Raw genomic sequence first — 56,061 nt, 5'->3', positions numbered from 1 at the left:
GCGAACATGGCATTGTGGAAACCACCGACAAAATTCATCTGGAACACATTTTGCGCAAACTTTGGGTCAGTTCACGGGTTCACGCCGCCGTGATTGCCTCAGAGCAAGGACTGCTTTAGTTTTCAAAAAAGGGGATACCGGGGATCATTGGCATTCGCTGCATGTTTGACATGTCGGTGCTGCTGGCCATCGGTGCCACAAGGTCAGCCAGCGTGATGCCGTCCAACACCTCCATGTAGTTTTGCGTGGCTTGATTTAACACGCTCTTTAGCCGGCAATGTGCGCTCATACGACACTGGTTTTGCGCCGCATCAAAACATTCCACCATCGTCAAATCGGTCTCGGTGGCACGCACAATTTCACCCAACGTGAGCGCACTCGCATCAACCAATAAACGCATGCCACCGCCACGCCCGCGCGTGGTTTCCAGCCAGCCTCGAGCTGCGAGTTCTTGCACAATTTTGGTCAGGTGGCTGCGCGAAATGCCGTGGCTGTCAGCAATCTCGGTGATGGTGACCGGCGCCACCCGCTCTAGGCAAGCGGCGCAGTACATCAACACTCTCAAGCTGTAGTCAGTCCATTGGGTCAGGCGCATAGATCAAAGGTAAAAATAAAAGATGAATAACGAATGACTATTATGAAGTTAAAATAACATTCATAATATATTCCTCTTTACCAAACTTTCATTTCTTGCGTTGATGCGTCAGCCACCGCCCACCTGTCATGGCCAAAAAGTTCCCTCTTCACCCTGCCAACCCTGAACGCATCTGCTGGGGTTGCAACCAATTTTGTGCCACCGATGCGATGGCCTGCGCCAATGAGCGCTCGCCACACCCGGCAGAGCTGTTTGGCGACGACTGGATGGCCTGGGGCGACCAGCAGCTCGCACCGAATGACACCCCAACAGCGCCCACTGCACTTGCCGTCACCCACCCAGGAAAATAAGCATGTCGTTACCTATCTTCGGTCAAACACCAGCCACACCAGCGCCCTACGGATTACCGTGGCTCAGGCTGGCCTTTCGCCCTTTTTATCTGGGTGCCGGCTTGCTGGCGGCGCTGATTGTGCCGCTTTGGGTGGCCATTTTTTTGGGTGCCGTGACATGGGCACCCACACCACCGACTGTGCTGTGGCATGCCCATGAAATGCTGTTTGGTTTTGCTACGGCCGTCATCGTGGGCTTCTTGATGACTGCAGGTAAAACCTGGACAGGCCTGGCCACCCCACGCGGGTCACTTTTGGGCGCGTTGTTCTTGCTTTGGCTGGCGGCACGGGTGGCCTCGTTGGTGGCACCCTATGCTGTTTTTGCAGTCCTGGATTTGGCACTGTTGCCTGTCATTGGGCTTATTTTTTTACGCCTGCTGATGCGCTCAAAGAATTGGCGCAACGTGCCCCTGGCGCTTATTTTGTTGTTGCTCTCAGTGGTTAACTTGACGTTCCATTTGTCGGCCAATGGTTTGATTGACCTGGCACCCATGAGCAGCTTGTATGCCGCACTGGGGTTCATCGTGATGATTGAATGCGTGATGGCCGGACGCGTGGTGCCATTTTTCACAGCCACCGCGCTGAACATCAAAATCGAACCTGTGGTCTGGCTGGAACGCAGTGCCTTGGCCGCCACGGCCACAGGGTTGACGTTGTGGGTCACAGACTGGCACAGTGGGTTGGCTGCGGCGGCATTGGCACTGGCCAGTGTGCTTAACTTAAGCCGGCAACTGCGCTGGCAACCGCTCGCCACACTGAGCCGCCCAATTGTCTGGATTCTGCACTTCTCCTATTTTTGGCTCTCAGGTGGCTTGGCTTTGCTGGCCGTGACGCAATTGGGTTGGGGCGCTGCCTCTTACGGCGTGCACGCGCTGGCGGTGGGCGCCACCGGTGGCTTGATCATTGGCATGATGACGCGCACATCACGCGGTCACACCGGGCGTGCGCTGCAAGTTGATGCGGTAGAAACCACCGCTTACGCGCTGGTCATGCTGGCCGCCGTGCTGCGGGTTCTGTTGCCGCTGCTGATGCCCGCGTGGCACAGCTACGCGCTGGTAGCTTCGGCATCTGCCTGGACTGCTGCATTTTTAATCTTCATGTGGCGCTACACCCCTTGGCTGGTGACAGCACGCCGTGACGGCAAAGACGGTTGAACCTAGCCCGCGGCGCGGGTCAGCGCGTACCCAGCCAGTACGCTAACAAAATCATGCTGATGACAAAGCCCAGCCAGCCCACCAGCAAATTGCGCCACAGCTTGGGGGCATGGCGAAGTTCAATGAAGTCGTTGATGACCACCAAACCCTTGAAAAACGACACGCCAAAGATGGCAAAAACCGGGGCCATGCGAGCGTGCCCCAGTTGACCCGACTCACCCAGCCAAAACGTCAGCTCGGTGGCGGCCAGCAACAGCAGCCATTGTGTGTTAGTTGAATATTTCATCGTGTTCAAAGGTTTCAAGGCATGGGGGCTTGGGGGTATGGGTGCTTGTCAAGCCTTTAGCGCATGACGTAAATCAGGGGAAACAGCACAATCCACAGCAGATCAACCATGTGCCAAAACGCTGCGCCAGTCTCCAGGGCATGCACATCGTGGCTGCCGTAGCGTCCGGCAAGCGTCTTGATCAACAAAATCGTCAAAAACACCATGGCCGCCAACACGTGAAAAAAGTGAAAAGCCGTCAACAAGAAATAGAACATGTAAAACGTGGTTGTTGACAGGTCAATGCCCGCAGCGGTCTTGGTCGAAAACTCCATCAGCTTGATGACCGCAAAGCCACTGCCGCAGGCCAAGGCAGCCATGAGCCAGCGAGCTCCGACAACTGACGCATCGCGTTTGACCGCCTGCACAGCACGTACCACGCACCAACTGCCAGTGATCAGCAGAACCGTGTTGACGGTGCCAGAGTTCAGGTCAAGCGTGCTTTGTGAGGCATTGAACAACGCCACATTCAAAGCGCGTGCAAACGCATACGACAAAAAGAAAATGCCAAAGGTCAGCAACTCAGCCAAGATGATGAGCCAAACTGCCAGGTCGCCCACCAGCCGAGGCGGATCAGGTGCGGTAGCCGCTGCCTGAGAGCCTAGGTTTGCGTCCTTCAAAATGACGTAGATTCAAGCAGAAACGCAAATGAAATCAATCACGATGGCGCCCGGCTCACGCTGCACATACGAAATAGTCACCGCATCCCCATAGCGTGCGTTCAATTGATGCAACAAGGGCAGCGGATCATGGTCATTGCAAAAACGCATGGTCTCGCCCGGTTCAAGCGCATCGAGCGCACCAAAAATGGCAGCATGACGAAAACGTTTGGCCACACCGCGTGCGTCAAACAGGTATGTAGCTTCAGGGGTGACATGACCGGCAGCGCAAGTGCTCATGATGAACTTTCTGACATAAAGATAAAGATTCATTGTAAATGAACATTTGCAACGCAAAGTACGCTTTATCGACTACAAGCTCAGCACAGTCTTAAAGATGCCATTCAAAAACATTCACTTTCAGTTGTATCTGAACCCCGTAGTTCAATAGAACTAGAAGTCAACATGACTTCATAGTTCCAATGCAGAGCGCCAATCGTTCCACAGAGGAATACCTTTTAAAGGCCGTCAAACCTACAGTCTTGTCAAACAAAAGGAGTTTTTGACATGACCAAGAAAGGGCAAGCCCTCTCGGTGCTGATCGTCAGCACATTCGCCTTCACCGTGTGTTTCATGGTTTGGATGATGTTTGCAGTGATCGGCATTCCGATCAAAAAAGCGTTAGACCTGAACTCAACCCAATCAGGTTTGTTGATGGCCATGCCGGTGCTGACGGGCTCACTCATCCGCGTGCCGCTGGGCATCTGGACGGACAAGTTTGGTGGACGCATTGTGTTTGCCGTGCTGATGGCTTGCACTGTGCCGGCCATTTGGATGATGACCTACGCCACTGCTTACTGGCACTACCTGGTGATCGGCCTGTTTGTCGGGTTGGCCGGCGGCTCGTTCTCGGTGGGCACACCCTATGTGGCGCGCTGGTTCCCCAAGAAACAGCAAGGTTTTGCCATGGGGGTCTTTGGCATGGGCAATGCGGGCGCCGCACTCAACAAATTTGTCGCTCCGGCCTTGGTGGTCGGTTTTGGCTGGACCATGGTGCCCAAGGTGTACGCGCTGATCATGCTGGGCACCGTCATCATGTTCTGGTTTTTCTCGCACAGCGACCCAGCCCACCATGCGGCCAAACAAGTGCCGTTTATGAAACAACTCGCGGCCCTCAAAGACCCAACCGTTTTCAAATACTGCCAGTACTACAGCATTGTGTTTGGCGGCTATGTGGCACTGAGTTTGTGGATGGTGCAGTACTACGTGGGTGAATTTGGCCTGGACATTCGCACCGCCGCCCTGCTCGCCGCCTGCTTCTCTTTGCCGGGCGGCGTGCTGCGCGCCTTTGGTGGCTGGTTGTCTGACAAATATGGCGCGCATTCCATGACCTGGTGGGTGCTGTGGGTGAGCTGGATTTGCCTGTTTTTGTTGAGCTACCCGCAAACCGATTTCACCGTAGCTACCGTGAATGGTCCACAAACCTTTCATATTGGCCTGAATGTTTACACCTTCACTATTTTGATGTTCACGCTGGGCGTGGCTTGGGGTTTTGGCAAGGCCAGCGTGTTTAAGTACATCAGTGATGACTACACCCACAACATCGGCGCGGTCAGCGGCATCGTTGGTCTGGCCGGTGGCATGGGCGGTTTTTTGTTGCCCATCATGTTTGGTGCGCTGATGGACATCACGGGCATCCGCTCCAGCGCCTTCATGCTGATGTACGGCGTGGTCTGGGTCTCTCTCATCTGGATGTACTGGACTGAAGTACGCACCAAAGAATACATGCAACAACCCGTCCCTGACACTGCCCAAGCCTGAACCCAACCTGGAGAACCCCCATGGCCACCCCCACTTATTCCAAAGCCGACATCGTCGACTGGCAACCTGAAGACAACGCGTTCTGGGACAGCAAAGGCAAAGCCATTGCCAACCGCAACCTGTGGATTTCCATCCCCAACCTGCTGGTGGCGTTTGCCGTCTGGCTGATGTGGGGCATCATCACGGTGCAAATGCTCAACTTGGGTTTTCCGTTCAAACCCACCGACATGTTCACCCTGACGGCCATCTCGGGCCTGATGGGGGCCACGTTTCGCATACCAGCTTCATTCTTCATTCGCCTCTCAGGCGGGCGCAACACCATCTTTTTGACCTCGCTGCTGTTAATGATTCCGGCCATCTGGACCGGCATGGCGCTGCAGGACAAAACCACACCACTGTGGGTGTTTCAAGCCTGCGCATTTTTGAGCGGCATTGGCGGCGGTAACTTTGCCTGCTCCATGAGCAACATCAGCGGCTTTTTCCCCAAGCGCCTGCAAGGCACAGCGCTGGGCTTGAACGCTGGCTTGGGCAACTTTGGTGTCACCACCATGCAGGTGCTGATTCCGCTGGTGATGACGGTTGGCGTGTTTGGCGCAGCAGCCGGTGGCTCGATGGTGTTGGCCAAAGACAGTGGCTGGATCATGGGCAAAATTCTGGCAGGCACTCCCACATTCATTCAAAACGCCGGCTTTGTCTGGGCCGCGTTGTTGCTGCCCATGGTGATTGCAGCCTGGTTTGGCATGAACAACCTACTGCCGCTCTCCCCCAACTACGGTGGCACAGCAGCCGCTTTGGGCAAAATTTTGTACCTGTGGGGCATCACCTGCGTGATTGGTGTGGTCGGCTTGTACCTGTACCTGCCTGCCCCCAGTGGCCTGGGGCTGCTCAACATGTGGGTAGCGCTGCCGCTGATCATTGGGGCGATGGTGCTGGCCATGAAGCTGGCCGCTTTTGGTGAAATGAAAGGCAACATTGCCAAGCAGTTCGAGATTTTCAAGAACAAACACACCTGGTCATTGACCGCGCTGTACCTGGTGACCTTCGGCTCGTTCATCGGTTTCTCCATGGCGCTGCCGCTCTCCATCTCGGTCATCTTTGGCATCAGCCACGTGCCCGATGCCGCTGGTGTGATGCAACACACGCTGAAAAACCCCAACGCGCCGTCCGCCCTGACCTACGCCTGGATCGGTCCGTTTGTGGGCGCACTGATTCGCCCGGTGGGCGGCTGGATTGCCGATAAGGTGGGTGGCAGCATCGTCACGCAAATCATCTCGGCCATCATGGTGGTGGCCTCCGCTGGCACTGGCTACGTCATGATGCAAGCCTATGGCTCGGCCACGCCAGAGCAGTATTTCTCAACCTTCATGTGGCTGTTTGTGCTGCTGTTTGCCGCCAGCGGCATTGGCAACGGCTCCACCTTCCGCACTGTGGGCGTGATTTTTGACCGCCAGCAAGCCGGCCCGGTGCTGGGCTGGACATCTGCAGTAGCTGCTTACGGTGCGTTCATTGCACCCGTGGTGATTGGCCAGCAAATCAAGGCCGGCACACCGCAAACCGCCATGTACGGCTTTGCCATCTTCTACGCCCTATGCCTGGTGCTGAACTGGTGGTTTTACCTGCGCGCCGGGTCTGAAATCAAGAACCCGTGAGCAAAAAATGTCGGGTTACGCGCTTCGAACTCACCCGCTTTATTGGATGCAAAATAATTCAAATTCGATAGCTATTTACGCTTACTGAATAAGGGCTTGAAGCCAATTTTTATAAGCTCTCAAAAAATCATGGCAAAACGAATGGCACCATGGCCATGGAAACCAGCGGAGTGCAGATCAGCGGCGGCTTGCCGCTGACAATGGGTTGGCCTTGGAGTGGAATGGGGGTATGGGTTTGCATAAGAGGTACCGGGGTGAAAGGTCTGCCCGCATGGCTGGCCAGCGCGGGGGCAGATTATCTATTGGGCGGGCATTTGGCCGAGTGCGGTGGCACTGGTGCGGTCTGCGAGACAATGACCTCATGAAATTACCCATTGATGCCGTGACCACCTCGTTTAATAGCCCGCTGGGTGCCATGCGGCTGGCAGCCCATGCGAACGGGTTGTGTGGCGTGTGGTTTGAAGACCAGACCGACTGCCCACCGGCACAGCCAAACCCTGCCAAAACACCCCACCCCGTGCTGCAAAGCGCCTGCCAGCAGCTCACCGAGTACTTTGCGGGTCAGCGCCAGCGCTTTGACTTGCCGCTGAGTTTGACCAGCGACACAGCGTTTGGGCAAGCGGTGTGGCACGCCTTACTCGGGCTGGGCTGGGGGCAAACGTGCAGCTACGGCGCCCTTAGCGCCACATTGGGCCAGCCCCGCGCAGTGCGTGCAGTGGGCGGCGCCATTGGGCGCAACCCCATCAGCATCATCGTGCCGTGCCACCGGGTGCTGGGTGCCCATGGCGCGCTCACTGGCTATTCGGGCGGGCTGGCGCGCAAAACGGCGCTGCTGCAACTCGAAGGTGTGCTTTGAGCAGCGCCCTGCCCGCCAGCGCCTGGCTGCTTGAATTTGTGCTGCTGGCGGCCATTTGGGGCTCGTCGTTTTTGTTTACCCGGCTCGGGGTGACTGAATTTGGTGCGCTGCCCACGGCGGGGTTGCGCGTGGGCATTGCGGCGCTGGTGTTGCTGCCGCTGCTGATGGCACGCGGGCAATGGCCGGTGCTGCAACGGCATTGGCAAAAAATCTTCTTTTTGGGGCTGCTGAACTCTGGCATACCGTTTGCACTTTATGCGTTTGCCCTGCTGTCGATCAGCACCGGCTTGTCAAGCCTGCTCAACGCCACCGTGCCGTTGTTTGGCGCAATGGTGGCCTGGCTGTGGCTGAAAGACCGACCGCATGGCGGTAAGATTTTGGGCTTGCTGATTGGTTTTGTGGGGGTGGCCATGCTGGCCTCTGGCAAGGCCAGTTTCAAACCCAACGCCTCTGGGTTGGTGACCGGCTGGGCCGTGCTGGCGTGTTTGGGCGCTTGCCTGTGCTATGGGCTGGCGGCCAGCTACACCAAGCGCTACCTCAGCGGCCAGCCCTCGCTGGTGATTGCCACAGGCAGCCAAATGGGCGCAACGCTGGGCTTGGCGCTGCCAGCCTATTGGTTTTGGCCAGCGGTGGCGCCCAGCACCACGGCCTGGCTGGCGGTGGGGGTGGTGGGCGTGCTGTGCACCGGGGTGGCGTTTGTGCTGTTTTTCCGGCTGATCGACAAAGTGGGTGCCGCTGGCTCACTGACGGTGACGTTTTTGATACCGGTGTTTGCGGTGTTTTATGGCGTGGTGTTTCTGGGCGAGGTGGTCACGGGCTGGATGCTGCTGTGCGGCGCAATCATTTTGCTGGGCACCGCGCTGTCGATGGACTTGATCAAGTGGCCCAAGCGCTGAACAAAGCTTGAGCCACAAACAACCTACTTTGTCCCCATATCCGGGGGCAAGGTTGTGGACAAGTGGCCTAACAACTCTGCCAAGCCTTGATGGCATTGGGTTTGCGGGTCGTGCTTAAAAAACAGGCAATTTCTGCTGGCTTGGCATCAAGCCAACATGTCAAACCCTTGCGCTTCCACACTCATGAAAGCACGGGTCAGTTCGGCCACAGCGGCATAAAAACTGGCTTTAGGGTGCTGCGCCACGGCATCGCACAGCAGACCTGTCCATGGCTGCATGTGGGTGGCAAAAAACGACTGCTGGCGAGTCAGGTTGGCCACCGCCACGTCGTCACCGGCAATCAGGTAACGCATCACCTCGCACAGGTAAGCGATGTGGTCTTCGGTCTCAGACATGGCCTCGTCACGCGCCAGCCCCAGTGCGTTGAGCTCGGTGCGCAGACGTGCCAAGGGTTTTTCGTTCAAAAAACCACTGAGGTAGTGCGAGGCATACAGGTACACCTCGGGCTTGCCTACGCCACCAAACAGGGTCTCAAACTCAGCGGCAATTTGAGCGTCGGTCAGCGCACGCGCCGCACCCACCAGGGCGCGCCAGGGCTCTTCCAAAAAGGCCCCAGCAGCAGGCGCTTCGGTGCCAGACAGCCGCAGATTTGCTAGAAATTCAGGAGCTGGTGGCGCATAGTACACCTGGGCTAGAAGCCCATAAAGCTCTGAACGTGCGGTTTCTTCATCAAGCGCGCTGCTCAGGGCTGGTTCGGGTAATGGCATCATATTTTTGGTTCCTTGGCGGGTCGAAGGTGCATGTTGAAAGAGAACGAGCCCTTACTTGATGTCAAAAATTTTGACTTCTTGGTCGGATGAATAGATGTCAATCACCCGGCAGTCGCCGCACATTTTCAAGCGCTCCAGTGCGGCACCTTGAAACATGCTGTGGCCGGCCAGTTTGCCCAGCATGGCCTCAATGCCTTTGAGCGTGCCAAAGGGTTTGCCGCAGCGCACGCAGGCGTAGGGCTGCATTTGATTGAGCACCACAGCTTCTTTGCGCTGGGGCAGCAAGCTGAGTTGCGGCACCAGGCTGAGGGCTTTTTCGGGGCAGGTTTTGACACACAAACCGCATTGCACACAATTTTTTTCAATGAAGCGCAGTTGTGGCGCCGCCGCGTTGTCAGACAGCGCACTGGCTGGGCAGGCGTTGATGCAGCTTAGGCACAGCGTGCACGCCTCTTTGTTGATGGCCAGCGAGCCCAAAGGTGAACCTGTGGCAGGCAGGGCAATGACCGCCGACGTGGCAAGGGGTGAAACGGCGCGAACGGCTTCAGACATGTTTGTCACAGGCGCTTGAGCCACCAGATGATCCAGCGCCAGCTCTAAAGTGACCCGTTTGTCGGCCTGCACCGCAAAGCTGGCGTGGCGCGTGGGGGCTTGCGCTGGGTCGGCTTGCAGGCTGCGGTCTAGCGCGGCCAGGTCACGCGCGTCGCGCACCTGCAGCAGTTTGAAATGTTCGCCGGTGTAGCCCAGCCCGGTCAAGATGGCTTGTGCCACGGCCATTTGTTCGGTCAAGGCAGCGGCGTATTGCGGCGCTTCTTCGGCGGTGAGCAGTACCCACACGTTGCTCGCGCCATAGGCCACCGCCGTCAGCCAAACTTCCAGCCCGATGGATGAGGTGTGCCACAGCGGCACCGGCAGCACCCGAGCCGGCACACCATGGGTGCCGTCTTTGTGACCCTTTTCAAGCTGCGCGGCACGCCCCAGGTCGCCCAACCACGAGGCGCCCTGGCCTTGGCTGTGCAGCAGCAGCGCCGCGTTTTTGCCACCGCTGCGCTGGTAGGTGCTGAGCAGGGTTTTGAGCTTGACGCCCTGGTCTGCCGCGCGAGGGTAGGCAAAAGCCATGGCACCGGTGGGGCAGACTGTGCTGCAGGTGCCACAACCCACGCACAGATTGGGGTTGACCACGATGCGCTGGTGGTGCTTGTCAGAGCTGATGGCGCTGGCCGAACACACGTCAATGCAGGCGCTACAACCCACTTTTTCATTGCGGCTGTGAGCACACAGTTTTTGTTTGTAGGTGAAAAATTTGGGTTTCTCGAACTCACCCACCAGTTCGCGCCAGGCCAACAGGCTGGGCAGGTCACGGCCATCCCAGTGCAAATAACCTTGCGGCTTGGCATGCTGACTGAAGGCCGGTGTGGCGCGCAAGTCCAGCACCAGGTCATAGGTTTCGGTTTGGCGGGTGGGCACGCGGTTGAAGTCAATGGCCGCTGCCACCTGACAGACCTTGACACAGGCGCGGTGGTCTTGGCAGGCAGACAGGTCAATCTGGTAGTCCAGGCCAATGGCGCCTTCAGGGCATGCGGCCAGGCAGGCGTTGCAGCGGGTGCACAAGTCCAGGTCTATCGGGTTGGTGTGTTGCCACGTCAGCACAAACGCGCCCAGGTAGCCGGTCAAACTTTCAATATGCCCGCCCAGCACCAAGTGGCGGCGCGCTTGGGCGCCGCCGTTTAAGCCAGCCCCTTGGGTGAACAGGGTCAAGTCCAGCGCGTCACCCAGCAGGCTGGCCGCACGCTCGGCTGCATCCAGCGGGCCAATGATGAGTGCACGACCGTCGCTTTGGTAGCTAACGGTGGCCACCGGGTCGGGTGCGGGCAGATGCGCCACGGCCAGCAACGCCGCAATTTTGGGGCTGGCGTTGGCGGCGTCGCGGCTCCAACCACCGGTTTCGCGGATGTTGACAAACTGGATCGGCGCGGTCATGTGCGCCTGCTCAGCCAGCTCGCCAAACAGCCTTGTCTCTTGGGTGCAGGCCACCACCAGCTCGTCGCCACTGGCTGCAGCTTTGAGGAATTCAGTGGCTTGGCGGCGGCACAGGCTGCTGTGCAGTGTCAGGGCTTCGTTCAGGCTCGCGCTCAAGCTCTGCGCGTCCAGCGGCATGGTCTGGTTGCAGTTGCAAATCAATGTGGTCATGTGCAATTTCTTCGGGCTGTGCGCTCACATCCAACAGCGGTGTGGCGGGGGTTGCAGGGGGCGGGTCTTCGTCAAACAGGTTCAAAAACTTGGCACTGGCCATGTGGCGCAGGGTGGCAGCGGGCAACGGACTGGCGATGGAGTAGTCGTCAATGTAGATGTCCAAACCATCCATCAGGTTGTAGTGCGGGTCAGCAAAGAGCTTTTTCATGGCTGCGTTGCGCACGTCTGGCGACACATCACGCGTCACAAAACGGGCAAAACTGTCGCTAGGCTGCAGCGCTTGCACATCGTCTAGCGTGGGCGGGGACGGTAGAGGGTTAGGTTGAGGGCCGCCCTCACCCCTGCCCTCTCCCAGAGGGAGAGGGGGTGAAACGCGTAGCACATCAGCTTGAGTCGTAACCGGCGCAGGGGCTTGCGGTGCGGGCAAAACCGCCGCTTGGGATGCGGGCGGATTGGGCTCTGCCAGCGGCTGCCCCAAGCGCACCGCTTGCTTGCGCTGCGACCAGCGGCCTAAAAAGCCATCAGCCATGCGGACCACCCTGGCTACCCTGCCCGCCTTTGCCGCCTGCGCCGCCGCCAAACTGCTTCTCGGTGCTGATCGACACCGGGTTGCCAAAGCGGTCTTTGAGCGACTTGAAACTGTCCGGGCGTTTGCGCTTTTTGGGCTCCACCACGTAATGCTCGTCCACAAACTCGCACAGCCATTGCAGCACCGGCGCGGGGGCGGGCACTTGTTCCACGGTTTCCTGAGCATCAAGCCAGCGGCCTGCATCGTAGTAGCTCAAGGTGGCAATCAGGGGGATGGCAATGGGCTCATCAGCCACCGAGGCCTCGTCTTCCATGCGCCACAGCACAAACCAGCTGGGCACGTCGGTGGTGGCATTGAGGTAGTAGCCTTCGGCGTCGTCTTTGAACAATTCAACCTTCAAGCCCCCGTGCAACCAACGCTGAGTGCTCTCATTTTCATAAAGCAGGCGGGGCGTAGTGCCAAAGCTGGGTTCATGCATAACCACATCTGCCAGCTCCCAGCGCCAGGGCTGCCAGCGTGCGCCTGGGCCGGTGTTGGCCAGGCGCTGCATGATCACAGCCACCTCAAGGGTGGGGCGGGTGGCGGCAAGGGGCGGCTGGGTCATGATCTCGGTGAAGTTGTTGGCTGCATCAAGCGGCTTTGCGTCGGCTCTTCCAGGCGCCAAACAGCACCACCAGCCCGGGGATCAGGATCATCGCCCAAATGATTTTGTCCAGATGCAGTTTGACCCATGGGATGTTGCCAAAGAAATAGCCCACGGTGACGATACCGCCCACCCACAGCGTGCCGCCCAGCACGTCGAACAGCGTGAAGCGGCTGCGCGTCATCTGCGCCACACCGGCTACGAACGGCGCAAAGGTGCGCAAAAACGGCATGAAGCGCGCCGCCACAATGGTGATGCCACCATATTTTTCGTAAAACGCGTGGGCTTGGTCAAAGGCTTTTTTGTTGAACCAGCGCGAGTCTTCCCACTGGAACACCTTGGGGCCAAAGTAGTGGCCAATGGTGTAGTTGGACTGGTTGCCCAAAATGGCCGCCGCCAGCAATAGCCCTACTGACAAAGGGTAGCTCATCAGCCCCACGCCGCACATGGCACCCACCACAAACAGCAGCGAATCGCCTGGCAAAAACGGCATCACCACCACGCCGGTTTCGACAAAAATAATCAAAAACAGCAGCGCGTAAACCCACATGCCGTAGTTTTGTACAAAGGTCTCCAGGTGTTTGTCCACGTGGAGAATGAAGTCGAGAAGTGTCATGAGAATGTCCATGGGGCGCGATTATCCACTGCGCATTCAGCCGCAAACCCATGGCACGGTGGCTCGCGGGGGAGTGAAATTTGTGCAAGTCATGCCAAACCTACCAAGCCCTTCAAAGCTGCGCTAAACTGGTCAGACAACTAGTCATTTAGGAGGTGTCATGAGCACTTGGCCCGTTCAGGATGCCAAAGCACGGTTCAGTGAATTTTTGCAAGCCTGCCTCACCAGCGGGCCGCAATTGGTGACGAAACGGGGGCAAGACGCTGCCGTGCTGGTGCCCATTAACCAATGGCGCCAGTTGCAGGCTCACAAACCCCCGTCACTCAAAGAAGTGTTGCTTGACCCCTCGGCGCGTGGCAACTTCTTGACTGTGCCACGAGGTCAGGCTCAAAGCCGCCCGCCCGAGGTGTTTTGATGTTTTTGCTCGACACCAACGTGGTCTCAGAGTTGCGCAAAGCCAAGCCGCACGGCGGCGTGTTGGCCTGGCTTACCGCCACGCCGGAATCCGATTTATTTATCTCGGCCGTCACGCTGGGGGAGATTCAGCGTGGTGTTGAACTCACCAAAGACCAGAACCCAGCCAAAGCACAAGAAATTTCACAGTGGGCTGACCGCTTGGCAGACACCCACAACATCTTGCCGATGGACGCAACAACCTTCCGCGTGTGGGCGCAATTGATGCACCATCGATCTGATGCCTTGTTTGAAGATGCCATGATTGCAGCCACCGCGCTGGTACACCAACTCACCGTGGTGACGCGCAACACGCGCGACTTTGCTGCGTTTAAGGTGCCCTTGCTTGACCCATTTGCAACGTGAACCACCCCTTAAATTTACAACAAATATGCCTCTATAGCTTATAAAATAAGCACAAGTAGCTATTGAATTCATAACAACTCAAACTCACAAAGCCCCTACCTCATGACTGACCTGATTTTCACCCTGCTGTCTTTTGGCATGGCTCTGGTGGTGGTACTGCAAATCATCGCGTTGCTGCGCAAGCCGCGCCTTGAGCTGCCGCCTGAGCTGGCGCTCAAGCTAGAGGCCTTGGAGCAATCTGCCCGCAGCACCTTGCAAGCCGTAGCCAAAAATGATGGCGCGCTCGATGGCATGGGGCAGCACTTGCAAGGCTTTTCGCAAACCTCTGCCGCCAGCCTGGAAGCGGTTCGCAAAACCATTGACGACAAGCTGGCCCAAACTGTGGCCGAGTCGCGCAGCGGCCGGGCTGAATTGCTCACGGCGTTTCAGGGCTTTGAGGGCAAGCTGGAGCAGCGTCTGGGTGGGTTCGAAGCGGCACTTACCCAACGGCTGGCGGCCTTGCAACTGACCGTGGCCAACGGCTTGGACGACACCAGCAAAACCCTGTTGGCGCACTTGACCCAAGCCCAAACCGATGCCGCCACCGGGCGCAAAGAGCTGACCGATGCGCTGGGTGGTTTCCGCGCTGAGCTGGGCACGGCCTTGGCCGGCCTGGCCAGCGAGAGCGTCAAGTCCCGCCAAGCCATGACGGAGAGCGCCGCGCTGTTTGAGACCCGCATTCAAGAGCGCTTTGAGGCCTTGACCGGCAGCACGCGCCAAACGCTTGATTCGCTCAAAACCGACATCAACACGCAGCTCGGCGTCATGTCTGGCGCGCTCAAAGACCAGCTCGAAGGCAACAGTTTTCAAATCAAACACCAGTTTTCCGCCTTGCAAGAATCGGTGTCGCAACAGCTCACCGGGCTGGTGCAGGGCAGCCAGCAAAGCGCCGAGCAGTTGCGAGTGGCACTCAATGAGCGGCTGGCCGCCATCCAACTTGACAACACCAGCAAGCTCGAAGAAATGCGCCGCACGGTGGATGAAAAACTGCACGCCACGCTGGAGCAGCGCCTGGGTGAATCCTTCAAACTGGTCAGCGAGCGGCTGGAGCAAGTGCAACACGGCCTGGGTGAAATGAAAACCCTGGCCGCCAGCGTGGGCGACTTGAAGCGCGTCATGACCAACGTCAAATCGCGCGGCACCTGGGGCGAAATGCAGCTGGGCGCCATCATTGAAAACGTGCTGACGATCGACCAATACGGCAAAAATGTCAAAACCGTGCCTGGCAGCAACGAGCTGGTGGAATTTGCCATTCGCCTGCCCGGCAAGCAAGACGAGCACCCGATCTGGCTACCGATTGACTCCAAATACCCAGTGGAGCACTACCAACGCCTGATGGATGCCTATGACGCGGTAGACAAGGCGGCCATTGCTCAGGCCGGCAACGCGTTTGAGACGTCAATGAAACTGGAGGCCAAAAAAATCGTCGCCAAATACGTGTCACCGCCACACACCACCGACTTTGCCATTCTGTACCTGCCTTCTGAGGGCCTGTTTGCCGAGGTGATTCGCCGCCCCGGCCTGGTCGAAGCCATCCAGAACGACTGCCGCGTCATGATCACCGGCCCGGCCAACCTGGCCGCCATGCTCAACAGCTTGCAAATGGGCTTCAAAACACTGGCCATTGAAAAGCGCAGCTCTGAAGTGTGGAGCCTGCTGGGCTCGGTGAAAAACGAGTTCAACAAGTTTGGCGAAATTGTGGAAGCCACCAAAAAGTCCATCGACACGGCTGCCGCCAAGTTCAACGAGGTGGGCGTGCGCACCCGCGCCATTCAGCGCAAACTGCGCGACGTGGAAGAGCTGCCCGCCCCACTTGACCCCGCCTTGGCCGCACCCCTGCTTGAGACTTTAGACAATGACTGAAACCGCATCGGCAACCCAGCCGCCACGCCCCTCGATCCGTGAACTGCCCGACGAGTTGATCAGCCAAATCGCCGCTGGCGAGGTGGTAGAGCGCCCGGCGTCTGTGGTGCGTGAGCTGGTCGACAACGCCATCGACGCCGGTGCCAGCCAGATCACACTGCGGCTGCTGGCCGGTGGTGTGCGGCTGATCAGTGTGGAAGACGACGGCTGCGGCATCTGGCCCGATGAGCTGCCGCTGGCTTTCAAGCGCCACGCCACCAGCAAGATCAGCAACCTGGCGGACCTGGAGTCGGTGGGCACCATGGGCTTTCGGGGTGAAGCGCTGGCCGCAATTAATTCAATAGCTGACTGCGCAATATCTACAAGGGCTAGCGGCCAAAATAATGCTTATATTTTGGCTGGCCAAACGGGTGAGCTGCAGCCCGTGGCACGCAGCGTGGGCACCACGGTCGAGGTCAAAGAACTGTTTTTCTCGACCCCGGCGCGGCGCAAATTCCTCAAAACCGATGCCACCGAACAAGCCCACTGCGTTGAAGCCGTGCGCCGCCATGCGCTGGCGCGCCCCGACGTGGGTTTTGCCATCTGGTCTGACGGCAAGTTGGTCGAGCAATGGCGCCGCTGTGGTGAGCGCCACAGCTTGCCTGCGCTGGAGCAGCGCTTGGCCGACGTGCTGGGCAGCGAGTTTGTCGAGCGCTCGGTGTGGGTCGATTTCGCCACCGGCGCCACATCGGGTCGGCCTGACTACGCCCCGGTCATCAAAGTTTGGGGTCGTGCCGGCCTGCCGGATGCAGCACGCGCCCGCGCTGACCAACAGTTTTGCTACGTGAATGGCCGCTTTGTGCGCGACAAGGTCATCACCCACGCCGCTCGCAGCGCTTATGAGGATGTGTTGCACGGCCAGCGCCAGCCGGTGTATGCGCTGTATGTCGAAATTGACCCCACCCGGGTTGACGTGAATGTGCACCCGACCAAAATCGAGGTGCGTTTCAGGGACAGCCGCGAAGTGCACCAAGCCGTGCGTCACGCCGTAGAAAACGCCTTGGCGGCGCCCCGCGCGGGTCAACCAGAGCAGCAACCCACTTGGGTTGATGGCGGGTACCCCCCCGCGATGGGTGCCATGCCGGGCGGTGCCACAGACCCCCTGCGCGCCCTGCCTGTAAGCGCCGTCGACCTGGCAAGTCGCTTTGCCCAAGCTGATATTTTTAAGCTAAATAAGCCTGTAGCGCCCGTCAAATATGCACAGACAGCTATGTATTTTGAGAAAAGTGTGGGACACAAGGTGAGCGAGTTGGGCGCGTTGTGGCAGAGCAGCCGTGCCACCCCATCCACCATAGATCAAGCCGCATGGCCACCGGCGGCGTTTGGTTTGCCACCGCATGAGGCCGACCTGGCCAACCCGCCAGCCAGTGCAGCTGCCCAACCACAAGACCAGTCATCAGACAACTTTTGGCCGCTGGGGCGCGCCTTGGGGCAACTCAAAGGCATTTACATCCTGGCTGAAAACGCCCAGGGTTTGGTGATTGTGGACATGCACGCCGCGCATGAACGCATTGTTTATGAGCGCCTCAAGCGCCAATGGGCAGTGGCACATCACGCGCCAGACTCAAGCACAAGCCCCCAGCAAGGCGCCCTGCCCAGCCAGCCGCTGCTGCTACCCGCCACCTTTGCCGCCACCCCGCTAGAGGTGGCCACGGCCGAGGCGAACCAGGCTGCGCTGCAACAGCTGGGGCTGGACATCACCCCGTTTTCAGACAAAACCCTGGCTGTGCGCGCCGTGCCCAGCAGTTTGGCGCAAGGCGATGCAGTTGAGCTGGCCCGCAGCGTGTTGGCCGAATTGGCGCACACCGAGGCCAGCACGGTGCTTGCACGCGCCCACAACGAGCTGCTGGCCACCATGGCCTGCCACGGCGCCGTGCGTGCCAACCGCCAACTGACCTTGGAAGAAATGAACGCCTTGCTGCGCGACATGGAGACCACAGAGCGCTCAGATCAATGCAACCATGGCCGCCCCACCTGGCGGCAGGTCAGCCTGCGCGAACTCGATGCGCTGTTCATGCGCGGGCGTTGAGCTTGTGCCTGAGACTGGGTTGCTTTGGGTTTATCATGCATTGCCCATTGACACCTTGCGCTTGATTCACGCTTCCACCCTGCCCCTTTTGCACTGACGCACAGTTTTATTCATGTCGCCGGAACTCTCCCAAAAGCTCGCCAGCGCCGTGGATGGCATGCCCGCATTTCCCAAAAGCGTGCAAAGCATTCTGGAGCTCACGCGCGATGTCAATTGCACCCCCAAAGACCTGGTGCAAGTCATCGACAAAGACCCGGTGGTCACGGTCAAGGTGTTGCGGGCGGTGAATTCAGCCTATTACAGTTTGCCCAAGCAGATCACCTCGGTGAACCACGCAGTGGTGTATTTGGGCTTCAACACCATTAAGAATTTGGCCTTGTGCATTGCCGCCATTGGCATCCTGCCGCAACACAACTCGGCTGAGTTTGATGTCAACAGCTATTTGCTGCACTCGCTCTCGACGGCGGTGCTGGCCAAAAAACTGGCAGCGCGGCTGGATGATGTCGACCCCATGGACTGCTTCATTGGCGGGCTGCTGCACGACTTTGGCAAAGTGGTGTGCGCCCAGTTCATGCCCACCGAGTTCAAGCAGGCGCTGCAATTGAGCCTGGCGCAAAACACTTCGCTGCATGAGGCTTTGCGCCACACCTTGGGAGCAGACCATGCCATCATCGGTGCCATGCTGGTGGAAAAATGGCGTTTTGCGCCAGATTTGATCCACACCATTGCACACCAGTTTGACCCGCCAGCGCAAAATTCAGCGTTGTTTGCCTGTGTGTTCACGGCCAACCAAATCAGTAAAAAATTGTCTTTTGGTTTTGCTGGCAACCCGTGTGTTTATCCGCTGTCGCCACCGGTCGCCAAGATGATGGGCGGCACCTTGGATGAGGTTATCCTCTCACTCAATGATGTCAACGCCGCTTTTGAAGAAGCCAAATTATTTGCCCAAATTTAAGGGTCAGCCATGAAAATCAAATTTTGGGGAGTCCGTGGCTCCATTGCTTCACCGGGTCCTGCCACTGTGCGCTATGGTGGCAATACCACGTGCATTGAGATTCGAACCGACCACAATGAGCTCATCATCATTGACGCGGGCACTGGCATTTTTCCGCTGTCTCAGTCGCTGCTGGCTGAGTTGCCCGTGACCGCCAACGTGCTGATTTCGCATTCGCACTGGGATCACATTCAGGGTTTGCCTTTTTTTGTGCCCAACTTCATTCCCGGCAACACCTTGCGTCTGCATGGCGCATTTGACCCAGTGTCTGGCAAAGGCATTGAGCAAGTGATGTCAGTCCAGTTGCAATACAGCTATTTCCCGGTGCGCGAGGCTGAAATGAAGGCGCGCATTGAATACGTGACGCTGGCGCCTGACCAAAGCTTTCAAATTGGCTCGGCCACTGTGACCCCGTGTTTGATGAACCACCCGGTGGTGGATTTTGGCTACCGCATTGAGGCCAACGGCAAATCGGTTTTTTTCACGGGCGACCACGAGCCACCGTTGAACATTTACGCCCCGCATGACCCGGAATATGCGGAATACCAGCATTTCATTGATGAAAAAACAGCCACCATTTTGCGTGCCATGGCCGGTGTGGATGTACTGATTGCCGACAGCTCTTACACCCGCGCCGAATACACCAGCAAAATGGGCTGGGGTCATGGCACCTTTGACTCCAGCATCCAATACGCCAAACTGGCGGGCGCCAAAAACCTGTTTTGCACCCATCACGAGCCCACGCGCAGCGACGATGCCCTGGAGGCAGCCTTTAGCCAAGTGATGCAAGAGCACCCTCACCAAGCGGGCGACCCGGTGGTTCGCCTGGCGCGCGAAGGCGAAACCTTTGAGTTTTGAGCTGTGCGCAAAATCCTGGCGGGCTTCAATGAACCCCTTTACGGTGTTCAAGCCACACGCCTGATCGAGGCGGCCTGTTAGGCCAGCATCCCCCAACCCAGCTTGATGCAACGCGCCGGTTTGGCCAGCGCCAAACTGGTTTTGGCTGTGGCACCCCACGCCCAGCGCATTTGGGTAGCCTGTGGCCCAGGTAACAACGGTGGCGATGGCCTAGAAGCGGCACTGCATTTGAAACAGTGGGGTAAACAACCGCTGGTCACTTGGCTGGGTCATGCCGACACTGCCCCGGCTGATGCAGCCAGCGCCTACCAGCGGGCTCATGCTGCTGGAGTCCAAATCAGCACGCAGTTGCCAGACCAAGTGGAAGTGGTGCTGGATGCCTTGCTGGGGCTGGGCATCCAGCGGCGTGAACCCAGCGGCGAACTTGCCCATGCCGTGCAGCACATGTTGGCCTGCGCCGCACCAGTGGTGGCGATCGACCTGCCCACAGGGTTGTCCGCCGACTCGGGAGCCGCCTGCCAACTGCACGTCAATGCCCACCACACGCTGTGTGTGCTAACCCTAAAGCCTGGCTGCTTCACCGCACAAGGCAAAGATGCGTGTGGCACGGTGTGGCTGGATGACTTAGGTGCAGGCGAGCTGATGCGCACCATGGCTGCAGCCATGCCGTCACCTGATGCCATGCTGGCAGCGGCACCAGCTTTGCAAGCTCGACCCCATGCCAGTCACAAAGGCAGTTTTGGCGATGTGGCAGTCATTGGAGGTGCGCCGGGCATGACGGGGGCAGCATTGCTGGCAGCGCGTGCGGCTTTGTACGGCGGCGCGGGTCGGGTGTTTGTGAGCTTGCTGGACGCCATGCACCCCGGTGTGGATATGAGCCAACCCGAGCTGATGTTTCGCCCTGTTGAAGCGCTCGATTTTTCTGCCTGTACGCTGGTGTGTGGCTGTGGTGGCGGCACGGCTGTGGCGCCCCTCTTGCCCAGGATATTGGCCGCAGCATCACCCGTGGTGTTGGATGCCGACGCATTAAATTCGCTGGTGCAGCAATCCGACTTGCAACAGCAACTGGCCAAGCGTGCGGCACAAGGCCTGCCGACGGTGCTGACACCGCACCCGCTGGAGGCTGCGCGCCTGCTGGCCTGCAGTGCGCCAGACATACAGGCCAACCGTCTGCAAGCAGCCAGAGAACTCTGCGCCATGTTCAACTGCACGGTGGTGCTCAAAGGCTCTGGCACGGTGATCGCCAGCCCAGGGCACACCCCGGTCATCAACCCCACTGGTAACGCCAAACTGGCCAGCGGCGGCACAGGCGATGTGCTGGCAGGTAGGGTGGGGGCACGCTTGGCGGCGGGGCAAAGTGCCTTTCATGCTGCTTGCCACGCGGTGTACCAACATGGTCTGGCCGCTGACCTCTGGCCAGCACTGCAGCCTCTTACCGCGTCAGCCTTGGCCAAGCATGCGTCATAAAGTGGTGGGTGGTATCAATGCTCAGGTTATTGCTTTGCGAGCCTTTAGCCTCGCCCTGCAAACGGCATGTCAGTGGCCATGATGGTGTGAAACATCACATTGGCCGAGAGCGGTAAGTTGGCCATGTAAACCACGGACTGACCCACATGGGCCACATCCATCACGGGCTCTACCGCGATGCTGCCATTGGCTTGCAAAATGCCCGTTTGCATGCGCTGAGTCATGTCGGTGGCGGCGTTGCCAATGTCTATTTGTCCCACCGCAATGTGGTACTTGCGGCCATCGGAGCGAAGCCGTTTTGGTCAAGCCTGTGACGGCGTGCTTGGTAGCCGTGTAGGCCACCGAGTTAGGGCGTGGCGTGGTGGCTGAAATCGAGCCGTTGTTGATGATGCGACCGCCCATAGGGTGCTGGGCTTTCATCACCCGAAAGGCTTGTCGCAGGCACAAAAACATGCCCGTCAGGTTGACGTCTACCACCGCTTGCCAGTCTGACAGCGCCAGGTCTTCCAGCAGCACGCCAGGGGGTGCACTGATGCCAGCGTTGTTAAACAACACGTCCAAGTGGCCGAATTTTTGCAGAGTAGCCTCAAAAAGTGCCAGCACTTGGTCTTCTTTGGACACGTCTGCTGCGAAAGCAAACGCGTTCTCAGGCGCAGCGCATTGCGCCGCCACCGCTTGCAAAGGTGGCAGCCGCCGCCCAGCCAACACCACTTGCCAGCCATCAGCCAGCAAGGCCAGCGCCACGGCTTTGCCAATGCCCGACCCAGCACCGGTGACCAGCGCCACTTTGTTTGTCAAAGTCATGTTTAAACAGGTCATGAGCATTAACCCTCAACTGCGTCGACGCGGCTTGCGTGACTTGGGCTTGGGACTGTCAGAAGCTTTGGCAGCGCTGCTGCGCTGAGCACCTTTGGCGCGTGACTTGGAACCATCTGCAGCACGATCTCGTGAACTTTTTGGTGCTTGCGCAGCAGGGTCGCTTCGACGTTTTCGTCCGGTCTCAGCCCCGGTCAGACTGCCCGCGCGGCCGGAATCCGTAGCGGTGCGGCTGACCAGTCCATCGCTGTCAGGCATCAAGCGGAAGTCAATGCGACGTCCGTCCAAATCTACCCGGCTGACTTGTACCCGCACCCTTGACCCCAGGGCGTAGCGCATGCCGGTGCGTTCGCCACGCAATTCCTGGCGCGCTTCGTCAAACCGGTAATACTCCCCACCCAGCTCGGTGATGTGCACTAAGCCTTCCACATACATGGCATCGAGCGTGACAAAAATACCAAAGCTGGTGACGGCACTGACCACGCCACCAAACTCCTCACCCAAATGCTCGCGCATGTATTTGCATTTCAGCCAGGCTTCCACGTCGCGGCTGGCTTCGTCGGCGCGGCGTTCATTGGCACTGCAGTGCAAGCCTGCAGCCTGCCAGGCCTGCATGTCCACGCTCAGCTTGCGTGGTTTTTGCCCTGGCTCTGCCACCCGTGAAGCCAGATTTTTTTCTAGCCGCTTGGACAGTTTGGCATGCGCATCACCCGGTGTGGGCAAGACCGGCAACTGGTATTTGGTTTTCGCCAAGATGGCTTTGATGACCCGATGCACCAGCAAATCTGGATAGCGCCGAATCGGGCTGGTGAAGTGGGTGTAGGCCTCAAAAGCCAACCCAAAGTGACCACTGTTGATGGGCGTGTAAATGGCTTGCTGCATCGAGCGCAACAACATGGTTTGAATTTGCTGTGCGTCTGGGCGCTCTTTGGTGGCTTTGGCAATGGCCTGAAAATCGGCTGGGCTGGGGTCATCACCAATGCTCAAAGGCACGCCACTGACCTTGAGAAAGTTCCTGAGCAATTCCACTTTTTCTGGGGTGGGGCCTTCATGCACCCGGAACAACCCCACGTGTTTGCTTTGTGAGATGAAATCTGCACTGCACACATTGGCCGCCAGCATGGCTTCTTCAATCAACTTGTGCGCATCATTGCGGGTGCGCGGCATGATTTTTTCAATGCGGCCAGCCTCGTCACACACAATCTGGGTTTCTACAGTTTCAAAGTCCACAGCACCACGGCGCTCGCGCGATTTCAACAAAGCACGGTAAACATCATGCAGGTTGAGCAAATCAGCCACACGGTCTTGGCGCTTGGCCGCCTCTGGCCCGCGCGTGTTGGCCAAAATGGCGGCCACTTCAGTGTAGGTAAAGCGGGCGTGGCTCCACATCACCGCCGGGTAAAACTGGTACGCCGTCACTTCGCCGTCCGGGCTGATCATCATGTCACACACCATGCACAGGCGTTCCACCTCAGGGTTGAGCGAGCACAAGCCGTTAGACAGTTTCTCAGGCAACATGGGAATCACCCGGCGTGGGAAATACACGCTGGTCGCACGTTCGTAGGCATCAATGTCAATGGCTGAACCGTTTTCCACGTAGTGGCTGACATCGGCAATGGCCACCAGCAAGCGCCAGCCCATCACAACTGATTTGCCGCGCCCAATCTTGGCTGGCTCGCAGTAGACCGCATCGTCAAAGTCGCGCGCATCTTCACCATCAATGGTCACCAGCGGCACATCGGTCAAATCGACCCGCTGATGTTTATCGATGGGCCGCACGGTGTCTGGCAGACCACGCGCTTGCGCCACACAGGCTTCAGAGAAAACATGCGGCACATCGTACTTGCGCACGGCAATTTCAATTTCCATGCCTGGATCATCCACGTCACCCAGCACCTCTTTGATGCGCCCCACGGGCTGACCAAACAGTGCCGGCGGCTCGGTCAATTCCACCACCACCACCTGGCCAACCTTGGCGGCACTGATGGCGGCCTTGGGGATCATCACGTCTTGGCCGTAGCGCTTGTCTTCGGGAGCCACAATCCAGATACCGCTTTCACAAAGCAATCGACCAATGATGACCTGGTTGCTGCGCTCCACAATCTCCACCACCCGACCTTCTGGGCGACCTTTGCGGTCACTGCGCACCACACGCGCTTTGACGCGGTCTTTGTGCAACACGGCTCGCATTTCGTTGGGTGGCAAGTAAATGTCTGCTTCGCCATCGTCTCGGATGACAAAACCATGGCCATCACGGTGACCTTGAACAACACCTTCAACTTCATCCAGCAACGTGCTGGTTTGCTTCATATTTTTGATACAATACCTTTCTTTCCTGAAATGCCCAGGTGGCGGAATTGGTAGACGCACTAGTTTCAGGTACTAGCGAGTAACTTCGTGGGGGTTCGAGTCCCTTCCTGGGCACCAATATAAATGAATTCTGTTTTGTTTTCATTACAAACCAGAGACTGGTTTCAAAAGCCGCTGTACCCACAGCGGCTTTTTTTATTGCTGACCCTTGATGCATGGGTTGGCGCTGCAAACTCACTCAAAAAGGTTGCGCCACCAAATCATGGCCACGCGCTGCCACAATTCTGGCCTTGGTGAATTCACCCACCTTCATCGTCTTGCTGATTTTCTCGGGTGCAAGCAACTGCACCACACCATCAATTTCAGGCGCATCTGCGTAAGAGCGCCCTAAGCCACCCTTTTTACCCAAACCGGGTGCAGAGTCCACCAAAATCTGCATGGTGGCCCCCACCCGCTGCTGCAATTTGGCTGCTGACACGGCCTCGGCCACTTCCATGAAGCGGGCGCGACGTTCTTCACGCAAAGATTCGGGCAGCATGCCCGGGAGCTCGTTGGCTGCTGCGCCATTGACCGGGCTGTATGCAAAGCAACCGGCACGGTCTATCTGTGCCTCTTTGACAAAATCCAGCAAATCAGCAAACTCAGCCTCGCTCTCGCCCGGAAAGCCGGCAATGAAGGTGCTGCGTACCACAATTTGCGGACAGGCTTGGCGCCAGCGCTGCAACCGCTCAAGATTTTTTTCACCACTGGCGGGGCGTTTCATGCGCTTGAGCACATCAGGGTGGCTGTGCTGAAACGGCACATCCAAGTAAGGCAACACCAGGCCAGAGGCCATCAACGGCAAGATGTCGTCGACACTGGGGTAAGGGTAAACATAGTGCAAACGCACCCATGCGCCATAACCTTGTGCCATCTCACCCAAGGCTTGCGTCAACTCGAACAGCCTGGTTTTGATGGGTTTGCCACTCCAAAACCCAGTGCGATAAGCCACATCCACACCATAGGCAGAGGTGTCTTGGCTGATCACCAACAGCTCTTTCACGCCACCTTCAAACAAGGCTTGAGCTTCTTTGAGCACGTCGCCAATTGGGCGAGAGACCAAATCGCCACGCATCGAGGGAATGATGCAAAAGGTGCACCGGTGGTTGCAGCCTTCGCTGATTTTGATGTAGGCGTAATGCCGAGGCGTAAGTTTGATGCCCGCAGAGCCAAACGCGTTTGGCACCAAATCCACAAACGGGTCATGTGGTTTAGGCAAATGAGTGTGCACCGCATCCATCACTTCCTGGGTGGCCTGCGGACCGGTGACCGCCAGCACGCTGGGGTGCATTTGCCGCACCAGGTTGTCCCCATCTGCACCAGCTTTGGCACCTAAACAGCCCGTCACGATGACCTTGCCATTTTCTGCCAAAGCCTCGCCAATGGTGTCAAGGCTCTCTTTGACCGCATCGTCAATGAAGCCACAGGTGTTGACAATCACCAAATCAGCCCCGGCAAAGGTTTTGACGGTTTGATAACCCTCGGCACTGAGTTGGGTCAAGATCAGTTCAGAATCGGTCAGCGCCTTGGCGCAGCCCAAGCTGACAAAGCCCACTTTGGGGGCAACTGCGGGCTGAGTGGAGGCAGGTAGAAGAGAAGTCATAGGCGGATTTAACTTGCGCTTTTGATGCCAAAGGCACCCAACATCTGGTCAGTTTGTTTTTGCACTTGCTCTTGCATTTTTACCAACATGGCTTTGGACTGCTCCAAGCTCCCGCCCATCAATGCCTGCAAAGCAGGGGGCTGCATCGCAGCGTATTGGCTCCACATTTCAGGCGTGAAACCTTTGGATTGCTCAGCAAAACGGGTTTGCACCTCAATCAGCGACTGAATGTTTTTTTCTAGATAACCACCTAAGAAGCCCTGCATGGCGTGACCATAAAAACGAATCAAACTCTCAAGCACAGGCGCGGTAAACATGGGCGTGCCACCAGCTTCTTCTTCCAGAATGATTTGCAACAAAATGCTGCGGGTGATGTCTTCACCCGATTTGGCATCGCGCACTTCAAACGCCACGCGCGTCATCACCAACTGTTTGACTTCAGCGAGCGTGATGTAGGTCGAGGTATCGGTGTCGTAAAGACGGCGGTTGGGGTATTTTTTGATGATGCGTTGTTGTGGCACGCTCAAAGACGCTTGCGCGGTGGTCATGAAAAATCCTTGAACACCATGGGCGTTCGTTGAAAGAGGTTGATTTGCACTGCAGCGGATTGTAAGGATTCATCCAACACGCATGCAGGTGCTGCATGATGTGCTGTACACATGATCAAAAACAAACTTAGAAGGAGATGTACCGAGGTTTTTGTGCTCTGAATCTGGTCAATTTCAGAAAACCTTGGTAGGCGCGATTGGACTCGAACCAACGACCCCCACCATGTCAAGGTGGTGCTCTAACCAGCTGAGCTACGCGCCTAGGAGTATTCGAGAAACCGAGAGTATAGCGTCAATAAGTTCTCCTTCGGCCAAATGCACGACAAAACTTGAGTTGCGTACGGTGCGTCATAATTTGACGTTTACGTTAACGTCAATCAACCCGGAGATTCACATGGACATTTCAGGCAAAGTTTTCATCGTCACGGGAGCTGCCTCTGGCTTAGGCGAAGGCACTGCACGCATGCTCAGCAGCAAAGGGGGCAAGGTCGTGGTGGCAGACATGCAAGTTGAAAAAGGTCAAGCGGTGGCAGACAGCATTGGCGGTGCCTTTGTCAAATGCGATGTCAGCAACGAGAGCGATGGGCAAGCTGCCGTCGCGCTGGCCGGCAGCTTGGGCAAACTGATGGGCTTGGTCAACTGCGCAGGCATTGCACCCGCTGAAAAAACAGTGGGCAAAGCCGGCCCCCATGCGCTGGCCGTGTTTAACAAGTGCATCACGGTCAACCTGGTGGGCAGCTTCAACATGATTCGCCTGTGCGCCGATGCCATGTGTAAAAACGACCCTGAAGCCACCGGCGAACGCGGTGTGCTGATCTCTACCGCCTCGGTCGCCGCTTATGACGGCCAAATGGGGCAAGCCGCCTACAGCGCATCCAAAGGCGGCATTGTCGGCATGACCCTGCCGATTGCCCGCGACCTGGCGCGCAACGGCATCCGCAACATGACGATTGCACCAGGCATTTTTGGCACGCCCATGATGTTCAGCTTTCCACAAGAAGTGCAAGACGCGTTGGCCGCCAGCGTGCCTTTTCCATCACGCCTGGGCACACCGCAAGACTATGCCAAGCTGGCGGTGCATATTTTTGAGAACGACATGCTCAACGGCGAAGTCATCCGCCTGGATGGCGCCATCCGCATGGCACCCCGCTGAACGCACACACCCGCGGGCACAAGACATGTGCACCGCGGGTGGCCAGGCCAGCCCTTGAAGAAGACGGGCTTCCTACAATCTGGCCATGTCCATTCCCCAAACCTTTGTTCAGGAACTGCTTGCCCGCGCCGATGTGGTGGAGATTGTGGGGCGCTATGTGCAGCTCAAAAAAGGCGGCGCCAACTTCATGGGCTTGTGCCCTTTTCACAGCGAAAAATCACCGTCTTTTTCAGTCAGCCCCACCAAGCAGTTTTACCACTGCTTTGGCTGTGGCAAAACCGGCAACGCGATTGGTTTCTTGATGGAACACGCGGGCATGAGCTTTGTCGAAGCGGTGCAAGACCTGGCGCAACAGTTTGGCATGAAAGTGCCCGAAGACGACGCCAGTCCGCAAGACCGGGCGCGAGCCGCGCAGCAGCGTGAAAAGCAAACCACCCTGAATGAAGTGCTCGAAAAAGCCTGCAAGGCCTACCAAAAGAGCCTCAAAACATCACCCCGTGCGGTGGACTACTTCAAAGGCCGAGGCGTCTCAGGCCAAGTGGCGAAACAATTTGCATTGGGCTACGCCCCAGAAGGCTGGCGCAGCTTGGCCAGCGTGTTTCCCAACTACGACGACCCCATGCTGGTCGAATGCGGCTTGGTGATCTTGCACGATGAAGAGGGCCAAGACGCCAAGCGCTACGACCGCTTTCGTGACCGGGTGATGTTTCCCATCCGCAACGTCAAAGGCCAATTCATCGGCTTTGGCGGGCGTGTGCTGGGCGATGACAAGCCCAAATACCTCAACTCACCCGAAACCCCGGTGTTCAGCAAAGGCCGCGAGCTCTATGGCCTGTATGAGGCACGCGCCGCCGTGCGTGAACATGGCTACGCGTTGGTCACTGAAGGCTACATGGACGTGGTGGCGTTGGCGCAGTTAGGCTTTCCAAACGCTGTGGCCACACTGGGCACGGCGTGCACGGCCGAGCATGTGCAAAAACTGTTTCGGTTTACCGATGCCGTGGTGTTCAGCTTTGATGGCGACAGCGCTGGCCGGCGGGCAGCACGCAAAGCGCTGGATGCCGCCCTGCCCTATGCCAACGACGTGCGCTCGGTCAAATTTTTGTTTTTACCGCCCGAGCACGACCCTGACAGTTTCATCCGCGCCCATGGCAAAGAAGCCTTCGCCCGGTTTGTGACTGAGGCTGTGCCACTGAGCCGTTTTTTGATAGATGCCGTGCGCGATGGCTGCGACCTGAGCAGCGCCGAAGGCCGCGCCCACTTGGCCAGCAATGCCAAACCCCTGTGGGAGCTGATGCCTGATGGCGCGCTGAAGCAGCAGTTGCTCAGCGAACTGGCAGATTTGGTGCAACTTGCCAACCGCGAGCTCCTGAATGTATGGCACCCCGGCAGCCAAAGCAGCGCCAGTAAATCCACCAAAAAATATCAAAATGATAGCACTTCACGCTTTGAATCAAAGGGCTACAGCACTAAAACACGTCAAAAAGAAAGCACCCTGCGCGGCACGGGTCAAGGGCGCCAGCCGACCAGCCGCGCCGACCATGCGGCACGCTTGCTGCTGGACAACATGGCCGCTTTGGCGCAGTTGTCGGCCGAAGACCATGCCATGCTGTGCGCGCTGCCAGAGCCTCACGGCCCCCTGTTCACCTGGCTGGAGCGCCAGTTTCACGAGCATGGCGTGCAGCCGTGGGTGGCATTGCGCGAGGGGCTGCACACGTCTGAGAGCGAGCTTTACGCCTTGCAATTGATGGCGGGGTACGAACTGGGGGTAGAGAGCGACAACGCCGAAGCACTGACCGAGCTGCGCCACCTGCTCAACCGCATGTTGATTGACCAGCTCAAGCTGGATGAAGACCAGGCCATTGCCGCCGCCAAAACCGACCCCAGCGCGTTGCAGCGCTACCGCGAGCTGCAAGCCCGGCGCAAAGTCTTGACCGACGCCACCGTTTGATTTTGCTACATTTAAAGTAGCTACTTACGCTTATTCTATAAGCGCTAGAGGCTTATTTTACTTAAACTTCTAGCCACTCTTTGCGAACTGCTGCGTGGTGCTGCAACTGGTCTGGCGTGCCTTCAAACACCACACGGCCGTGCCCCATGACGGCGCAGCGGTCAGACACCGCCATGGCAATGGTCAGCTTTTGCTCGATCAGCAGCACCGACACCCCACACGCCTTGAGCCGTTGCAGGTAGTGCCCCACCAGCGCCACCATTTGCGGTGCCAAGCCTTCGGTGGGTTCATCGATCAGAATCAGGTCTGGGTCTCCCATCAAGGTGCGGCACAGGGTCAGCATCTGCTGCTCGCCACCAGACATCACGCCGGCAGGGGTGTGCTGGCGCTGTTTCAAAAGCGGGAACAGGGCATACATGTCTTCCAGCGACCAGCGGCTGGGCTTGGCACGGGTCTGCTGGCCCAACAGCAGGTTTTGCGCCACGGTGAGTTTGGGAAACACGTCGCGGCTCTCGGGCACATAGCCCAGCCCCAACTGGGCGATTTCGTAGGTTTTTTGACCCATGAGCTCTTGCCCGCGCCAGCGCACCGACCCGGTGGCCGCCACCAACCCCATGATGGCTTTGGCGGTGGTGCTGCGCCCGGAGCCGTTGCGCCCCAGCAGCGCCACAATTTCGCCAGGACGCACCTGCAGCGTGACCCCGTGCAACACATGGCTTTGGCCGTAAAAGGCGTGGAGGTTGGCTATGTCCAGCATGCGCTTTATCCCGCAGCAGGCGCCGCCAGGGCACCCAGGTAGGCAGCTTGCACCCGGGCATCGGCACGCACCGCCTCAGGGCTGTCAAAGGCCAGCAACTCGCCATACACCAGCACCGCAATTTTGTCTGCCAGTCCAAACACCACGCCCATGTCGTGCTCTACAGTCAATAGCGTTTTGCCCACGGTGGCGGCTTTGATCAGGTGCATGAAGCGGCTGGATTCACTCTGACTCATGCCCGCCGTGGGCTCGTCGAGCAAGATCACTGGCGCGCCACCAGCCAGGGTAATGCCAATCTCTAGCGCGCGCTGTTCGGCATAGGTCAGGTTCATGGCCAGGGTGTCGCGCTTTTTACCCAGGTGCACCCTGTCCATCAGCGCTTCAACACGGTCATTGACATCATGCAGGTCAAGCAAAAATTTCAGAAACGTGTATTTGTAGCCCAGGCTCCACAGCACGCCACAACGCAGGTTCTCGCGTACAGTCAGGCGCGGAAAGAGGTTGGTGATCTGGAAGCTGCGGGAAAGCCCCAAGCGGTTGATCTCAAACGCTGGTTTGCCGTCAACCCGCTTGCCGTTGAGCCAAATCTGACCACTGCTGGGCGCCATGCGCCCGCTGATCAGGTTAAACAGCGTGGACTTACCCGCGCCATTGGGGCCAATGATGCCAATGCGCTCGCCGGGCTGAACCACCATGCTGATGCCACAAATGATGTCGGTCTTGCCAAAGCTTTTGCGCAAGTTTTTAAGTTCCAACGCCAAGGCGGGTGCGGTCTGGCTCACAGCGCGGCCTCTTGGCGGCAGATGTCGCGCTCAATGCTGGCTTGAATCTGGCGCCAGTCGTGCACAAACTGGCGCCGGCAAAGCTCAAACAACCCCAGCCCGGTCAGCATCACCCAGGCGGCGCCGCACCAACAGTTGATGCTTGTGGCATTCAAGCGGATGCCCATGAACACCAGCTCGGGCCCCAGCGCCGCATTGAGCTGCAGGTGGTAGACCATCTCGATCATCGTCGCCGCACCGACCAAGGCCACCAGCGCCGTGGCCGCCAGCGCCAGGTAACTGACCCACAGTGGGCGCAAAAACCCAAACTTGGCCAGCCGCAGGTTCATCATGATCAGGCTGGCCACGCCCCCCGGCGCATGCACCACCATCACCAAAAAGAGCAGCCCCACATACAGCAGCCAGGCCTGGGTGAACCCCGACAACAGCACAAACGCCAGCACCATCAGCACCGCACCCAAAATCGGGCCAAAAAAGAAAGTAGCGCCGCCCAAAAAGGTGAACAACAAATAAGCCCCAGAGCGGTAGCCGCTAACCACCTCGGCAGTGACAATTTCAAAATGCAGCGCCGCCAGGCCGCCAGAGACTCCGGCAAAAAATGCTGCCAGCACAAACGCCAAGTACCGCACCATGTGGGTGTTGTAGCCCACAAAGGCCACGCGTTCCGGGTTGTCCCGCACCGCATTCAGCATGCAGCCAAGCGGCGTGCGGGTAAAGGCAAACATCAGCGCGGTGCAGACCAAGGTGTAGGCCGCAATCAGGTAATAGAGCTGGATTTGCGGGCCAAAGGTGATGCCAAACACCGCCTGCCCCGCCACCCGGTTGCCAGAGACACCGCCTTCGCCACCAAAAAACGCCGGAAACATCAGCGCCATGGCCCACACCAACTCGCCCACGCCCAAGGTGATCATGGCAAACGGTGTGGCCGCATGGTGCGTGGTGACCCAGCCCAGCACCAGCGCCAGCACCATGCTGCCCAAGCCAGCCACCACCGGGATCAAGCTCACCGGCAGCGCCAGCCCGTCGGTGACAAGGTTCAGGGTGTGGATGCCCAAAAACGCCCCCATGCCCGAATACACCGCGTGGCCGAAGCTGAGCATGCCGCCCTGCCCCAGCAGCATGTTGAAACTGAGACACACAATGATGGCGATGCCCATTTGGCTCAGCAGCGTCAGGCTCAAGCTGCTGTCAAACACCAGTGGTGCCAGCGTCAACACCAGCGCATACAGGCTCCAGACCGCAATGCGGCTCAGATTAACCGGCTTGCCCGCCAGCACGGTGGCGCTTTTGGGTGTGCCCGCCATCAGTCCCCCCGGGTGCCGAGCAGCCCACGCGGCCGGAAGATCAGCATCACCACCATCAACACATACGGCAAGATCGGTGCCACCTGGCTCACCTTGAGCTGCCACAGGGCATAACCAGGTGTGTGCTGGGTCAACACCAACCCCATGCGCCCCAGCAGGGACACGGCCGACACCTCCATGCCGACAGCAAAAGTCTGCATCAGGCCAATCAGCAGCGACGCCAAAAACGCCCCAGCCAACGAGCCCATGCCGCCCACCACCACCACCACAAACACAATGCCCCCCACCGATGCGGCCATGCCAGGCTCGGTGACAAACGCAGTGCCACCGATCACCCCAGCCAAACCGGCCAGCGCACAGCCACCGCCAAACACCAGCATGAAGACACGGGGCACGTTGTGCCCCAGCGCTTCAGTCATGTCGGGGTGGGTGAGCGCGGCCTGAATCACCAAGCCCATCCGGGTGCGGGTGAGCAGCAGCCACAGCGCCACCAGCATCAAGAGTGCCACCGCCATCATGAAGGCACGCAGCAGCGGAAACTGGGTGCCAAACAGTGTGAACAAGGGGCCATCCAGCACTTGCGGCACCCGGTAGTCGAGCGAGCTGCGCCCCCACACCAGCTGCACCAGCTCCAACATCACATAGCTCATGCCAAAGGTAATCAGCAGTTCGGCCACATGGCCAAACCGGTGCACGCGGCGCAGCACAAAGCGCTCAAACCCTGCACCCAAGCCGCCCACCAGCAACGGCGCTAACACCAGCGCAGCCCCAAAGCCCAGCCATTCGGTAAGCTGGAAGCCAAAGTAAGCGCCCAGCATGTAAAACGACGCGTGGGCAAAGTTGAGCACGCCCATCATGCTGAAAATCAGCGTCAGCCCGGCGCTGAGCATGAACAGCAGCAGCCCGTAGCTGATGCCGTTGAGCAGTGAAAGGGTGAAAAATGCCATGCAATTCAAAAAAGTCAAAAATCGGACAAGCCCGAAGCTTACCCGGCAGCAGCCTGTGCGCTGATGAAAGGGCAACAGACGGGTGCGATTCAAACTGATGTGGATTTATTCCCTCTCCCTTTCGGAGAGGGTTAGGGTGAGGGCGGATGTTCGTGTCACTTGGTTGCAGGAAGCCCTCACCCCTGCCCTCTCCCAGAGGGAGAGGGAGTGAAACGCGCAACGAATCGCGGTAGAGACACCCATTACTGAGCGCCCCCCGCACATATCCGTACGTGCCCAATTCGGGCATACAGCTCTTACCTTGGGTGTTTGACGGCAAAGCGCTGCTCTGGCCATGGATGAAGAATTCTTGGGGTGGGTAGCCCATCGTTGACCAGTTGGGTCATGCGTTTCCACGTCAGTTTTATTTTTTTTGGCTTCGCCTGAATGACTTGCGCCACAGTTATGCGAGTTTTCTCGTCAACGCCGGGCGCAGCCTGTACGAAGTGCAAAAGCTGCTCTGGCATCACGATCCGAAGGTGACGATGCGGTATGCGCACCTGTCGCCGCAGGGGATGCGCGAGGCGGTTAATGTGGTGGGGAATTTGGTGGGTAGGCGGGCGGTAGTGGCCAACGCGCCGCAGGCTGCAGCGACTGTCGCTGCGTGACAAAGTTCACTGAAGCACGACACTTTAATGTCGCGCTTTTGCTTTTACACACCCCACAAGGTCGACAATGGCGCTGCCCAGATACCGTCGCCCAGCGGCATCGTCTCGGTACCGTCGTACAGCAACACCCCCATCTTGAATTGATTGCCCGCAATGTGGGCCAGCTTTTTCAGGCCACGCAGGTCGCTCTCCTTGACAGTGGCTGCCGCCTTCACTTCAACGCCTACCAACTTGCCCGCTGTGTTTTCGATCACGACATCGACCTCGACCTTGTCAGCGTCCCGGTAGTACAGCAGGCGATAGTCCCCGTCTGCCGTGGTCGTGTGTTTAAGCAGTTCCCCAAAAACAAAGGTTTCCAGCACATTGCCAAACCGCGTGCGATCCTGCTGCACTTCGTCAGCTGTCAAATCAAGTAGCGATGCCAGCAGGCCGGAGTCGATGAACTGCAGCTTGGGCGTCTTGACTACACGGTTGAGTCTGTTTCGCTCCCAGACGTCAATGCGCTTGAGCAGGTACATCTGCTCGAAGGCACCAACATAGCGGGAGGCTGTCTTGCCATCGATCCCTACCTGACCGCCAAGCTGGGTGTAGTTACACATCTGGCCAGCCGTCTGCGCTAAAGCACGCAGGAATCGGGGCAACTGAGCGAGCTTCTCAATACCAGCCACGTCACGGACATCCCGCTGGATGATGGCATCGATGTACTGCCGGGTCCACGTCACACGACGCTTCGGTGTAGCGCGCGAAATCACTTCCGGGTAGCCGCCGCGCAGCACACGTTCGATCAGATCATTCCCCAGTGCGGGCTGGTCTGCCTTGAGAATCTGGCCTGCGAAAGCGCAGTCGATCCAGTTGGCTGATTGCAACTCGATTTCGCTCTGCGACAAGGGCAATAACGACAAGGTCTCCATCCGCCCGGCAAGCGAGTCGGCCACGGTAGGCAATGCCATCAGGTTGGCTGACCCGGTCAGTAGAAAGCGTCCGGGGCGGCGATCTTCATCCACGCTTTTTTTGATGGCAAGCAGTAACTGGGGTGCACGCTGAATTTCATCGATCACTGCCCGATCCAAGCTGCGAATCATCCCCACAGGGTCTTCCCGAGCCGACAACAAGGTCAACTCATCGTCCATCGTCAGATAGCGCAGTTGCTGCTGCTGCGCTATCTGCTTCACCAGGGTTGTCTTGCCTGCCTGACGCGGGCCTGCAAGCAATACAACTGGCGTGTCCTGCAAAGCTTCAGCAATGCGTGGCTCGATCCGACGCGGGTAAAGAGATGTCATATTCATGTGCGCATCGTATCGTAAATCCAGGAAATACTTAACGTAAATTGCGGAATGTATCTGCGTAAATCTCGGAACCGAAACGCATGAATCACGGAATTAAGGTGCCTCGCGTTCACCAAACTCCGCCCTTTACGGGGGGGCAGCGTTGGGTCGCCCTTAACGCAAATCAGGCAATTTGTAGTCTTTGAGCACTTCACGCAGCTTGGTTTTTTGCATTTTGCCGGTGGCACCCATTGGAATGGCGTCCAAAAACACCACGTCATCAGGAATTTGCCATTTGGCGGCTTTGCCTTCATAAAACGCAATCAACGCCTCACGCGTGACCTCTTGGCCGGGTTTTTTCACCACGGCAATGATCGGACGCTCGTCCCACTTGGGGTGTGCCATGCCAATGCAGGCCGCCATGGCCACGGCGGGGTGCGCCACGGCGATGTTTTCGATGTCAATCGAGCTGATCCATTCGCCGCCAGACTTGATCACATCCTTGCTGCGGTCGGTGATTTGCATGTAGCCATCGGCATCGATGGTGGCCACGTCGCCCGTGGGAAACCAGCCATCCACCAGCGGCATGACGGCCTCAACATCACCCACGCCTTTGAAGTATTCGCGCATCACCCACGGGCCTTTCACCAGCAGGTCGCCATAGGTTTTGCCGTCCCAGGGCAGCTCAGCACCGCTTGCGTCGACAATTTTCATGTCGACACCAAAAATGGCACGGCCTTGTTTCAGCCGCACTTTCATCTTGTCTTCATTGGACAGGCTGAGGTGTTTGTTTTTCAAGGTGCACAGCGTGCCCAGCGGGCTCATCTCGGTCATGCCCCAGGCGTGCAACACTTCCACGCCATAGACATCGTTGAAGGCCGTGATCATGGCCGGCGGGCAGGCCGAGCCGCCAATCACCGTGCGTTTGAGGGTGGAAAAGCGCAGTTTGTTGGGCTCCATGTGGCCCAGCAACATTTGCCAGATGGTGGGCACGCCAGCGGCGTAGGTCACGCCTTCCAACTCGATCAGGTCGTAAATCGACTTGCCGTCCATGCCCGGCCCTGGAAACACCAGTTTGGCGCCGGTGAGCGCGGCCGAATAGGGAATGCCCCAGGCGTTGACGTGAAACATGGGCACCACCGGCAAAATCGAGTCGCGGGCTGACAAGCACATCACATCTGGCAGCGCAGCCGCATAAGCGTGCAGCACGGTGGAGCGGTGGCTGTAGAGCGCGGCTTTGGGGTTGCCGGTGGTGCCGCTGGTGTAGCACATGCTTGATGCGGTGTTTTCATCCAGCTCAGGCCAGCTGTAGCGTGTGGACTGCACCAACAGCAAGGCCTCGTAACTGAGCAGGTTAGGAATGCCGCTATCGGCAGGAACTTTGTCTGTATCACACAGCGCCACCCAGTGCTTCACGCTGGGGCATTTGCTGTGAATGGCTTTGACAATGGGCAAAAACGTCATGTCAAAGCACACCATTTGGTCTTGCGCGTGGTTCATCACCCAAGCAATTTGCTCTGGTGCCATGCGCGGGTTGATGGTGTGCAAGACCCGGCCTGAGCCGCTCACGCCAAAATACATTTCCAGGTGGCGGTAGCCGTTCCAGGCAATCGAGGCCACCCTCTCGCCCATCTGCACGCCAAAGGTATCGAGCACACCGGCCAATTGGCGCGAGCGCTGCGCGGCTTCTTTGTAGGTGTAGCGGTGAATGTCGCCCTCAACCCGGCGCGAGACGATTTGCCCTTCGCCATGGTGGCGTTCGGCAAATTCGATCAGCGACGAAATGGAAAGGGCTTGGTTTTGCATCAATCCGAGCATGGGTGTCTCCTCTATGGGGTTGCTTCAGGGAATGGCATGGTACTGCCAAAAAATTGGCTCGGCGGGAACAGGTCCAAGTGGCTCGGCTTGAGCAGTGGTGTCTCTGGCTTGGCTGCTTTGGTGGCTCTGGCTTGGCTGCTTTGGTGGCTCTGGCTTGGCTGCTTTGGTGGCTCTGGCTTGGCTGCTTTGGTGGCTCTGGCACGGCGCGGCGGCTGGGTCAGGTGCATGCGGTTTTGGGGGTGAATCACGCGCGGGGCTAATGGCCTTGGTACGCCAGCACCACTTTCGCGCGCCTTCACCCCCAAAGCCCGGTCACCTGACCCAACCACCACGCCTTATCTGTGTGGAGGTTGTACTGGCAGTCACAACAAAAATAGTAGCTGTTCATGCTTGATTTACATGGGCTACAGGCTGTTTTCTTATAAATTTTCGAATCCAAACCACGCAAGGTGGGGTGATTGGGTCAGGGGACCGGGCTTTGGGGTGAAATGCGCGCGAAAGCGGAGCTGGCGTACCATGGCCGTCAGCCCCGCGCGTGCTTTCACCCCAAAACCGCACGCCCCTGACCCAGTCGCCCTGCCGGGTTAAACCCTCAAACCCTCAAACCCTCAACATCTCAACATCAGCAACATCCGGAACCCGTGCCCATGCCCCTGCATACCGCAGGTTTGACGCGGCGCAGACACAATTCAGCCATGACTTCTCCACGCACATCCATGCAGTGTGTCCAAACCGGTTTGAGTTGGAACAACCGGTTTCAGCAACTTGGCACAGATTTTTATACCCCACTGGCACCTGAACCCATCTCCCAGCCTTACTGGGTGGCTAGCAGCCTGCCGGTGGCTGAACTCCTGGGCTTGAACCCGGCTCTTTTACACAGCCACGAGTTGCTGCAAGGTTTGGCGGGCAACTGGCCGATCAGCGGCACGCAACCCTTGGCCAGCGTTTACAGCGGCCACCAGTTTGGCAATTGGGCCGGTCAGCTGGGCGACGGGCGCGCCATTTTGTTGGGTGAAGTCAATGGCCTCGAATTACAGCTCAAGGGCTCGGGGCTCACGCCTTACTCCCGCATGGGCGATGGCCGAGCCGTGTTGCGCAGCAGCATTCGGGAGTTTTTGTGCAGTGAAGCCATGCATGGCCTTGGCATTCCCACCACGCGGGCGTTGTGCGTGGTCGGCTCAGACGATGAGGTGTGGCGTGAAACGCTTGAAACTACCGCCGTGGTCACCCGCGTGGCACCCAGCTTTATCCGCTTTGGTCATTTTGAACATTTCTCGGCACGCCGCCAAAACGACCAGCTCAAAACGCTGGCCGACTATTGCCTGGAGCGCTATGCCCCAGAGTGCCTGGCCACCACCGCCGATGCGCCCAATGTGTATGTGAATTTGCTGCACTGGGCCAGCCAACGCACAGCGCTGACGCTGGCACATTGGCAATCGGTAGGCTTTTGCCATGGCGTCATGAACACCGACAACATGAGCTTGCTGGGGCTGACCATGGACTATGGCCCCTTTCAGTTTTTGGATGGCTACGACCCCGACCACATTTGCAACCATACCGACCGCAGTGGGCGCTACGCCTTTCAAGCCCAGCCCAGCGTTGCGCACTGGAACCTGTATGCACTGGCACAGGCGTTGATGCCGTTGATGAAAGACCAAACCCTGGCGATGGCAGCGCTGAACCAGTTTGAGCCCAGCTTCAAAAGCCACTGGCACCGCTTGATGTGCGCCAAACTGGGGCTGACACCGGCATGGGCGGCCACAGGCGCAGAGGTCGCAGAGGTATTACCCGGCACACCAGACCCCGCGCAAGCTGCACTCATCAGCGAGCTGCTGTCTTTGCTGGGTGCCACGCGAGTGGACTACACCCTGTTTTGGCGGCGCTTGAGCGTTGCTGTGGCCACACAACACTTTGAACCTGTGCGTGACATGTTTCTGGATCGACCTGGTTTTGACCGCTGGTTGCTTCATTATTCAGAGCTATCATTGCATATAAATAAAGCGCTACAGGCCGATTTGATGCTTAAAACAAACCCCAAGTATGTGCTGCGCAACTACATGGCAGAAGAAGCCATCCGCGCCGCCAAAGCCAAAGATTTCTCGGTGCTGGCGCATCTGCTGCAGGTGTTGCAACACCCGTTTGACGAGCACCCCAGTGCACAAGCCTGGGCGGGCTTCCCGCCAGACTGGGCTGCCAACATTGCCATCAGTTGCAGTTCTTGATGTTGTATTGAACCGGAGACCACCATGCCCTACCCCATTACCCACACCGACGCCGAGTGGCAAGCCCTGCTGGCTGACAAAGCCGCTGAACCTGGTGCGTTTCAAGTCACCCGCCGCGCCGCCACCGAGCGCCCGTTCACCGGCAAATATGCAGCCCATTGGGCCGATGGCAGCTACCACTGCATGTGCTGCGGCCAGAAGCTGTTTGACGCCCGCACCAAATTCGACGCAGGCTGCGGCTGGCCCAGTTTTTCATTGGCAGTGCCAGGTGCCATCACCGAAATCACGGATCACAGCCACGGCATGCGCCGCGTCGAGACCGTGTGCAGCCAATGCGGCGCGCACCTGGGTCATGTGTTTGAAGACGGCCCCACCGACACCGGGTTGCGCTACTGCATGAACTCGGCCTCGTTAAACTTCACCCCCTCATGAAAATACTGATCGACTTCTTTCCCATTCTGCTGTTTTTTGGTGCCTACAAGGTCTATGACATTTACATTGGCACTGGCGTGCTGATGGCGGCCACTGTGCTGCAAATGGCGCTGATTTACGGCATAGACCGCAAGCTGCAAATGATGCACAAGGTGACGCTGGCACTGGTGCTGGTGTTTGGCACGCTCACCCTGGTGTTGCATGACGACCGTTTCATCAAATGGAAGCCCACCGTGCTCTACGCTGCCATGGCCATTGCGCTGGCGGTAGCGGTTTGGGTCTACAAGAAAAATTTTCTGAAAATGCTGCTGGGCAGCCAGCTGACCCTGCCAGAGCCGGTGTGGATGCGGCTGAATGTGTGGTGGGTGATGTACACCGCGTTCATGGCGCTGATCAACGCCTATGTAGCTGCCTACTACAGCACCGAGGCCTGGGTGAACTTCAAGCTATGGGGCTATGCCTTTCCACTGGTGTTCATTGTCGGGCAGGGTTTTTACATTTCAAAATACCTGGTCGCAGACGAATCAAAAACACCCAGCCCTTGAAACCGTCTTGCCACAACGCTGCAACGCTCGATTCATGCCCGCCCCCTTCATTCACACACCTCGCTCCTTCACATGACGCATCCAGCTCCAACCGCCGCCCTGTTGCAACAACGCTTGCAACAGGTGCTACAACCCAGTCAGCTTGAAGTGGTAGACGAGAGCGCGCAACACCACGGCCACGCGGGTGCCAACGGCACGGGGTTCGGCACCCATTTCAGGGTGCGCCTCACGGCTAGGGCTTTCGCCGGCAAGTCACTCGTGGCGCGGCATCGGCTTGTGTATGATGCGCTCCAAGATTTCATGGCTCAAGGTCTGCACGCGCTGGCCATTGAAGCCCAAACGCCCACGGTTTAACCGCTTTGGGCAGAAACCCCACCCCACTCTTTTTATCTTTTTGAACTGCAGGAAATTTGCATGAAACACAAACTTGTCTCAAGTATTGCTTTTGTCGCCCTGATGGGCAGCCTGTCTGCCGTGGCAGATGCGCAAAACGTGGCCATCGTCAATGGCAAAGCCGTGCCGATGGCGCGGGTAGAGGCGCTGAGCCAGCAAGTGGCGCGCTCTGGCCGCCAAGTCACCCCCGAGATGCAACAGCAAATCAAAGACGAGGTGATTGCCCGCGAAGTGTTCATTCAAGAAGCTCAAAAAATGGGGCTCGACACCTCTGAAGACTTCAAAACCCAAATGGAATTGGCGCGCCAAACCATTTTGATTCGTGAACTCTTCACCAATTACCAAAAAACCCACGCTGTGACAGACGCAGAGATCAAGGCTGAATACGACAAATTTGCCGCCGCCAACAGTGGCAAGGAATACCGTGCCCGCCACATTCTGGTTGAAAAAGAAGCCGAAGCCAAAGCCATCATTGCGCAGCTGAAAAAAGGTGGCAAATTTGATGAAATTGCCAAAAAATCCAGCAAAGACCCAGGCTCTGGCGCCAAGGGCGGCGACCTGGATTGGGCACCGGCTGGCAACTACGTGGCTGAATTTGCCACTGCCTTGACCGCCCTGACCAAAGGCCAGCTGACTGACACCCCAGTCAAATCACAATTTGGCTATCACGTGATCCGCCTTGACGATGTGCGCGACGCCCAACTACCCAAGCTGGAAGATGTCAAGCCCCAAGTGTCACAACAACTGCAACAACAAAAATTGGCGCAATACCAAAACGAGCTTCGCAGCAAAGCCAAGGTTGAGTAAGTTGCTTTAACCTGCAGCTCAACCCCTTACCCCACTTTCCAACGCGGCTTTTGAGCCGCGTTATTTTTGGTGGGTTATCAACGGTATGTTGCAGGCAGATGTTGCTTGCAACGGCTGCTGCAACTGCGCCAAAGCCGTGCGCAGCGCTGGCGTGTAACGCAATGAAGCGGTGTGCGACAGGTGCGAGGCATCTCTGAAATTGGCCTCGCCGTTTTCTGCCAAACGGCACACCTGCGCGTCGCACAAGGCTTGCATCGGGTCAAACAGCACCACTTGCCCGCGGCACAGGGGCTCGGCCAATTCAGCTTGCAAGGTCTGGCGCATGGCCAGTGCATGCTGCTGTGTAGCCAGCGGCACAGTCACCTCTTCAATGGCATGACCGGCTTTGAGCTGCTGCAAAGACCAGCTTTGTGGCACATCCCGACCCGGTTCAGGCAACGGCCCCAACAACAGCACCCGCTTGCCCTGCCCAACCCAGTACCGCACCAAAGTCACGCTTTGCCCCAGGCTGGCATCTGAACCCCACACGCGCCCGATCACCAGGGTCTGGAGGGAGGGTGTTTGCGCCAGCAGCGCGTTGACCTCGCGGTTAAACGCCTCGCAGTGCGGCGCAATGCTGTCCGGCAAATGGCTGGGTTGGTCAGCCAACAAGGCACGGCAAGCACCTTGGGTGGCAATCAGCCCGCCCTGCCCCAGGCTGGCTGCAGCATCCGTCAGAGCGGTCAGGTATTGGTTGGCATGGGAGTCGCCCCACAGCAACAAACTGGGCGCTTGCACTGTGCCTGTGCCAAAAAAACAAAAGGGCTCGGGCACCCGTTTAACGCCTTCAGGCAAACGAAAACACTCATCGCGCGGGGTATTGAGAAACACCGCCGCTGAGGCCTTTTGCACATAAGCTGGCAAACGCTGTGGCACGCCCTGGTTTTTGACCACAAACGCCCCCCACAACAACACCAGCAGCCACGCCACGGCCACCCCAATGAGCAACCGGCGCACCTGCCACCAGCCTTGGCGCCGGCGAACCGGCTGCTCGACCCAGCGCCAGCTCAGCACCGCCAGCAGCAACGACAGCGCAGCCAGCGCCAGCAATTGCACCGGCGCCAATTCGCCGGAGTCAGTGAGCAGGTATTGACGCGCAAACACCAGCACCGGCCAGTGCCACAAATACCATGAGTAAGACACGTCCCCCAAACGCTGCAGCGGCCAGGTGCGCCACAGCCGAGCAGTCAGCGGCGCGTCTGCCGCAGCCATCAAGGCCACCGCAGCCGCTACAGGCAGCAGCGTCCACAGACCCGGCCATGTCATGTGCGCCGACAGACCCATGAAACTGCCCAGCACCAGCAGCAGCCCCAAGGCTGACACACTGTTTTGCAGCTTGTGCGAACGCCAGGCCGGCGCCCAGACACCCAACAAGCAGCCCGACAAAAATTCCCAAGCACGGGTCCACAAGCTGTAGAAAGCATCCGCTGGATGGGCGATTCCCTGCCACACGGCCCAGCCCAATGAGACCAACCACAGCAGCCCCAACACGGGTGCCAGCCAGCCACGTGCCCAGCGCCAGATCACAGCCACCAGCAACGGCAACAGCACGTAAAACTGCCCCTCGACCGACAGCGACCAGGTGTGCAACAGGGGTTTGGCATGCGCTGCCACATCAAAATACCCCTGCTCGCCAGTGAACGCCAGATTGGATAAAAAGAACAACGCAGCCATCACGTGCCGCGTGCTTTTCAGGTAGTCATAGGGCAGCACAAACCACCAGCCCCACAGCAGGCAGGCCAGGCTCATCACCGCCAGCGCCGGGAAAATGCGCCGCAGTCGCGCTTGGAAAAAGGCAGCGAAAGAAAACTGGCCGCGCGCATGCGCTGACAAGATATGGGAGCCGATCAAAAACCCAGAGATGACAAAAAAAACATCCACACCGGCAAAACCACCGCCCGCGTATGGCACGCCGTAGTGGTAGGCCACCACAGCCAATACCGCCAAGGCGCGCAATGCGTTGATGTCTGGCCGAAAGTCAGCCGATACCGCAGCAGCCTTCAAACGCATGTGTTGGGCATCCACGCCCCTGTTAACCGCTCAACCCACGGCATGTCAGTGTGGGTTTTCAAAAAACAGGTAGTTGGAGGCGTAGTCGCTGATCTCGAAATAAACCTTTTTCTCGCCTGGGTCGGCGATGAAATTCAGGTTTTCATCGAGCACGCCATAGCCGTAGCGGTAGGGTCGTGGCAGGTTGTCCTGGGTGCCCATGGCGGTGGAGAGCTTGTCAATTTTCACGAACCGACGCACCACTTTGTCACCTGCATAAAACTCCAGCACGCCGTTGGTGCCAGTCCAGTTCTGGATGTCGCGGCTGATTTTGTTTTGCTGCTCCTGGGTACAACTTGTCAATAAAAATAGGGCTGTAACACCCGTTAATATTGCGCCAATAGCTCTTAATTTCATAGTAATTAACCTTTCGTTTCAGCCGACATCAGGCCACAGTGGGCGGTACTGCCAGGCGTTGGCGCAGCGCTTCATACAAGCACACGCCGCTGGCCACCGACACATTCAGGCTCTCCACCGCGCCGCGCATGGGAATGCTGACAAGCTGGTCACAGGTTTTGGCGGTCAAGGCGCGCATGCCATCGCCCTCTGCACCCAGCACCAGCGCCACCGGGCCTTTCAGGTCGGCTTGGTACAACGTTTGCGTGGCTTGGTCACTGGTGCCAATGACCCAAATGTTGCGCTCTTTAAGCTCGTTCAAGGTGCGCGCCAGGTTGGTCACCATGAAATACGGCACGGTCTCGGCCGCGCCACTGGCCACTTTGGCCACCGTGGCATTGATGCCCGCAGCATGGTCTTTGGGGGCAATCACGGCGTGGGCACCGGCGCCATCGGCCACGCGCAAGCAGGCACCCAGGTTGTGCGGGTCTGTGACACCGTCCAGCACCAAAATCAATGGCTGCACGCGCTCAGCCACAGGCAGGTCTTGGTTGGCCGCTTCCAGCTGCTCCAGCAATTCATCCAACGAATGCACCTGCGCAATGGCGTTGACCCTGGCAACCACCCCTTGGTGGCCATGGCTGCCGCACAGACGCGCCAAACGCACACCATCGGCCTCTTGCAAGCGCACACCGACTTCGGCCACGCGCTCGACAAATTGGCGCATGCGGGCATCACGGCGGCTGGGGTCAACAAAAATTTCAAGCATGGACTGGGGCGCGGTTTTCAGGCGCACGCCCACGGCGTGAAAGCCGAACAGAGTTTTAGGGGTAGACATGCCTCAATTATCGGGGTAGGTGGACACGCTTTTTTGGAGATGAAGCGCCGGCTAAACGATGCAACCAGCCTCGATGGTGATGGCGCGCTGGCAGCGGGCGGCAATGGCTTTGTCGTGCGTCACCAGCACCAGGGTGGTGCCGAGTTCGCGGTTCAAATCAAACATCAGTGCCATCACGGTCTCACCCGTGGCAAAGTCCAGGCTACCGGTGGGCTCATCGGCCAGCAGCAATGCCGGTTGCACCACAAAAGCACGCGCCAACGCCACCCGCTGCTGCTCGCCACCTGAGAGCACTTTGGGGTAATGCCCCAGGCGTTGCGCCAAGCCCACCCGCGCCAGCATGTCTTTGGCAGTTTGGCGGGCATCCCGACGGCCGGCCAGTTCCAGCGGCAACATCACGTTTTCAAGTGCCGTGAGGTTGCCCAGCAGTTGAAAGCTTTGGAACACAAAACCCACTTTTTCAGCCCGCAGTGCCGCACGCTGATCTTCTGTCAGGGCAAAAAGGTCTTGCCCGGCCAAACGTACCGTGCCTTGTGTGGGCGTGTCCAAGCCCGCCAAAATAGACAACAGGGTGCTTTTACCCGACCCAGACGCACCGACAATGGCCACGGTTTCCTTAGGCGCCAAAGAAAAATCAATATCACGCAAAATAGCCAGCGTGCCAGTGGAGTCGGTGACGCTCTTAAACACATGCTCTACCGAAATGATGCAATCTGACATGACTTCCTTCTATCCGTTTATTTCTTTTCAACGCCGCCACTTTATCTTGGCTGGCGTTGCGCCCTGGCTTGTAGGGTTGCAAAGCAGCTCGCAAGCCGCGCCGCTGCCGCAAAAGCGCCCCCACCGAATTTTGGTTGTGGGCGACTCGCTGAGTGCTGAGTATGGTCTGAAACGCGGCACCGGTTGGGTGGCTTTGCTTGAGAAAAAGTTGCTTGCTGAAAAGATGTCTGTCCAAGTCATCAACGCCAGCATCAGCGGCGACACCACCTCGGGCGGCCGCTCCAGAATGCCGGCTTTGCTGGCACAGCATCAGCCGACACTGGTGGTGATTGAACTGGGTGGCAACGACGCCTTGCGTGGGCTTCCCCTTGCGCTGACCCATGACAACCTGAAGACCCTGACGCAAATGGCGCAGCAAGCGCATGCGCGGGTGCTGTTGCTGGGGATGCAAATCCCACCTAACTATGGGCGCAGTTATGCAGCAGCCTTTTCAGACGCCTACGCCAAAATTGCCCAAACCCAGCGCGTGGCGCTGGTACCGTTTTTCCCACCACGCATCACTGAAGAACCTGACAGTTTGAAGTGGTTTCAGGCTGACCGAATTCACCTCAAGGAAGCAGCGCACCCGCTGGTTTTGACCCATGTGTGGCCAGCCATTCAAAAAGGATTGCAATGAGCTTGACACCCCTGCCTGCCAGCGAAGTGATCGCCCGTTGGGCCGATTTTGATACCGTGATCGATGCCCGCAGCGAAGCCGAATTCGCCCTGGATCACCTGCCCGACGCCGTCAACTGGCCAACCTTGAACAACGCGCAGCGCATTGAGATTGGCACGCTGTACAAGCAAGTCAACCCATTTGAAGCGCGCAAGCGGGGCGCCTTCATGGCCGCACGCAACATAGCCGCACACATTGAGCGCGAGCTGCTGGACAAGGCCAGAGACTGGAAGCCATTAGCCTATTGCTGGCGTGGCGGTCAACGCAGCGGTTCATTGGCGTTGGTGCTGAGTCAAATCGGATTTCGCGTGACGCTGGTGGAAGGTGGCTACAAGGCTTTTCGCGCCGCGCTGGTGCAAGACACGGCACGCTTGGTTACGGCACTGTGTTTCAAGGTGATTTGTGGCCCCACGGGCAGCGGCAAAACACGCTTGCTGCAGACGATGGCGGCAGCTGGCGCGCAAGTGCTTGATCTGGAAGACCTGGCGCAGCACCGAAGCTCTGTCCTGGGCGCCATTCCAGGCCAGATGCAGCCCAGCCAAAAGCGGTTCGAAACCTTGATTTGGGACAAATTGCGCCACTTCAACGCCAACCAACCCATCTTTGTGGAAAGTGAAAGCAAAAAAGTGGGCAATCTGAGTGTGCCCTCTTGCCTGATCGAAGCCATGCGACTCAGCGACTGTGTTGACCTTCAGCTCTCTGATGAAGAGCGGGTGGCGTTGCTCCTAGAAGACTACAGCCACTTGGTGCGTGATGTGACCTATTTTTGTGACCGTCTGTCGGTGTTGGTCCCGCTCAAAGGCCACAAGGTGGTGGAGGCATGGCAGCAACAGGCACATGCAGGTGAGTTTGCACCCGTGGTGATGGATTTGCTCAAACAGCACTACGACCCGGCCTATCTTCAGTCCATGCAACGCAACTTCACAGGCATCGCACAGGCGCAAAAAATACAGTTACCAGACCGCAGCAGCGAGAGCTTGCAGGCTGCTGCACATCAACTTTTTAAAAAATGTGACGGCCCACAATAGGGATCATTCAGCCGTTGGGCTGGAGACTTCATGGGTGTCATCAGCAGAATGCCCGTCAGAGGCACCCTCACCTACTTTACGCTGGGCTTTTTCTTTGAGTTTCTCTTCTTTTTTCTTCTTTTTCGCCAATTCTTTTTGACGTTTTTCGTAGCCGTAATTAGGTGTTGCCAAGGTGTGCTTTCAAGTTAATGCTTTAATTTTACCCGGCTGGGCAACTGAAGCAGAAACAGCAGAGGCCAGCCGATCAAATCAATGCGTTCAACGCATTTGACACATCAGCTTGCAAATCTGCCGCAGCTTCCAACCCCACAGAAAAGCGCACCAAAATGCCCTGTTGCAGATGCGTTGGCCAACTTTGGCGCATGCTGGCCAGCTCGTAGGGCATGACCAAGCTGACTGGGCCGCCCCAGCTGTAACCAATTTTGAACAAGGTCAAGTGGTTACAAAACGCGTCCACCTGGGCTTGGCTGAATTCAGGCTTAAACACCACGCTGAGCAAACCCGCTGCCCCCCCATTGGCATGACCACACAGGGCATGCCAATGGGCATGGCCGGGTGAATGTGGCAAGGCAGGATGCAACACTTGGGCAAACTCTGCGCGCTGCTCGCACCACAGCGCCAACTCGCGCGTGGTTACGTCATGCGCGTGGTAACGCAAGGCCATGCTGGGCAATGAGCGCAGCACCAACTCGGCATCGTTGGCGGCCACACCCAAACCAAGGCGCATATGACAGAGCTTGAGCTTCATGTGCAGTGGCTCATGCTGGGTGATGATGCTGCCCATCAACACATCGCCGCCGCCGCTTGGGTATTTGGTCAAAGCATGAACAGAGATGTCTACGGCCAGCGCCGGAGACACCTCAGGCGTCAGGTCAAACGGCTTGAACGCCAAGCCAGCCCCCCAGGTGTTGTCTAGCGCACAGCACACGCCAGCCGCTTTGCACAAACGAACCTGCGCCACCAAATCAGGGAACTCCAAGGTCACAGAGCCCGCTGCTTCAAGCCACACCAGTTTGGTACGAGGTGAAATTTTGGCAGCCAAATCGGCCGGATCCATGGGGTCGAAATACTGGTGGGTGATGCCCCAGTGAGTCAGCTCCCCCTCAGCCAGCGCTTTGGATGGGCCGTAAGCGTTGTCTGGCAAAAGCACCTCGTCACCAGCGTGAAGCAAGGCCAAAGACACCGTGGCAATTGCCGCCAGACCACTGGGAACCAACAAGCACTGTTGGCCTCCCTCCAAGGTACACAAGCGCGCTTCAAGGGTGTAAGTGGTGGGCGTGCCGTGCAAGCCATAGGTGTAGGCAGACTTGTCTTTCCAATCGAACTCGCGCATGGCGCACACATTGGGAAAGTACACGGTTGAAGCCTTGAACACGCCAGGCTGAGGCGCGACAAAACCAGCTGGTGGCTGGTAAGGATGGTGAATCAGGGTGGTGGTGAAATCAGCCATGGCGTGTCAGCAACAAACTCAGACGCTCCACTTGGAGATCAATTGCTCAGGGCGCAAACTGTCATAGCTCTCAAAAGGCTGATGTATCCAGGGATTGGTAGGCAAATGCTCCACACAGTAATCGGGTTCAAAGGTCGATACGGCCTTGGTCCAAATCACGGCACTGCGCAGCTCGGTGATGGGTTTGTAATTGTTTTTCAGCTGCTGCATGACGGCCGCTAAGGTGTGCCCTGAATCAGCCAGGTCATCTACCACCAACACCTTGCCAGCAATTTCACCCTTGGGGGTGGTGATGTAGTGAGCGATGTCGAGGTTACCTTGGACAGTACCCGCTTCAGACCGGTACGAGCTGGTAGACATGATGGCCAAAGGCTTGTCAAACACGCGCGAAAGAATGTCACCAGGGCGCATGCCGCCACGCGCGAGACACAAAATGGTGTCGAATGCCCAGCCCGATTGAAATATTTTGATGGCCAGTTTTTCAATCAAATTATGGTATTCGTCATAACTCACATACAAGTGTTTACCGTCTTCTGTCAACATCAGTCCGCTCCTAAATATAGAGTTACTCACGCTTGCTTATCAAGCGCTAGAGGTCAATTTTGCTTAAATATTTAGTCAGCCAAAAACGGGTGGCGCATCATGATGGTGTGGTCGCGATCCGGGCTGGTGGAGATCACATGAATGGGCACACCAGTGACTTGCTCAATGCGTTGCAAGTACAAGCGTGCCGCCGTTGGCAATTTCTCATATTGGGTCACGCCCACAGTGCTGTCGCTCCATCCCTCAAGGGTTTCATAGATGGGCTTGCAGCGGGCGATGTCATCGGCACCCATGGGCAAAATGTCTGTGATCTCGCCATCAAGCTCGTAGCCGGTGCAGAGCTTGAGTTCTTTCAAACCATCAAGCACATCCAGCTTGGTGATGCATAGGCCTGTCAGGCCATTGACTTGGGCACTGCGTTTGAGCAAAGCCGCATCAAACCAGCCGCAACGGCGGCTGCGACCTGTCGTGACACCTTTTTCAGCACCCACCGTACTCATGTGCCAGCCCGGTGTGCCAGCCACTTCCCACTCCAATTCGGTCGGGAAAGGCCCGCCACCGACACGGGTGCAGTAGGCTTTGGTGATGCCCAAAATGTAATGCAGCAGCCTAGGGCCGACACCCGCACCAGCAGCGGCATTGCCCGCCACACAATTGCTTGAAGTGACAAAAGGATAAGTGCCATGGTCGACATCCAACAGCGTGCCTTGCGCACCTTCAAATAGCAGGTTTTCACCATTGGCATGGGCGTCGTTGAGCTCACGCGAGACATCGGCCATCATGGGTTTGAGCAGCTCAGCATGGCGCATGGCCTCGTCATAAACCGCTTGAAACTGAACCTCACCGTTATGCATGTAAGGCGCTAACGTGGCACCAAAATCAAAGTTTTTGGAACCCAAAAAGGTGGTCAGTACGTGGTTGTGTAAATGAAGCAAATCGCGCAGTTTGTTGGCGAATCGCTCGGGGAATTTAAGGTCTTGAACGCGCAGCGCACGACGGGCAATTTTGTCTTCGTAAGCCGGGCCAATGCCACGGCCAGTTGTGCCAATTTTTTCACTGCCGCCTTGCTCACGCGCCGCCTCACGCGCCACATCCAATGCCGCATGAAAAGGCAAGATCAACGGACAGGCTTCGCTGATGCGCAAACGCGAACGCACATCCACACCCACTTTTTCCAAGCCAGCAATTTCTTCAAACAATTTGGAAGCAGACAGCACCACACCGTTGCCGATGTAGCACTTCACCCCAGGCCGCATGATGCCGCTGGGAATCAAATGCAACGCGGTTTTGATGCCATTGATGACCAGTGTGTGGCCAGCGTTGTGCCCACCTTGAAAACGCACCACACCTTGGGCGCTCTCGGTCAACCAATCGACCAACTTCCCTTTGCCTTCGTCTCCCCATTGGGTGCCCACAACGACCACATTCCGACCTTTGATTGCATTCATTTGTTGCTTCACTTATGTTTTGGTTTACACCGATTGAACGACCCATTGCCCGGCAACCTGCGTCAGCTCGCGATCGCACAAGAATTCATCAACCTCATTTTCATGCCCAGGCAAAACGCACACCACAATTTCTCCGCGTGAGCGCAAAGCAGCTACGGCTGCGTTCAGGTGCACATCATCCCGCCACGGCGCACGAATAGCAGCTTGCAGCGGTCGAGCCGAAACCACTCGAACCAAGGCCTTTAAATCGAGGCTCAGCCCTACGGCGGGACGATTGCGCCCAAAGACTGCACCCACTTGATCGTAGCGACCACCACGCACCAACGCATCACTGGAACCCGGTGCATAAATAGCAAATCTGGCACCTGTGTAGTAGGAGTAGCCGCGCACATCAGCCAAATCAAAAGTCACATTGACACCTCGCAAGTGATCTGCCAAAAACTTTAAATTTTGTAGCGCCTCATGCACTCCGGGTAGGGGCGGGATGGCATTTTTGGCTTCAGACAAAACAGATTCGTCACCATATAAGCCAACCAAGGCCAAGAGCCCCTCGCGCACTTGGGCAGGGAAATCTTGGGTCAACTGCCGCAATTCAGGACTGTCTTTGGCGGCCAAGGCGGCGTGAAGCTGAGACCTGCGCGATGCATTCAAAGACACCCCATTGAGCAGTGCTTTGACCAAACTGGCATCCGCTAAATCGATGTTGGGCTGACTCAAGCGAGCCACGCGCAAACAATCCAATGCCAATGACAACATTTCAATGTCGGCCTCTAGCCCTGCATGCCCGTAAATCTCGGCCCCAAACTGCAAGGGCTCGCGTGTGGCATGCGGTGCTGCAGGCAAGGTGTGTAAAACAGACCCGCAGTAACACAAGCGCGTCACACCGGAGCGGTTAAGCAAATGGGCATCAATGCGAGCCACTTGGGGCGTGCAGTCTGCACGCACCCCCATAGTGCGACCTGAGAGTTGATCAACCAATTTAAAGGTTTGAAGATCAAGCGCTTCACCAGAGCCCGACAACAATGACTCAAGATGCTCCAACAGTGGCGGCATCACCAGCTCAAAGCCGTAGCAACGCGCCATGTCAAGCAGATCTCGACGAAGTTCTTCGATGTGCCGTGCTTCAGACGGCAAAACATCGGCAATGTGATCCGGCAGGACCCAAGCAGACATGTGATTTTGGAGGGCTGTTAAAAAGGCGATTTTACCGGGCTAATAGGGTGATTCCGTCAGGCCACCCACCAAAACAGTGCGAGCCCACACAGCAAACTGACCAGACCGAAAAAACGAAGTTGGCCATCAGAGAGCTGCAATATTTGCACGAAGGTTTTGCGCCAGGTTGCTGGTGAGACAAAAGGCATGAAGCCTTCAATCACCAACACCAACGCCATGGCAGACCAGAAAACAGCACTGTCCACAACTGACTTACTTTTTGACCGGGGGCAAGGTCACACCCCCACGCATGGATTTGAAAAACTCAGAGCTTGAAGGATCAAGCACCATCACATCGCTCTTTTTATTGAACGAAGATTTGTAGGCATCCAAACTGCGATAAAACTGGGCAAATTGGGGATCCCGACCAAATGATTCAGCATACAGTTTGGAGGCCTCAGCATCGCCTTCACCCTTGATTTTTTGGGCGTCACGGTAGGCATTGGCCACCGTAATTTCACGCTGGCGGTCGGCATCGGCGCGGATCTTTTCACCTTCAGCGGCACCTGTTGAACGCAATTCATTGGCAACGCGTTTGCGCTCAGCTTCCATCCGACGGTAAACCGACTCGGTAATGGCATCCACATAATCGACGCGGGTGATGCGAACATCAATCACATCGACACCCCAAGGTTTGATACCACGCACCTGCGACAGCACCTCACCCTTGACGTCATCCATCAGTTGCTCACGCTTGGCTGAGAGAAGTTCTTTCACTGTGCGTTTGTTGATTTCTTCTTGAAACGCATTGCGAACCACGCGGTTGAGTTGGCTGGCACCAGCGGCCTCTGTGGTGCCTACATTGCGAATGTATTCGGTGGGCTCAGAAATACGCCAACGCACATACCAATCAATCACAACACGCTGTTTCTCAGCCGTCAGCACCGGTTCGTTGTCTGTGCTGTCAAGCGTCAAGAGGCGTTTGTCAATGTACGACACATTCTGAAAAGGCGGTGGCAGCTTGAAGTTCAAGCCAGGCTCTGTGATGACTTCCTTGATTTGACCCAGTGCAAAAACCACACCAAATTGACGTTGATCAACCACAAACAGCATTGAACTGGCAATGGCAAACAAAAAAAGCAGCGACGAAAAAATAAATCCCAACCGGTTCATTGTGGGCTCCTATCGGGTTTCACGAGTGCGGGCACGTGCAGCGTCACGCAACCGCGCTTCATTGGGAACAGCTGTGGCATTCGCTGCATCAGGTGTAGGTAAGGTCGTGGGCAGCGATTGCGCTGCCGTGTCAGCGGCCACTTGACCCGTCATTTGAATCAATTTGTCGAGCGGTAAATAAAGCAGGTTTGACCCTTGTTTTGAATCCACCATGACCTTGGTTACGCTGCTGTAAATCTGCTGCATGGCATCGATATACAACCGGTCGCGAGTGACTTGAGGTGCTTTTTGGTATTCGTTCAAGACAGATTTAAAGCGCTGTGCGTCACCTTGGGCTTGCGCCACCACTCGTGATTTGTACGCATCAGCTTCTTCTTTCAAACGCGATGCAGCACCCACTGCTCGCGGCACCACGTCATTGGCATAGGCTTGTGCTTCATTCTTGGCACGCTCGCGCTCCTGACCTGCTTTCAACACATCATCAAAGGCAGCTTGAACTTGCTCAGGTGGACGCACACCGCCTTGTTGCAAATTGATACCCACAACCTCAATGCCTACCTTGTAGCGATCCAGAATTTTTTGCATCAATTCACGAACCCTGGGAGCGATTTGGTCGCGCTCATCAGACAGGGCACTGTCCATCTTCATTTTCCCGACCACTTCACGCACCGCGGTTTCGGCTGCTTGAACCACAGCACCAGTGGGGTCTTTGCTTTCAAAAAGATAGGCGCGCGCATCATTTAATCGGTATTGCACAGCAAATTTGATCTCCACAATGTTTTCGTCTTCCGTGAGCATGGCTGATTCGCGTAAACCAGTGGCTTTGATGACGACATCTCGCCCCACATCAACTGAGCGAATCTGGGTCACAAAAATCAACTCATGCCGCTGAATAGGGTAAGGCAAGCGCCAATTAAAGCCCGCACCTACTGTGGAGTTGTACTTGCCAAATTGAGTGATCACAGCTTGTTGGCCTTCTTGGACAATGAAAAACCCAGTTCCAAGCCAAATCAACAAGGCGACAACGGCAACCAAACCTGCGCCGATACCTGCACTTTTCATGTCAGGTTGAAATCCACCACCGTTTCCGTTGCCACCGCCCGAAGGAAAGCCACGTCCTGGTTTTTTGACTTGGCCAAATAAGCCACCCAGTTTACGATTGAAATCGCGCCAAAGCTCATCTAAATCAGGGGGGCCTTGGGTTGGATTTTTAGGTGGCGTTCGCTCTTCAGGTTTGGGGTCTTCCGACGCACTTGGCTTATCGTCAGGCCTATTCGCTGAGGGTGTTTCGGTATTTTTATCGTCACTGCGACCCCAGCGTGGATCGTTCAGATTGAACATGCCCCGCAAACGCCGCGGCAACGCCAACAGACTAAAAGTTGAAATTTGATGTTTCATCGAATCAGATATTGAATTAACAAGATTAATTGTGCCGAATCACTTGTCAGCCTCATGGCTTGAAGGGAAATACGTGTTGGGTGAGTGCATAGGTTGCATCGATTGAACTTTTTCTACAAGCAACTGCCGTAGCGCAGGTACACCAATGGCATTTTGGGCACTGATGAAAACGCGAGGTGTTGGTGTGCCAGAAAGGTCGAAGGTGTCTGCCATGTTGACAGGTTGAGCCTGATCTGAAACCCTGTCGAGTTTGTTGAACACCAGCACTTGGGGAATATCTGCAGCACCAATCTCAGCCAATACACGCTGCACCTGCGCGATTTGTTCAAGGTGATCTGGGCTTGAATAATCAACCACATGCAACAACAGATCTGCATCCACGGCTTCTTGCAAAGTCGCCTGAAAGGCGTCAATCAAACCGTGTGGCAAATCACGGATGAAACCAACCGTGTCTGACAAAGAGACCGAACAACCCAGTTCACCCAAATAGAGTTGGCGGGTCGTTGTATCAAGCGTGGCAAACAGTTGATCAGCGGCATAGACTCTGGCTTTCACCAGCGCATTGAAAAGCGTTGATTTACCAGCATTTGTGTACCCCACCAGCGAAATGTTGAAAGCATCACGCCGATCGCGCTGACGACGCTGTGTTTGTCGCTGCCGCTTGACTTTGATCAGACGCTCTTTGATGCGCTTGATACTGTCGCCAATCATGCGGCGGTCAAGCTCAATTTGACTCTCACCTGGACCGCCTCGCATACCGATACCACCACTTTGACGCTCCAAATGTGACCATCGACGCACCAAGCGTGTACTCAAATACTGCAAACGAGCCAGTTCAACCTGCAATTTGCCTTCGTGACTGCGGGCGCGTTGACCAAAAATCTCCAGAATCAATAACGTTCTGTCATTGACCGGAAGTTCTAAGTGCCGTTCAAGATTGCGCTGCTGTGCCGGACTCAAACTTTGATCAAACAGAATTTCTTGCACACCCATTTGAGTGGCAAGCATCTTGATTTCATCGGCTTTGCCAGAGCCCACGAACAACGCTGCATCCGGTGCACGACGCTTGCAAGTAACCCGAGCAACTGGAGACAAACCAGCAGTTTGCGCGAGTAGCCCTAATTCTTCTAATTGGTTATCAAAATGAGGTAAACCGAAATCAACCCCAACTAACAAGGTAGGCGTTAAGGGGGTATCAACCAACGGATGCGGGGTGATCGCCTTCAGTGACAGAGAAATTCACTGCGCGACCTGGAACAATGGTTGAAATGGCGTGTTTGTAAACCATTTGCGTAACTGTGTTGCGCAACAACACAACATACTGGTCAAAAGACTCAATTTGGCCTTGAAGTTTGATCCCGTTCACCAGGTAAATTGACACTGGTACATGCTCCCGACGCAAAGTGTTCAGAAACGGATCTTGTAAAAGTTGGCCTTTGTTACTCACGATATTCTCCGTGTTCGGGAAATTTAAGAAGCGCTAACGATAACACAGCTCAACGACTGAAACTGCGCTTGCAAGCAAGATTTGCGGTTAAAACCAAGTGAAATACCCAGAGCAATGCTTGAGCTAATTTTTGCCAGCCTTAACGTGAAAGAACGGCGTATCCGGGCGAGTGTTACCCTGACCCCGCCCTGGTCAAAAGCAACGCGACAACAGTGATTCGGTCAGCGACTCAGACAGGAGTCG

General features: G+C 57.1%; 56 protein-coding genes, 2 tRNA genes and 1 pseudogene. 25 read left to right on the top strand and 34 right to left on the bottom strand.

The features are described 5' to 3' along the window. The first annotated feature begins 14 nt into the window (after positions 1-14). Positions 15-119, top strand: a complete 105-nt coding sequence (locus PHT20_RS09175; RefSeq protein WP_301020283.1) for a hypothetical protein — start codon at positions 15-17, stop codon at positions 117-119. On the opposite strand, the gene PHT20_RS09170 is transcribed toward PHT20_RS09175, so the two are convergent. Continuing rightward, on the bottom strand, positions 116-595 hold the full coding sequence (locus tag PHT20_RS09170; RefSeq protein WP_301020281.1) for an Rrf2 family transcriptional regulator: 480 nt from the start codon (positions 593-595) through the stop codon (positions 116-118). The two genes, PHT20_RS09175 and PHT20_RS09170, sit on opposite strands and share 4 nt — an antisense overlap. A gap of 128 nt (positions 596-723) precedes the next feature. Between PHT20_RS09170 and PHT20_RS09165 the strand changes: the two genes are divergently transcribed. Beyond that, entirely contained in the window at positions 724-945 is a 222-nt protein-coding gene (locus tag PHT20_RS09165; RefSeq protein ID WP_301020280.1) for a DUF3079 domain-containing protein, read from the top strand. A gap of 2 nt (positions 946-947) precedes the next feature. After that, the gene (locus PHT20_RS09160; protein ID WP_301020279.1) at positions 948-2,138 is read left to right on the top strand and encodes an NnrS family protein; all 1,191 of its coding nucleotides are present in this window, start codon (positions 948-950) and stop codon (positions 2,136-2,138) included. 19 nt (positions 2,139-2,157) lie between these two features. On the opposite strand, the gene PHT20_RS09155 is transcribed toward PHT20_RS09160, so the two are convergent. The 3 genes from PHT20_RS09155 to PHT20_RS09145 are packed head-to-tail and all read right to left on the bottom strand — an operon-like array spanning position 2,158 to position 3,362. Next, on the bottom strand, positions 2,158-2,424 hold the full coding sequence (locus PHT20_RS09155; RefSeq protein WP_301020278.1) for a cytochrome C oxidase subunit IV family protein: 267 nt from the start codon (positions 2,422-2,424) through the stop codon (positions 2,158-2,160). A 56-nt stretch (positions 2,425-2,480) separates the two neighbouring features. Beyond that, the gene (locus tag PHT20_RS09150; RefSeq protein ID WP_301020277.1) at positions 2,481-3,083 is read right to left on the bottom strand and encodes a cytochrome c oxidase subunit 3 family protein; all 603 of its coding nucleotides are present in this window, start codon (positions 3,081-3,083) and stop codon (positions 2,481-2,483) included. A gap of 12 nt (positions 3,084-3,095) precedes the next feature. Next, positions 3,096-3,362: a DUF2249 domain-containing protein gene (locus tag PHT20_RS09145; RefSeq protein ID WP_301020276.1), complete on the bottom strand. Its 267-nt coding sequence runs from the start codon at positions 3,360-3,362 to the stop codon at positions 3,096-3,098. Between the two features lie 267 nt (positions 3,363-3,629). Between PHT20_RS09145 and PHT20_RS09140 the strand changes: the two genes are divergently transcribed. The 4 genes from PHT20_RS09140 (at position 3,630) to PHT20_RS09125 (ending at position 8,284) form a co-directional block, all read left to right on the top strand. Beyond that, on the top strand, positions 3,630-4,883 hold the full coding sequence (locus PHT20_RS09140; protein ID WP_301020275.1) for a nitrate/nitrite transporter: 1,254 nt from the start codon (positions 3,630-3,632) through the stop codon (positions 4,881-4,883). 20 nt (positions 4,884-4,903) lie between these two features. Further along, positions 4,904-6,532: an antiporter gene (locus tag PHT20_RS09135; RefSeq protein ID WP_301020274.1), complete on the top strand. Its 1,629-nt coding sequence runs from the start codon at positions 4,904-4,906 to the stop codon at positions 6,530-6,532. A gap of 361 nt (positions 6,533-6,893) precedes the next feature. After that, positions 6,894-7,388, top strand: a complete 495-nt coding sequence (locus PHT20_RS09130; protein WP_301020273.1) for a methylated-DNA--[protein]-cysteine S-methyltransferase — start codon at positions 6,894-6,896, stop codon at positions 7,386-7,388. Then, positions 7,385-8,284, top strand: a complete 900-nt coding sequence (locus PHT20_RS09125; RefSeq protein WP_301020272.1) for a DMT family transporter — start codon at positions 7,385-7,387, stop codon at positions 8,282-8,284. The genes PHT20_RS09130 and PHT20_RS09125 overlap by 4 nt, the downstream gene beginning before the upstream one ends. A 146-nt stretch (positions 8,285-8,430) precedes the next feature. On the opposite strand, the gene PHT20_RS09120 is transcribed toward PHT20_RS09125, so the two are convergent. From PHT20_RS09120 to PHT20_RS09100, 5 genes are read right to left on the bottom strand one after another with little or no spacing between them, the layout of a single operon-like run. Next, on the bottom strand, positions 8,431-9,054 hold the full coding sequence (locus tag PHT20_RS09120; protein ID WP_301020271.1) for a molecular chaperone TorD family protein: 624 nt from the start codon (positions 9,052-9,054) through the stop codon (positions 8,431-8,433). Positions 9,055-9,105: 51 nt separating this feature from the next. Next, entirely contained in the window at positions 9,106-11,244 is a 2,139-nt protein-coding gene (locus tag PHT20_RS09115; RefSeq protein ID WP_300082071.1) for a 4Fe-4S binding protein, read from the bottom strand. Next, positions 11,126-11,776, bottom strand: coding sequence for a DUF3306 domain-containing protein (locus PHT20_RS09110; RefSeq protein WP_301020270.1), 651 nt, complete (start codon positions 11,774-11,776; stop codon positions 11,126-11,128). Before PHT20_RS09110 ends, PHT20_RS09115 begins: the two co-directional genes overlap by 119 nt. Then, positions 11,769-12,380: a DUF3305 domain-containing protein gene (locus tag PHT20_RS09105; RefSeq protein ID WP_301020269.1), complete on the bottom strand. Its 612-nt coding sequence runs from the start codon at positions 12,378-12,380 to the stop codon at positions 11,769-11,771. Before PHT20_RS09105 ends, PHT20_RS09110 begins: the two co-directional genes overlap by 8 nt. 25 nt (positions 12,381-12,405) lie before the next feature. After that, positions 12,406-13,047: a VTT domain-containing protein gene (locus PHT20_RS09100; RefSeq protein ID WP_301020268.1), complete on the bottom strand. Its 642-nt coding sequence runs from the start codon at positions 13,045-13,047 to the stop codon at positions 12,406-12,408. A 148-nt stretch (positions 13,048-13,195) separates the two neighbouring features. On the opposite strand from PHT20_RS09100, the gene PHT20_RS09095 reads away from it, so the two are divergent. The 7 genes from PHT20_RS09095 to PHT20_RS09065 all read left to right on the top strand — a co-directional run bounded on the left by PHT20_RS09095 (position 13,196) and on the right by PHT20_RS09065 (position 21,143). Beyond that, on the top strand, positions 13,196-13,450 hold the full coding sequence (locus PHT20_RS09095; protein ID WP_301020267.1) for a type II toxin-antitoxin system Phd/YefM family antitoxin: 255 nt from the start codon (positions 13,196-13,198) through the stop codon (positions 13,448-13,450). Then, a complete protein-coding gene (locus PHT20_RS09090; protein ID WP_301020266.1) occupies positions 13,450-13,854 on the top strand; it encodes a type II toxin-antitoxin system VapC family toxin in 405 nt (134 codons plus the stop codon). Before PHT20_RS09095 ends, PHT20_RS09090 begins: the two co-directional genes overlap by 1 nt. Positions 13,855-13,956: 102 nt before the next feature. Then, complete coding sequence (rmuC, locus tag PHT20_RS09085) at positions 13,957-15,756, top strand: DNA recombination protein RmuC (protein WP_301020265.1); 1,800 nt, start codon at positions 13,957-13,959, stop codon at positions 15,754-15,756. Then, positions 15,749-17,824, top strand: a complete 2,076-nt coding sequence (gene mutL, locus PHT20_RS09080) for a DNA mismatch repair endonuclease MutL (RefSeq protein ID WP_301020264.1) — start codon at positions 15,749-15,751, stop codon at positions 17,822-17,824. The genes rmuC and mutL overlap by 8 nt, the downstream gene beginning before the upstream one ends. A 112-nt stretch (positions 17,825-17,936) precedes the next feature. Beyond that, complete coding sequence (locus PHT20_RS09075; RefSeq protein ID WP_301020263.1) at positions 17,937-18,779, top strand: HDOD domain-containing protein; 843 nt, start codon at positions 17,937-17,939, stop codon at positions 18,777-18,779. A gap of 9 nt (positions 18,780-18,788) precedes the next feature. Further along, positions 18,789-19,676, top strand: coding sequence for an MBL fold metallo-hydrolase (locus PHT20_RS09070; protein WP_301020262.1), 888 nt, complete (start codon positions 18,789-18,791; stop codon positions 19,674-19,676). A gap of 87 nt (positions 19,677-19,763) precedes the next feature. Further along, positions 19,764-21,143 carry an NAD(P)H-hydrate dehydratase gene (locus PHT20_RS09065; RefSeq protein ID WP_366520915.1) on the top strand — a complete coding sequence of 460 codons (1,380 nt, stop codon included), beginning with the start codon at positions 19,764-19,766 and terminating at the stop codon, positions 21,141-21,143. 44 nt (positions 21,144-21,187) lie between these two features. Here the strand turns inward: PHT20_RS09065 and PHT20_RS09060 are convergent. Both PHT20_RS09060 and rnr read right to left on the bottom strand, forming a co-directional pair. Further along, positions 21,188-21,947, bottom strand: a pseudogene (locus PHT20_RS09060) (SDR family oxidoreductase). Positions 21,948-21,974: 27 nt separating this feature from the next. Then, complete coding sequence (rnr, locus tag PHT20_RS09055) at positions 21,975-24,269, bottom strand: ribonuclease R (RefSeq protein ID WP_301020261.1); 2,295 nt, start codon at positions 24,267-24,269, stop codon at positions 21,975-21,977. 32 nt (positions 24,270-24,301) lie between these two features. Here rnr and PHT20_RS09050 point away from each other — a divergent pair. Then, a tRNA-Leu gene (locus PHT20_RS09050) sits at positions 24,302-24,386 on the top strand. A gap of 121 nt (positions 24,387-24,507) precedes the next feature. Here PHT20_RS09050 and rimO read toward each other — a convergent pair. From rimO to PHT20_RS09035, 3 genes are all read right to left on the bottom strand, one after another. Further along, positions 24,508-25,911, bottom strand: coding sequence for a 30S ribosomal protein S12 methylthiotransferase RimO (gene rimO, locus PHT20_RS09045; protein ID WP_301020260.1), 1,404 nt, complete (start codon positions 25,909-25,911; stop codon positions 24,508-24,510). An 8-nt stretch (positions 25,912-25,919) separates the two neighbouring features. Further along, positions 25,920-26,459: a polyhydroxyalkanoate synthesis repressor PhaR gene (gene phaR, locus PHT20_RS09040; RefSeq protein WP_300082031.1), complete on the bottom strand. Its 540-nt coding sequence runs from the start codon at positions 26,457-26,459 to the stop codon at positions 25,920-25,922. A gap of 185 nt (positions 26,460-26,644) precedes the next feature. Next, positions 26,645-26,721 (bottom strand) — tRNA-Val (locus PHT20_RS09035). A 132-nt stretch (positions 26,722-26,853) separates the two neighbouring features. Here PHT20_RS09035 and PHT20_RS09030 point away from each other — a divergent pair. Together PHT20_RS09030 and dnaG are read left to right on the top strand one after the other, a co-directional pair. Next, a complete protein-coding gene (locus PHT20_RS09030) occupies positions 26,854-27,612 on the top strand; it encodes a 3-hydroxyacyl-CoA dehydrogenase (protein WP_300082028.1) in 759 nt (252 codons plus the stop codon). 85 nt (positions 27,613-27,697) lie between these two features. After that, positions 27,698-29,563 (top strand): DNA primase, encoded by a 1,866-nt coding sequence (dnaG, locus tag PHT20_RS09025; RefSeq protein WP_301020259.1) that lies wholly within the window; start codon positions 27,698-27,700, stop codon positions 29,561-29,563. A gap of 61 nt (positions 29,564-29,624) precedes the next feature. On the opposite strand, the gene PHT20_RS09020 is transcribed toward dnaG, so the two are convergent. From PHT20_RS09020 to PHT20_RS09005, 4 genes are read right to left on the bottom strand one after another with little or no spacing between them, the layout of a single operon-like run. Next, positions 29,625-30,320 (bottom strand): ABC transporter ATP-binding protein, encoded by a 696-nt coding sequence (locus PHT20_RS09020; RefSeq protein WP_300082022.1) that lies wholly within the window; start codon positions 30,318-30,320, stop codon positions 29,625-29,627. Between the two features lie 5 nt (positions 30,321-30,325). Further along, a complete protein-coding gene (locus PHT20_RS09015; protein WP_300082019.1) occupies positions 30,326-31,102 on the bottom strand; it encodes an ABC transporter ATP-binding protein in 777 nt (258 codons plus the stop codon). After that, positions 31,099-32,406, bottom strand: coding sequence for a branched-chain amino acid ABC transporter permease (locus PHT20_RS09010; RefSeq protein WP_300082016.1), 1,308 nt, complete (start codon positions 32,404-32,406; stop codon positions 31,099-31,101). The genes PHT20_RS09015 and PHT20_RS09010 overlap by 4 nt, the downstream gene beginning before the upstream one ends. Then, positions 32,406-33,353, bottom strand: a complete 948-nt coding sequence (locus PHT20_RS09005) for a branched-chain amino acid ABC transporter permease (RefSeq protein WP_301020258.1) — start codon at positions 33,351-33,353, stop codon at positions 32,406-32,408. Before PHT20_RS09005 ends, PHT20_RS09010 begins: the two co-directional genes overlap by 1 nt. Positions 33,354-33,784: 431 nt before the next feature. On the opposite strand from PHT20_RS09005, the gene PHT20_RS09000 reads away from it, so the two are divergent. After that, the gene (locus PHT20_RS09000) at positions 33,785-34,000 is read left to right on the top strand and encodes a tyrosine-type recombinase/integrase (protein ID WP_301020257.1); all 216 of its coding nucleotides are present in this window, start codon (positions 33,785-33,787) and stop codon (positions 33,998-34,000) included. A 44-nt stretch (positions 34,001-34,044) separates the two neighbouring features. Here PHT20_RS09000 and PHT20_RS08995 read toward each other — a convergent pair whose 3' ends face one another. Then, positions 34,045-35,286, bottom strand: coding sequence for an ATP-binding protein (locus PHT20_RS08995; RefSeq protein WP_300082008.1), 1,242 nt, complete (start codon positions 35,284-35,286; stop codon positions 34,045-34,047). Between the two features lie 153 nt (positions 35,287-35,439). Continuing rightward, on the bottom strand, positions 35,440-37,083 hold the full coding sequence (locus PHT20_RS08990) for a 3-(methylthio)propionyl-CoA ligase (protein WP_300082005.1): 1,644 nt from the start codon (positions 37,081-37,083) through the stop codon (positions 35,440-35,442). A gap of 716 nt (positions 37,084-37,799) precedes the next feature. Here PHT20_RS08990 and PHT20_RS08985 point away from each other — a divergent pair. The 5 genes from PHT20_RS08985 to PHT20_RS08965 all read left to right on the top strand — a co-directional run bounded on the left by PHT20_RS08985 (position 37,800) and on the right by PHT20_RS08965 (position 41,482). Continuing rightward, positions 37,800-39,305, top strand: coding sequence for a protein adenylyltransferase SelO (locus tag PHT20_RS08985; protein ID WP_301020282.1), 1,506 nt, complete (start codon positions 37,800-37,802; stop codon positions 39,303-39,305). 24 nt (positions 39,306-39,329) lie between these two features. Further along, a complete protein-coding gene (gene msrB, locus PHT20_RS08980; RefSeq protein ID WP_301020256.1) occupies positions 39,330-39,737 on the top strand; it encodes a peptide-methionine (R)-S-oxide reductase MsrB in 408 nt (135 codons plus the stop codon). Further along, positions 39,734-40,282: a septation protein A gene (locus tag PHT20_RS08975; RefSeq protein ID WP_301020255.1), complete on the top strand. Its 549-nt coding sequence runs from the start codon at positions 39,734-39,736 to the stop codon at positions 40,280-40,282. The genes msrB and PHT20_RS08975 overlap by 4 nt, the downstream gene beginning before the upstream one ends. Positions 40,283-40,354: 72 nt before the next feature. Beyond that, positions 40,355-40,636, top strand: a complete 282-nt coding sequence (locus PHT20_RS08970; RefSeq protein ID WP_301020254.1) for a BolA family protein — start codon at positions 40,355-40,357, stop codon at positions 40,634-40,636. Positions 40,637-40,696: 60 nt separating this feature from the next. Further along, the gene (locus PHT20_RS08965; RefSeq protein WP_300081993.1) at positions 40,697-41,482 is read left to right on the top strand and encodes a peptidylprolyl isomerase; all 786 of its coding nucleotides are present in this window, start codon (positions 40,697-40,699) and stop codon (positions 41,480-41,482) included. 60 nt (positions 41,483-41,542) lie between these two features. On the opposite strand, the gene PHT20_RS08960 is transcribed toward PHT20_RS08965, so the two are convergent. The 4 genes from PHT20_RS08960 to PHT20_RS08945 are packed head-to-tail and all read right to left on the bottom strand — an operon-like array spanning position 41,543 to position 45,464. Further along, on the bottom strand, positions 41,543-43,531 hold the full coding sequence (locus PHT20_RS08960) for an acyltransferase family protein (RefSeq protein WP_301020253.1): 1,989 nt from the start codon (positions 43,529-43,531) through the stop codon (positions 41,543-41,545). Positions 43,532-43,576: 45 nt separating this feature from the next. Next, positions 43,577-43,927: a hypothetical protein gene (locus PHT20_RS08955; RefSeq protein WP_301020252.1), complete on the bottom strand. Its 351-nt coding sequence runs from the start codon at positions 43,925-43,927 to the stop codon at positions 43,577-43,579. 28 nt (positions 43,928-43,955) lie between these two features. Beyond that, positions 43,956-44,744 (bottom strand): 23S rRNA (guanosine(2251)-2'-O)-methyltransferase RlmB, encoded by a 789-nt coding sequence (gene rlmB / locus PHT20_RS08950; RefSeq protein WP_301020251.1) that lies wholly within the window; start codon positions 44,742-44,744, stop codon positions 43,956-43,958. 51 nt (positions 44,745-44,795) lie between these two features. Continuing rightward, positions 44,796-45,464 carry an ABC transporter ATP-binding protein gene (locus tag PHT20_RS08945; protein ID WP_301020250.1) on the bottom strand — a complete coding sequence of 223 codons (669 nt, stop codon included), beginning with the start codon at positions 45,462-45,464 and terminating at the stop codon, positions 44,796-44,798. On the opposite strand from PHT20_RS08945, the gene PHT20_RS08940 reads away from it, so the two are divergent. Both PHT20_RS08940 and mnmH read left to right on the top strand, forming a co-directional pair. After that, entirely contained in the window at positions 45,463-46,140 is a 678-nt protein-coding gene (locus PHT20_RS08940; RefSeq protein WP_301020249.1) for an arylesterase, read from the top strand. The genes PHT20_RS08945 and PHT20_RS08940 overlap by 2 nt on opposite strands. After that, on the top strand, positions 46,137-47,207 hold the full coding sequence (mnmH, locus tag PHT20_RS08935) for a tRNA 2-selenouridine(34) synthase MnmH (protein WP_301020248.1): 1,071 nt from the start codon (positions 46,137-46,139) through the stop codon (positions 47,205-47,207). The genes PHT20_RS08940 and mnmH overlap by 4 nt, the downstream gene beginning before the upstream one ends. A gap of 3 nt (positions 47,208-47,210) precedes the next feature. On the opposite strand, the gene PHT20_RS08930 is transcribed toward mnmH, so the two are convergent. The 10 genes from PHT20_RS08930 to hfq all read right to left on the bottom strand — a co-directional run bounded on the left by PHT20_RS08930 (position 47,211) and on the right by hfq (position 55,818). Further along, positions 47,211-47,378, bottom strand: a complete 168-nt coding sequence (locus PHT20_RS08930; protein WP_301020247.1) for a hypothetical protein — start codon at positions 47,376-47,378, stop codon at positions 47,211-47,213. 73 nt (positions 47,379-47,451) lie between these two features. Further along, on the bottom strand, positions 47,452-48,657 hold the full coding sequence (locus tag PHT20_RS08925; protein WP_301020246.1) for a PLP-dependent transferase: 1,206 nt from the start codon (positions 48,655-48,657) through the stop codon (positions 47,452-47,454). 18 nt (positions 48,658-48,675) lie between these two features. After that, the gene (locus tag PHT20_RS08920; protein WP_300087063.1) at positions 48,676-49,200 is read right to left on the bottom strand and encodes a phosphoribosyltransferase family protein; all 525 of its coding nucleotides are present in this window, start codon (positions 49,198-49,200) and stop codon (positions 48,676-48,678) included. A 71-nt stretch (positions 49,201-49,271) separates the two neighbouring features. Further along, on the bottom strand, positions 49,272-50,648 hold the full coding sequence (locus PHT20_RS08915; protein WP_301020245.1) for an adenylosuccinate synthase: 1,377 nt from the start codon (positions 50,646-50,648) through the stop codon (positions 49,272-49,274). Positions 50,649-50,672: 24 nt separating this feature from the next. Further along, the gene (locus PHT20_RS08910) at positions 50,673-51,821 is read right to left on the bottom strand and encodes an ATP phosphoribosyltransferase regulatory subunit (RefSeq protein ID WP_300087069.1); all 1,149 of its coding nucleotides are present in this window, start codon (positions 51,819-51,821) and stop codon (positions 50,673-50,675) included. A gap of 56 nt (positions 51,822-51,877) precedes the next feature. Continuing rightward, complete coding sequence (locus PHT20_RS08905; RefSeq protein WP_301020244.1) at positions 51,878-52,066, bottom strand: DUF2065 domain-containing protein; 189 nt, start codon at positions 52,064-52,066, stop codon at positions 51,878-51,880. 7 nt (positions 52,067-52,073) lie between these two features. After that, positions 52,074-52,973, bottom strand: coding sequence for a protease modulator HflC (gene hflC, locus PHT20_RS08900; protein WP_301020243.1), 900 nt, complete (start codon positions 52,971-52,973; stop codon positions 52,074-52,076). Positions 52,974-52,982: 9 nt separating this feature from the next. Continuing rightward, positions 52,983-54,371, bottom strand: a complete 1,389-nt coding sequence (hflK, locus tag PHT20_RS08895) for an FtsH protease activity modulator HflK (protein ID WP_301020242.1) — start codon at positions 54,369-54,371, stop codon at positions 52,983-52,985. Positions 54,372-54,410: 39 nt separating this feature from the next. Next, on the bottom strand, positions 54,411-55,574 hold the full coding sequence (gene hflX, locus PHT20_RS08890) for a GTPase HflX (RefSeq protein ID WP_301020241.1): 1,164 nt from the start codon (positions 55,572-55,574) through the stop codon (positions 54,411-54,413). Further along, on the bottom strand, positions 55,567-55,818 hold the full coding sequence (gene hfq / locus PHT20_RS08885; protein ID WP_300087081.1) for an RNA chaperone Hfq: 252 nt from the start codon (positions 55,816-55,818) through the stop codon (positions 55,567-55,569). The genes hflX and hfq overlap by 8 nt, the downstream gene beginning before the upstream one ends. Positions 55,819-56,061: the final 243 nt, after the last annotated feature.

The organism is Rhodoferax sp., assembly GCF_028715765.1.
Lineage (GTDB): Bacteria > Pseudomonadota > Gammaproteobacteria > Burkholderiales > Burkholderiaceae_C > Rhodoferax.
This window is presented reverse-complemented; position numbering and strand designations above follow the sequence as displayed.

Excerpts from the sequence above, each read along its gene's own strand:
- rimO (WP_301020260.1), bottom strand. The coding sequence starts at position 25,911 with ATGACTTCTCTTCTACCTGCCTCCACTCAGCCCGCAGTTGCCCCCAAA.
- PHT20_RS09105 (WP_301020269.1), bottom strand. The coding sequence starts at position 12,380 with ATGACCCAGCCGCCCCTTGCCGCCACCCGCCCCACCCTTGAGGTGGCT.
- PHT20_RS08965 (WP_300081993.1), top strand. The coding sequence starts at position 40,697 with ATGAAACACAAACTTGTCTCAAGTATTGCTTTTGTCGCCCTGATGGGC.
- PHT20_RS08915 (WP_301020245.1), bottom strand. The coding sequence starts at position 50,648 with ATGAATGCAATCAAAGGTCGGAATGTGGTCGTTGTGGGCACCCAATGG.
- PHT20_RS08910 (WP_300087069.1), bottom strand. The coding sequence starts at position 51,821 with ATGTCTGCTTGGGTCCTGCCGGATCACATTGCCGATGTTTTGCCGTCT.
- PHT20_RS08990 (WP_300082005.1), bottom strand. The coding sequence starts at position 37,083 with ATGCTCGGATTGATGCAAAACCAAGCCCTTTCCATTTCGTCGCTGATC.
- hflK (WP_301020242.1), bottom strand. The coding sequence starts at position 54,371 with ATGAAACATCAAATTTCAACTTTTAGTCTGTTGGCGTTGCCGCGGCGT.
- PHT20_RS09130 (WP_301020273.1), top strand. The coding sequence starts at position 6,894 with ATGAAATTACCCATTGATGCCGTGACCACCTCGTTTAATAGCCCGCTG.
- PHT20_RS08925 (WP_301020246.1), bottom strand. The coding sequence starts at position 48,657 with ATGGCTGATTTCACCACCACCCTGATTCACCATCCTTACCAGCCACCA.
- PHT20_RS09005 (WP_301020258.1), bottom strand. The coding sequence starts at position 33,353 with ATGGCATTTTTCACCCTTTCACTGCTCAACGGCATCAGCTACGGGCTG.
- PHT20_RS09090 (WP_301020266.1), top strand. The coding sequence starts at position 13,450 with ATGTTTTTGCTCGACACCAACGTGGTCTCAGAGTTGCGCAAAGCCAAG.
- PHT20_RS09160 (WP_301020279.1), top strand. The coding sequence starts at position 948 with ATGTCGTTACCTATCTTCGGTCAAACACCAGCCACACCAGCGCCCTAC.
- PHT20_RS08945 (WP_301020250.1), bottom strand. The coding sequence starts at position 45,464 with ATGTCAGATTGCATCATTTCGGTAGAGCATGTGTTTAAGAGCGTCACC.
- PHT20_RS08985 (WP_301020282.1), top strand. The coding sequence starts at position 37,800 with ATGCAGTGTGTCCAAACCGGTTTGAGTTGGAACAACCGGTTTCAGCAA.
- dnaG (WP_301020259.1), top strand. The coding sequence starts at position 27,698 with ATGTCCATTCCCCAAACCTTTGTTCAGGAACTGCTTGCCCGCGCCGAT.
- PHT20_RS08970 (WP_301020254.1), top strand. The coding sequence starts at position 40,355 with ATGACGCATCCAGCTCCAACCGCCGCCCTGTTGCAACAACGCTTGCAA.
- PHT20_RS09135 (WP_301020274.1), top strand. The coding sequence starts at position 4,904 with ATGGCCACCCCCACTTATTCCAAAGCCGACATCGTCGACTGGCAACCT.
- PHT20_RS09170 (WP_301020281.1), bottom strand. The coding sequence starts at position 595 with ATGCGCCTGACCCAATGGACTGACTACAGCTTGAGAGTGTTGATGTAC.
- rlmB (WP_301020251.1), bottom strand. The coding sequence starts at position 44,744 with ATGTCTACCCCTAAAACTCTGTTCGGCTTTCACGCCGTGGGCGTGCGC.
- PHT20_RS09165 (WP_301020280.1), top strand. The coding sequence starts at position 724 with ATGGCCAAAAAGTTCCCTCTTCACCCTGCCAACCCTGAACGCATCTGC.
- PHT20_RS08995 (WP_300082008.1), bottom strand. The coding sequence starts at position 35,286 with ATGAATATGACATCTCTTTACCCGCGTCGGATCGAGCCACGCATTGCT.
- phaR (WP_300082031.1), bottom strand. The coding sequence starts at position 26,459 with ATGACCACCGCGCAAGCGTCTTTGAGCGTGCCACAACAACGCATCATC.
- PHT20_RS09140 (WP_301020275.1), top strand. The coding sequence starts at position 3,630 with ATGACCAAGAAAGGGCAAGCCCTCTCGGTGCTGATCGTCAGCACATTC.
- PHT20_RS09115 (WP_300082071.1), bottom strand. The coding sequence starts at position 11,244 with ATGACCACATTGATTTGCAACTGCAACCAGACCATGCCGCTGGACGCG.
- PHT20_RS09155 (WP_301020278.1), bottom strand. The coding sequence starts at position 2,424 with ATGAAATATTCAACTAACACACAATGGCTGCTGTTGCTGGCCGCCACC.
- PHT20_RS09095 (WP_301020267.1), top strand. The coding sequence starts at position 13,196 with ATGAGCACTTGGCCCGTTCAGGATGCCAAAGCACGGTTCAGTGAATTT.
- PHT20_RS09010 (WP_300082016.1), bottom strand. The coding sequence starts at position 32,406 with ATGGCGGGCACACCCAAAAGCGCCACCGTGCTGGCGGGCAAGCCGGTT.
- PHT20_RS08940 (WP_301020249.1), top strand. The coding sequence starts at position 45,463 with ATGACTTCCTTCTATCCGTTTATTTCTTTTCAACGCCGCCACTTTATC.
- rmuC (WP_301020265.1), top strand. The coding sequence starts at position 13,957 with ATGACTGACCTGATTTTCACCCTGCTGTCTTTTGGCATGGCTCTGGTG.
- PHT20_RS09075 (WP_301020263.1), top strand. The coding sequence starts at position 17,937 with ATGTCGCCGGAACTCTCCCAAAAGCTCGCCAGCGCCGTGGATGGCATG.
- PHT20_RS09120 (WP_301020271.1), bottom strand. The coding sequence starts at position 9,054 with ATGATGCCATTACCCGAACCAGCCCTGAGCAGCGCGCTTGATGAAGAA.
- PHT20_RS08920 (WP_300087063.1), bottom strand. The coding sequence starts at position 49,200 with ATGTTGACAGAAGACGGTAAACACTTGTATGTGAGTTATGACGAATAC.
- mutL (WP_301020264.1), top strand. The coding sequence starts at position 15,749 with ATGACTGAAACCGCATCGGCAACCCAGCCGCCACGCCCCTCGATCCGT.
- hflC (WP_301020243.1), bottom strand. The coding sequence starts at position 52,973 with ATGAACCGGTTGGGATTTATTTTTTCGTCGCTGCTTTTTTTGTTTGCC.
- rnr (WP_301020261.1), bottom strand. The coding sequence starts at position 24,269 with ATGAAGCAAACCAGCACGTTGCTGGATGAAGTTGAAGGTGTTGTTCAA.
- PHT20_RS08960 (WP_301020253.1), bottom strand. The coding sequence starts at position 43,531 with ATGCGTTTGAAGGCTGCTGCGGTATCGGCTGACTTTCGGCCAGACATC.
- PHT20_RS09145 (WP_301020276.1), bottom strand. The coding sequence starts at position 3,362 with ATGAGCACTTGCGCTGCCGGTCATGTCACCCCTGAAGCTACATACCTG.
- mnmH (WP_301020248.1), top strand. The coding sequence starts at position 46,137 with ATGAGCTTGACACCCCTGCCTGCCAGCGAAGTGATCGCCCGTTGGGCC.
- PHT20_RS08975 (WP_301020255.1), top strand. The coding sequence starts at position 39,734 with ATGAAAATACTGATCGACTTCTTTCCCATTCTGCTGTTTTTTGGTGCC.
- PHT20_RS09100 (WP_301020268.1), bottom strand. The coding sequence starts at position 13,047 with ATGGACATTCTCATGACACTTCTCGACTTCATTCTCCACGTGGACAAA.
- PHT20_RS09020 (WP_300082022.1), bottom strand. The coding sequence starts at position 30,320 with ATGCTGGACATAGCCAACCTCCACGCCTTTTACGGCCAAAGCCATGTG.
- PHT20_RS09030 (WP_300082028.1), top strand. The coding sequence starts at position 26,854 with ATGGACATTTCAGGCAAAGTTTTCATCGTCACGGGAGCTGCCTCTGGC.
- msrB (WP_301020256.1), top strand. The coding sequence starts at position 39,330 with ATGCCCTACCCCATTACCCACACCGACGCCGAGTGGCAAGCCCTGCTG.
- PHT20_RS08955 (WP_301020252.1), bottom strand. The coding sequence starts at position 43,927 with ATGAAATTAAGAGCTATTGGCGCAATATTAACGGGTGTTACAGCCCTA.
- PHT20_RS09070 (WP_301020262.1), top strand. The coding sequence starts at position 18,789 with ATGAAAATCAAATTTTGGGGAGTCCGTGGCTCCATTGCTTCACCGGGT.
- PHT20_RS09110 (WP_301020270.1), bottom strand. The coding sequence starts at position 11,776 with ATGGCTGATGGCTTTTTAGGCCGCTGGTCGCAGCGCAAGCAAGCGGTG.